At 46.5% G+C, this 57,671-nt stretch carries 51 protein-coding genes (1 of these 51 running past the window's edge); 14 read left to right on the top strand and 37 right to left on the bottom strand.

Translation table 11 applies throughout. The features are described from left to right. Positions 1-506, bottom strand: the 5' portion of a protein-coding gene (locus tag BVI01S_RS12160; RefSeq protein WP_061810320.1) for a phosphotransferase. 406 nt of this gene lie to the left of the window's left edge; 506 of the gene's 912 nt are visible here — the first part of the coding sequence; its start codon is at positions 504-506; the stop codon falls past the left edge of the window. 109 nt (positions 507-615) lie between these two features. Between BVI01S_RS12160 and curA the strand changes: the two genes are divergently transcribed. Next, positions 616-1,638: an NADPH-dependent curcumin/dihydrocurcumin reductase gene (curA, locus tag BVI01S_RS12155; protein ID WP_061810319.1), complete on the top strand. Its 1,023-nt coding sequence runs from the start codon at positions 616-618 to the stop codon at positions 1,636-1,638. Between the two features lie 176 nt (positions 1,639-1,814). Then, complete coding sequence (gene aldA / locus BVI01S_RS12150) at positions 1,815-3,263, top strand: aldehyde dehydrogenase (RefSeq protein WP_061810318.1); 1,449 nt, start codon at positions 1,815-1,817, stop codon at positions 3,261-3,263. 223 nt (positions 3,264-3,486) lie between these two features. Here aldA and BVI01S_RS12145 read toward each other — a convergent pair whose 3' ends face one another. Continuing rightward, positions 3,487-3,720, bottom strand: coding sequence for a hypothetical protein (locus BVI01S_RS12145; protein ID WP_034761169.1), 234 nt, complete (start codon positions 3,718-3,720; stop codon positions 3,487-3,489). A gap of 218 nt (positions 3,721-3,938) precedes the next feature. Between BVI01S_RS12145 and BVI01S_RS12140 the strand changes: the two genes are divergently transcribed. Beyond that, positions 3,939-4,739 (top strand): VLRF1 family aeRF1-type release factor, encoded by an 801-nt coding sequence (locus tag BVI01S_RS12140; RefSeq protein ID WP_034761166.1) that lies wholly within the window; start codon positions 3,939-3,941, stop codon positions 4,737-4,739. Positions 4,740-4,853: 114 nt separating this feature from the next. Next, a complete protein-coding gene (locus BVI01S_RS12135) occupies positions 4,854-5,141 on the top strand; it encodes a hypothetical protein (RefSeq protein WP_034761163.1) in 288 nt (95 codons plus the stop codon). 49 nt (positions 5,142-5,190) lie between these two features. On the opposite strand, the gene BVI01S_RS12130 is transcribed toward BVI01S_RS12135, so the two are convergent. Both BVI01S_RS12130 and BVI01S_RS12125 read right to left on the bottom strand, forming a co-directional pair. Then, positions 5,191-7,149: a phospholipase D-like domain-containing protein gene (locus BVI01S_RS12130; RefSeq protein ID WP_061810317.1), complete on the bottom strand. Its 1,959-nt coding sequence runs from the start codon at positions 7,147-7,149 to the stop codon at positions 5,191-5,193. Between the two features lie 281 nt (positions 7,150-7,430). Next, entirely contained in the window at positions 7,431-8,234 is an 804-nt protein-coding gene (locus tag BVI01S_RS12125; RefSeq protein WP_061810316.1) for an RDD family protein, read from the bottom strand. 104 nt (positions 8,235-8,338) lie between these two features. Here BVI01S_RS12125 and BVI01S_RS12120 point away from each other — a divergent pair, with 104 nt between their 5' ends. Then, a complete protein-coding gene (locus BVI01S_RS12120) occupies positions 8,339-9,295 on the top strand; it encodes a stage II sporulation protein M (protein ID WP_061810315.1) in 957 nt (318 codons plus the stop codon). Here BVI01S_RS12120 and BVI01S_RS12115 read toward each other — a convergent pair. The 11 genes from BVI01S_RS12115 to BVI01S_RS12065 all read right to left on the bottom strand — a co-directional run bounded on the left by BVI01S_RS12115 (position 9,287) and on the right by BVI01S_RS12065 (position 20,034). Beyond that, positions 9,287-10,645: a DUF58 domain-containing protein gene (locus tag BVI01S_RS12115; RefSeq protein WP_244886932.1), complete on the bottom strand. Its 1,359-nt coding sequence runs from the start codon at positions 10,643-10,645 to the stop codon at positions 9,287-9,289. The genes BVI01S_RS12120 and BVI01S_RS12115 overlap by 9 nt on opposite strands. Then, positions 10,596-11,525, bottom strand: coding sequence for an AAA family ATPase (locus BVI01S_RS12110; protein ID WP_061810314.1), 930 nt, complete (start codon positions 11,523-11,525; stop codon positions 10,596-10,598). The genes BVI01S_RS12115 and BVI01S_RS12110 overlap by 50 nt, the downstream gene beginning before the upstream one ends. Then, positions 11,522-12,649, bottom strand: coding sequence for a DUF4350 domain-containing protein (locus BVI01S_RS12105; protein WP_061810313.1), 1,128 nt, complete (start codon positions 12,647-12,649; stop codon positions 11,522-11,524). Before BVI01S_RS12105 ends, BVI01S_RS12110 begins: the two co-directional genes overlap by 4 nt. Before the next feature lie 36 nt (positions 12,650-12,685). Beyond that, on the bottom strand, positions 12,686-13,315 hold the full coding sequence (locus tag BVI01S_RS12100) for a DUF4129 domain-containing protein (RefSeq protein ID WP_061810312.1): 630 nt from the start codon (positions 13,313-13,315) through the stop codon (positions 12,686-12,688). A 63-nt stretch (positions 13,316-13,378) separates the two neighbouring features. Then, positions 13,379-14,305 (bottom strand): hypothetical protein, encoded by a 927-nt coding sequence (locus tag BVI01S_RS12095; RefSeq protein WP_061810311.1) that lies wholly within the window; start codon positions 14,303-14,305, stop codon positions 13,379-13,381. 221 nt (positions 14,306-14,526) lie between these two features. Beyond that, positions 14,527-15,159: a response regulator transcription factor gene (locus BVI01S_RS12090; RefSeq protein ID WP_061810335.1), complete on the bottom strand. Its 633-nt coding sequence runs from the start codon at positions 15,157-15,159 to the stop codon at positions 14,527-14,529. Next, the gene (locus BVI01S_RS12085; RefSeq protein ID WP_061810310.1) at positions 15,152-16,201 is read right to left on the bottom strand and encodes a sensor histidine kinase; all 1,050 of its coding nucleotides are present in this window, start codon (positions 16,199-16,201) and stop codon (positions 15,152-15,154) included. Before BVI01S_RS12085 ends, BVI01S_RS12090 begins: the two co-directional genes overlap by 8 nt. Continuing rightward, positions 16,198-16,929, bottom strand: a complete 732-nt coding sequence (liaF, locus tag BVI01S_RS12080) for a cell wall-active antibiotics response protein LiaF (RefSeq protein ID WP_061810309.1) — start codon at positions 16,927-16,929, stop codon at positions 16,198-16,200. The genes BVI01S_RS12085 and liaF overlap by 4 nt, the downstream gene beginning before the upstream one ends. Positions 16,930-17,064: 135 nt before the next feature. After that, a complete protein-coding gene (locus BVI01S_RS12075) occupies positions 17,065-17,718 on the bottom strand; it encodes a PspA/IM30 family protein (RefSeq protein WP_034761139.1) in 654 nt (217 codons plus the stop codon). A gap of 15 nt (positions 17,719-17,733) precedes the next feature. Then, positions 17,734-18,078, bottom strand: coding sequence for a lmo0954 family membrane protein (locus BVI01S_RS12070; protein WP_061810308.1), 345 nt, complete (start codon positions 18,076-18,078; stop codon positions 17,734-17,736). Positions 18,079-18,246: 168 nt separating this feature from the next. Continuing rightward, the gene (locus BVI01S_RS12065; RefSeq protein ID WP_061810307.1) at positions 18,247-20,034 is read right to left on the bottom strand and encodes a M3 family oligoendopeptidase; all 1,788 of its coding nucleotides are present in this window, start codon (positions 20,032-20,034) and stop codon (positions 18,247-18,249) included. 213 nt (positions 20,035-20,247) lie between these two features. Between BVI01S_RS12065 and BVI01S_RS12060 the strand changes: the two genes are divergently transcribed. Both BVI01S_RS12060 and BVI01S_RS23145 read left to right on the top strand, forming a co-directional pair. Further along, positions 20,248-20,967, top strand: a complete 720-nt coding sequence (locus tag BVI01S_RS12060) for a TspO-related membrane protein (protein ID WP_408005941.1) — start codon at positions 20,248-20,250, stop codon at positions 20,965-20,967. Positions 20,968-21,059: 92 nt separating this feature from the next. Further along, positions 21,060-21,194 (top strand): hypothetical protein, encoded by a 135-nt coding sequence (locus BVI01S_RS23145; protein ID WP_280512996.1) that lies wholly within the window; start codon positions 21,060-21,062, stop codon positions 21,192-21,194. 14 nt (positions 21,195-21,208) lie between these two features. Here the strand turns inward: BVI01S_RS23145 and BVI01S_RS12055 are convergent, their stop codons facing one another. From BVI01S_RS12055 to BVI01S_RS12015, 9 genes are all read right to left on the bottom strand, one after another. After that, positions 21,209-23,101, bottom strand: coding sequence for a cation:proton antiporter (locus BVI01S_RS12055; RefSeq protein ID WP_174523030.1), 1,893 nt, complete (start codon positions 23,099-23,101; stop codon positions 21,209-21,211). 143 nt (positions 23,102-23,244) lie between these two features. Continuing rightward, complete coding sequence (locus tag BVI01S_RS12050) at positions 23,245-24,561, bottom strand: oligosaccharide flippase family protein (protein WP_034761125.1); 1,317 nt, start codon at positions 24,559-24,561, stop codon at positions 23,245-23,247. A gap of 200 nt (positions 24,562-24,761) precedes the next feature. Then, a complete protein-coding gene (locus BVI01S_RS12045) occupies positions 24,762-26,090 on the bottom strand; it encodes a glycoside hydrolase family 30 protein (protein ID WP_061810306.1) in 1,329 nt (442 codons plus the stop codon). Continuing rightward, complete coding sequence (locus BVI01S_RS12040; protein ID WP_061810305.1) at positions 26,087-27,454, bottom strand: GH1 family beta-glucosidase; 1,368 nt, start codon at positions 27,452-27,454, stop codon at positions 26,087-26,089. The genes BVI01S_RS12045 and BVI01S_RS12040 overlap by 4 nt, the downstream gene beginning before the upstream one ends. Before the next feature lie 15 nt (positions 27,455-27,469). Next, the gene (locus tag BVI01S_RS12035) at positions 27,470-28,246 is read right to left on the bottom strand and encodes a carbohydrate ABC transporter permease (protein WP_051758424.1); all 777 of its coding nucleotides are present in this window, start codon (positions 28,244-28,246) and stop codon (positions 27,470-27,472) included. A gap of 144 nt (positions 28,247-28,390) precedes the next feature. Beyond that, positions 28,391-29,290, bottom strand: coding sequence for a carbohydrate ABC transporter permease (locus BVI01S_RS12030; protein WP_034761119.1), 900 nt, complete (start codon positions 29,288-29,290; stop codon positions 28,391-28,393). An 80-nt stretch (positions 29,291-29,370) separates the two neighbouring features. Then, positions 29,371-30,684, bottom strand: a complete 1,314-nt coding sequence (locus BVI01S_RS12025; protein WP_061810304.1) for an ABC transporter substrate-binding protein — start codon at positions 30,682-30,684, stop codon at positions 29,371-29,373. Positions 30,685-30,789: 105 nt separating this feature from the next. Beyond that, positions 30,790-31,815, bottom strand: a complete 1,026-nt coding sequence (locus BVI01S_RS12020; protein ID WP_061810303.1) for a LacI family DNA-binding transcriptional regulator — start codon at positions 31,813-31,815, stop codon at positions 30,790-30,792. A 392-nt stretch (positions 31,816-32,207) separates the two neighbouring features. Continuing rightward, positions 32,208-35,354, bottom strand: a complete 3,147-nt coding sequence (locus BVI01S_RS12015) for an efflux RND transporter permease subunit (RefSeq protein WP_061810302.1) — start codon at positions 35,352-35,354, stop codon at positions 32,208-32,210. A 163-nt stretch (positions 35,355-35,517) separates the two neighbouring features. On the opposite strand from BVI01S_RS12015, the gene BVI01S_RS12010 reads away from it, so the two are divergent. Further along, positions 35,518-36,375, top strand: a complete 858-nt coding sequence (locus BVI01S_RS12010) for a TetR/AcrR family transcriptional regulator (RefSeq protein ID WP_061810301.1) — start codon at positions 35,518-35,520, stop codon at positions 36,373-36,375. A 48-nt stretch (positions 36,376-36,423) separates the two neighbouring features. On the opposite strand, the gene BVI01S_RS12005 is transcribed toward BVI01S_RS12010, so the two are convergent. Beyond that, positions 36,424-37,077 carry an oxidoreductase gene (locus BVI01S_RS12005; RefSeq protein WP_061810300.1) on the bottom strand — a complete coding sequence of 218 codons (654 nt, stop codon included), beginning with the start codon at positions 37,075-37,077 and terminating at the stop codon, positions 36,424-36,426. 300 nt (positions 37,078-37,377) lie between these two features. On the opposite strand from BVI01S_RS12005, the gene BVI01S_RS12000 reads away from it, so the two are divergent. Beyond that, complete coding sequence (locus BVI01S_RS12000) at positions 37,378-38,904, top strand: BCCT family transporter (RefSeq protein ID WP_061810299.1); 1,527 nt, start codon at positions 37,378-37,380, stop codon at positions 38,902-38,904. Positions 38,905-38,954: 50 nt separating this feature from the next. Here the strand turns inward: BVI01S_RS12000 and BVI01S_RS11995 are convergent, their stop codons facing one another. The 8 genes from BVI01S_RS11995 to BVI01S_RS11965 all read right to left on the bottom strand — a co-directional run bounded on the left by BVI01S_RS11995 (position 38,955) and on the right by BVI01S_RS11965 (position 46,888). Then, positions 38,955-39,155, bottom strand: a complete 201-nt coding sequence (locus BVI01S_RS11995) for a hypothetical protein (RefSeq protein ID WP_061810298.1) — start codon at positions 39,153-39,155, stop codon at positions 38,955-38,957. Position 39,156: 1 nt separating this feature from the next. Then, positions 39,157-39,303, bottom strand: coding sequence for a hypothetical protein (locus BVI01S_RS22535; RefSeq protein WP_156030069.1), 147 nt, complete (start codon positions 39,301-39,303; stop codon positions 39,157-39,159). 11 nt (positions 39,304-39,314) lie between these two features. After that, positions 39,315-39,509: a hypothetical protein gene (locus BVI01S_RS11990; RefSeq protein WP_034761100.1), complete on the bottom strand. Its 195-nt coding sequence runs from the start codon at positions 39,507-39,509 to the stop codon at positions 39,315-39,317. 100 nt (positions 39,510-39,609) lie between these two features. Then, positions 39,610-41,574 carry a hypothetical protein gene (locus BVI01S_RS11985; RefSeq protein WP_061810297.1) on the bottom strand — a complete coding sequence of 655 codons (1,965 nt, stop codon included), beginning with the start codon at positions 41,572-41,574 and terminating at the stop codon, positions 39,610-39,612. Positions 41,575-41,631: 57 nt separating this feature from the next. Next, entirely contained in the window at positions 41,632-42,897 is a 1,266-nt protein-coding gene (locus BVI01S_RS11980; RefSeq protein ID WP_051758423.1) for an ATP-grasp domain-containing protein, read from the bottom strand. Between the two features lie 183 nt (positions 42,898-43,080). Further along, complete coding sequence (locus BVI01S_RS11975) at positions 43,081-43,800, bottom strand: YebC/PmpR family DNA-binding transcriptional regulator (protein WP_034761095.1); 720 nt, start codon at positions 43,798-43,800, stop codon at positions 43,081-43,083. A 142-nt stretch (positions 43,801-43,942) separates the two neighbouring features. Beyond that, positions 43,943-45,454 (bottom strand): gluconokinase, encoded by a 1,512-nt coding sequence (gene gntK / locus BVI01S_RS11970; protein WP_061810333.1) that lies wholly within the window; start codon positions 45,452-45,454, stop codon positions 43,943-43,945. A 90-nt stretch (positions 45,455-45,544) separates the two neighbouring features. Next, entirely contained in the window at positions 45,545-46,888 is a 1,344-nt protein-coding gene (locus BVI01S_RS11965) for a GntP family permease (RefSeq protein ID WP_061810296.1), read from the bottom strand. 305 nt (positions 46,889-47,193) lie between these two features. On the opposite strand from BVI01S_RS11965, the gene BVI01S_RS11960 reads away from it, so the two are divergent. Then, positions 47,194-48,045, top strand: coding sequence for a MurR/RpiR family transcriptional regulator (locus BVI01S_RS11960; protein ID WP_061810295.1), 852 nt, complete (start codon positions 47,194-47,196; stop codon positions 48,043-48,045). A gap of 42 nt (positions 48,046-48,087) precedes the next feature. On the opposite strand, the gene BVI01S_RS11955 is transcribed toward BVI01S_RS11960, so the two are convergent. From BVI01S_RS11955 to BVI01S_RS11945, 3 genes are all read right to left on the bottom strand, one after another. Then, positions 48,088-49,410: an aspartate aminotransferase family protein gene (locus BVI01S_RS11955; RefSeq protein ID WP_061810294.1), complete on the bottom strand. Its 1,323-nt coding sequence runs from the start codon at positions 49,408-49,410 to the stop codon at positions 48,088-48,090. Between the two features lie 49 nt (positions 49,411-49,459). Further along, positions 49,460-50,845 (bottom strand): YjiH family protein, encoded by a 1,386-nt coding sequence (locus BVI01S_RS11950; protein WP_061810293.1) that lies wholly within the window; start codon positions 50,843-50,845, stop codon positions 49,460-49,462. 74 nt (positions 50,846-50,919) lie between these two features. Beyond that, positions 50,920-52,299 (bottom strand): sigma-54 interaction domain-containing protein, encoded by a 1,380-nt coding sequence (locus BVI01S_RS11945; protein ID WP_061810332.1) that lies wholly within the window; start codon positions 52,297-52,299, stop codon positions 50,920-50,922. Positions 52,300-52,520: 221 nt separating this feature from the next. Between BVI01S_RS11945 and kynU the strand changes: the two genes are divergently transcribed. From kynU to BVI01S_RS22750, 3 genes are all read left to right on the top strand, one after another. Then, positions 52,521-53,798, top strand: coding sequence for a kynureninase (gene kynU, locus BVI01S_RS11940; protein ID WP_061810292.1), 1,278 nt, complete (start codon positions 52,521-52,523; stop codon positions 53,796-53,798). Positions 53,799-53,819: 21 nt separating this feature from the next. Further along, complete coding sequence (gene kynB / locus BVI01S_RS11935) at positions 53,820-54,443, top strand: arylformamidase (protein WP_061810291.1); 624 nt, start codon at positions 53,820-53,822, stop codon at positions 54,441-54,443. Between the two features lie 115 nt (positions 54,444-54,558). Next, the gene (locus BVI01S_RS22750) at positions 54,559-54,699 is read left to right on the top strand and encodes a hypothetical protein (RefSeq protein WP_167562116.1); all 141 of its coding nucleotides are present in this window, start codon (positions 54,559-54,561) and stop codon (positions 54,697-54,699) included. A gap of 108 nt (positions 54,700-54,807) precedes the next feature. On the opposite strand, the gene BVI01S_RS11930 is transcribed toward BVI01S_RS22750, so the two are convergent. Further along, positions 54,808-57,057: a UvrD-helicase domain-containing protein gene (locus BVI01S_RS11930; RefSeq protein ID WP_061810290.1), complete on the bottom strand. Its 2,250-nt coding sequence runs from the start codon at positions 57,055-57,057 to the stop codon at positions 54,808-54,810. A gap of 258 nt (positions 57,058-57,315) precedes the next feature. On the opposite strand from BVI01S_RS11930, the gene BVI01S_RS11925 reads away from it, so the two are divergent. Next, complete coding sequence (locus tag BVI01S_RS11925) at positions 57,316-57,549, top strand: protein YuzH (protein ID WP_034761070.1); 234 nt, start codon at positions 57,316-57,318, stop codon at positions 57,547-57,549. Positions 57,550-57,671 lie beyond the last annotated feature (122 nt).

Raw genomic sequence — 57,671 nt, 5'->3', positions numbered from 1 at the left:
TCTTTGTTTTTTTCCAATACGGGTTGCCGCTTTTCAACATCCAACCGAGACAGCTCGTCATATGGAACCCCTCGTTTTTCTGCTGTCTCCACACTCATTCCGTGAAGCTTTTTAAGGAACCGCGCCAATGCAATGGCAGACTCTCCCTCTCTCACGACAGAGGCTGCCCGGGACGGGATGGACCCATCCACAAAGCGATAACCGAGAAATGGCCACTTGTATTGAGACGAAGGCTTGCCGTAATAAGCCGGAACCGGTATATGAAGGACCGAGCCGCTATCTTCAAGTAGTGGCAATAGCTTTCCTTCCGTTTCCAAAAGCCTTACAGCGATCTCCCTTCTTGGGAACCGGAAAACCCAATCATTGTTTACGTTCATGACCGTATTGTCAAAACCATAATCCATTATGTTGACGTCAGCAGGGATCAAATCCGGAAATTGGGACTCGATCAACCTTTTGGCCTGACAAGTGGTGACAGCTACTTCTGCATCCCATACTTGCGCCACATTACCACACCTTTCTCAAGTGTTATTCTTTGTAGAACCAGAACTTCTTGTGATAAGTTTCAAGTAATCGGAAAAAATGATTAGAGTCAAATACCAAGGAGGAATGGTTATGTTACCTGAAAAACAGCAGCAAATTCAATTAGTCTCCCGTCCTGAAGGCATGCCTGTAAAAGAAGATTTCCTTTATAAAGAAATCGATGTGCCCCAGCCTTCTAATGGGGAAGTGCTTGTCAAGACGATTTACCTTTCCGTGGACCCTTATATGCGCGGGAGAATGTCTGATGCCAAGTCATATGTTGAACCTTTCCAGCTAAACGAGGCATTGGCCGGTGGAGTGGTAGGAGAGATCGTGGAATCAAAATCTGAACACTTCCAAAAAGGGGACTTCGTAGTCGGCATGCTTCCTTGGCAGGAGTATTCCGTTGCGAAAGAGAAAGAGGTCCGCACCATCGATCCGGATGTCGCCCCGATTTCCACATACTTAAGTATCCTTGGAATGACAGGACTTACTGCGTATTTCGGACTCATGGACATCGGTCAGCCGAAAGAAGGAGAAACCGTCGTCGTGTCCGGTGCTGCAGGTGCGGTCGGTTCAGTGGTCGGGCAAATTGCGAAGATCCAAGGTGCCCGAGTCGTCGGGATTGCAGGATCTGATGAAAAAGTCAACTACCTGACGGATACTCTTGGATTTGACGAAGGAATCAACTATAAAACAACAGATAACATCTATAAAACGTTAAAAGAAGCATGTCCGGATGGCATCGACGTGTACTTTGAAAATGTCGGTGGTGAAATCGGTGACGCTGCCCTTAGTTTACTAAATAAACATGCACGTATACCAGTGTGTGGGGCTATTTCTTCTTATAACAAAACAGATCGTGACCTTGGACCACGTGTTCAATCCAGACTGATCAAATCAAGCGCACTCATGAAAGGCTTTGTCGTCAATGACTACAACGACCGCTTCAAAGAAGGCGCAACAAAGCTTGGGGAATGGCTTTCCCAAGGGAAACTCCAATACGAAGAAACCATCACAGAAGGCCTCGACAACGTAACCGACGCCTTCCTCGGACTCTTCCAAGGAAAAAACATCGGCAAACAGCTCGTTAAAATCGCCGAACCATCAAAATAAGCCCTTTTGAGGGACGGACCTCCATATTCACACGCTAAACCCTGATACAACAACGTTCAGTTACGTGTGAAGGGTGTCCGTCCCTCTTCTTTTGCACATCCCTATGTTTACTCCTCCCCATTGGACGGGAAAAGAAAGAGATATGTGAGAAATCAGTTCTTGAAGGAGGAAATATAGTGGAGAAGTACCAGATGTATGTGAATGGTGAGTTTGTGGATAGTATGTCGAAAGAGACGTGGGATGTGATTAATCCGGCGAATGAGGAGACGATTTCTTCTATTCCGCTTGGTACGGAAGACGATGTCAACCACGCCGTGGATGTTGCCCATACGGCTTTCCTTTCGTGGAGCAAGGTTCCTTCTAAGGAACGGGCTTCATATTTATATAAAATTGCTGATAAGCTGGAGGAACGCCGGGATCAATTCGTACAGATGCTGACAGATGAAAACGGGAAGACCCTTGCAGCTTCCGAAGGAGAAGTCGACCTTGCCATCGAGTATTTCCGCTACATGGCGGGCTGGGCGCTCCGCTACGAAGGAGAGATCCTCGAGAGTGAGCGTTCGAACGAGAACATACTCGTGTATAAGAAACCGATCGGAGTTGTGTCAGGGATCGTACCTTGGAACTTCCCGATGTTCATCCTTGCCAGGAAAGTGGCACCTGCACTCGTGACAGGGTGTACAATCGTTCTGAAGCCAAGCCAGTATACTCCGAACACTGCCTGTGAATTTGCTAAAATCATAGATGAAGTGAAACTGCCTAAAGGAGTATTCAATCTGGTGACCGGAAAAGGCTCTGATATCGGAAATCCAATGTCCAGTCATCCTAAAGTACGCATGGTTTCCATGACGGGAAGCTACCCTGCAGGCTCCAAAGTGATGGAGGCAGCATCCAAGTCCATCACGAAAGTGAACCTGGAGCTGGGAGGTAAAGCCCCGGCCATCGTCACCAAGCATGCCAATATCGACCTTGCCGTCGAAAAAATCAAAACGTCCAGGATCACGAACTCAGGCCAGGCGTGTACGAACGCGGAACGCGTCTATGTGCATGAGGATGTGGCAGAAGAATTCATCCAAAAGATGACCGATGCTATGAAAAATACAACGGTGGGGGATCCGACAAATCGTGATAATGATATCGGGCCCCTCGTCAATAAAGACCGCCTCGAGACCGTAACGGAAATGGTCAACACCGCCGTCGAAAACGGAGCCAGAGTCCTTACGGGTGGGAAGCCGGTTAACGTGGAAAAAGGCTTCTACTATGAACCTACCATCCTTGTCGATGTGAAGCAGGAGATGGACATCATCCAGGAAGAAATCTTTGGACCGGTATTGCCAATCATGACGTACAAGGATTTTGATGAAGTGATCGAGCTTGCCAACGATACGGAGTATGGTCTTTCGTCTTCGATTTTCAGCGAGAACCTGCATGAGATCATGAGAGCCGCTAACGAGCTTCGATACGGGGAAACCTTCGTAAACCGTGAAAACTTCGAAGCCATCAATGGATTCCATGCCGGCCGTGGGCAATCTGGAATCGGTGGAGCTGACGGGAAACACGGACTGAATGAATACCTTGAAACACATGTTGTTTATCTTGAGTACGATGAAAACTACAAGGGTTAACAGAACGAAAAACCTGGCCTCGGGTCAGGTTTTTTTATTATGATACTTTTCCCCAACAAAAAAAGCCCTGCAATTCAGGACTTTTTAATAAACGGTATATGAAACACTTAAGAGATGATAAAGAAATTCGCCAACGCAATTAATAATAGAATGATTGCAACACCGGAACTCATCCATAGAATATCATTAAAATCCGTTTTCAAATCAGCCATTTTATCTTTATTTAGCAACGTACTTCACTCCCTTGAAGATTTTCAATGAAACCGATGACTTTAAAGAGGGACAGATCCAGTTTAGGATTGGTCGATGTAGAACAATTCGAACACTCTATCTGATTTACATTCATCGTCGAACGGAACTCATTCGAACAACGCGTACACTCCAGTATATGTAAATCCTTTGTCTTTCCTTTCCGATCAAATTGAATGCGCTCTCTGCCCTGGTTAATATAGCTCATGTTTTTTCTCTCCCGTCGATTGTTATTTAGTACATATTTACCCGGTGTAAAGAACATAAAACATGATTTATCTGATTTCTTGGAGAAAAAATGGACAGAGAAACATTGCAGCTTTTCACCCGTTACCCCAAATGAAATTCCCTTTTTTTACAAAATAATGTTTAAACACCTCCTCCACCGTTTATATGAAAAGTAACGATTCGATAAGGAGGAGTTCCATGTCTTTAAAGAAGACCATCAGTGTGTTGGAAAACTTATACTTACAGAAGCCGGACAAGTTATTGACAATCTACTTAAATACCGACCGCAGCGATCCAGATCAGCAGGGTGGGGAGTGGAAGATCGCCCTCAAGAATGGGTTCAATCGACTTGAAGAATATCTCGAAAGCGCACCGGAAGAAAAAGAAAGGCTCCAAACCATCCGCCCGAAAGTGGAGAACTACGTTCATAGCCTTGAACGCGAGCTGCCAAGGAGTTTCATCATTTTCGCTTCTGCGGATAGCGGGATCTGGGAAACGTTTGAACTTCAGGTGCCTGTGGAAACGAATTTCTACTGGGAAGAGAATCCTCATCTTGACCAATTGAAGGCTCTCCATAAAGAACATCCTTATACGGGGCTCGTGCTTCTTCAACAAAACCAAATCAAAATCCTCACTTCTGCGTTCGGAGAAATTCAGTCCAGCGAGTTCATGGAATTCGATCTGGAAACCGATGACTGGCGTAAGCACGAAGGACCGCATCATGCCGATGTCAGCATGGGAAGCGGCGGTGGAAAAGCCAATCAGCAGGAGGAGTACGAAAACCGCTTGAAAGCCAATCAACAACGTTGGTGGAAAAGTCTCGGCAGCATCCTCGACAAAAAAGCAGCCGATGAAAAATGGGAACGAATCATCCTCGTCGGAGATAAAGAGGAAGCCGCTGTATTGGAAGAAAGCATGAATAAAGAAGTCCATGAAACCATCGGAAAAAACTTATTGAATGAGAATGAACATAAAGTCGTTGAGAAAATATTGGCATAACATTAGTGTCCACCGTCCTTTATCCGGACGGTGGATTTTTGTTGGATAATCTTCTACTCAAACAGGCACATACCACACTCCCCCTCATACACTGAGATAAGGAGGTGTGTGTCCGTGCTTTCACGAATAAAATGGCTGTCCTTTTCAATAGAATTATTTCTCGCCGTCCCCATCTTTGGTAATATCGCCGGAGAATCGATTCCTTTTCTCCTCTGTCTAATAGCTCTGTGGCATGCGAGCGTATTGTACATTTCCAGGTCGGAAGATCAGCCGATCCTTGGCAGTCTCCTTGGAATTCTTGCTTCCTTCATGAACTTCTTCCCGATTATCCGATTGATTGCCCATGCACTCACTGCAATTGTCCTTATCTTTGAAATTCAGAAGGCCCCCGGGATGGAATGACCAAGTAAAAAGGATGATTCTCGAAATGAGAACCATCCTTTTTTCATATTTATTGAAGCATTCCGCCTGCATTCGCGAATCTTGCATTGAACTCCTGCAGGAATTGATTCGTGATGCTGTCGTCATGGATGATGAGCATATTTTCATCATTCACATTATTACCGTTTTCGCTCCAGTTGGTCGACCCCACGATGACCGTTGGATCGCTGTTCGTGTCCGCGTCGATGAGCATCGTTTTGGCATGAAGCTTCCGACTTTCATTGGCTGCGTAGACAGGTGCAGGATTCGCCCACCGTGTATTCGGGTTATTCGTACTCGTTTGGGTGGCCGTTCTCCCCGTCATTTCGATGCTCGCCGACCACCATTGGTTCCAGAAGCTTGGATCGAATACGCCTTTTACATCAAAGCCAGTCCGTGTCCCCTGATTATCCACATAGCTTCCTTCCCATTTGTTCTTCAATTCGTCCACCAATGCCTGATCGCTCCAGGCGAAAATGGTGAAGTACGCATTTTCGTCCGCTTCCGTTTTCACAAGATCCCTCATGCGTCCAACAGCGTCATCCCCCGAAGAAAAATAAATTTCAACTTTATCGCCACCGATGGTCAGGGTATGAGGCGTATTATCGATTTTGCGGGTACTGAAATTGGAAACCGTATTATCCGGGGTCGTCGTCCCGCTTCCCCACATTTCTTCAAATTCTATTTTATAGATAGAGGCAAGCTCAGGTGAGTGGACCTCTACGACATGCTGCTGATTTCCGTCAAGGATTCCTTGCTCCATGTTTTCTTCTGTTCCATAAAGTCCCGTAACGGTAAAGTTCCAGCTGCCGGTAAAGACCCATTGCCCATCGATCACAGCAAATTTATTATGCATCTGATTACCGGGAGAATAGTAGCTGTCCGTGTCTTTCAGTTCTCCTTCGACAAACATATAGCCTGTAGTCGCCGTACTTCCGACTGTCACATTACGCTTTGGAAAGTCATTGAAGCTTGCTGGTAAACCATATGCCCCACGCTTCGTTGCATCTTCTACGACAAACATGGGAGAATCCGATAAAATATGGGCATCGTCCCCAGTCCCGACTACTCCATCCTTTCCTCGGACAAGCTTTTCCAAGTTTAGACGCATCGTCTCATAACGTTCTGCATAGTGAGGATCACTTCCGTCCTTCGCGTCTGCCAGAATTCGTACGTCCACTCCTTGAGCGGCTTTTTCCATTAACGCATCCACCACCCGCGGCAGATTGATTTCATATGTGGCGAAATCGATTGACGTTGTCGCTGCATTCAATCGCTTTAATAATCGATCTTCGAGATTGACATTGTAGTTTGCTTCATTACCCGGCATGGCGTATTGAGTAGAGGCGCTTTTATTGAAATAGACATTGATGGCCCCCAGCTCCTCGCTCACATTCGTAAGGGATTCACTCCCATCACCCGCCGGAGCTTCGGCATTAGCCGCTTTAGGTGTCCCGAATCCACCTTCGTATGAAGTGGTTGCCGTACTCCAATTCGTTGAGACGGTCCCACTGACAGACGGATCGATCCTCGACATCGTCGCTTTCGTCGTATTGTCCCCGGCATACCAACCGTTCACTTCATCGATGATGGTACCCGATGCATCTTTTAAATACAGGGTTTCATTGGAATTCCCAAGGCTTCCTGTATATACTTGATCAGCTGTAACAGTTGAGATCGTGCTGTCGCTCGTTCTTTCCAGCAAAAAATAATCCTGTGCCGCAACCGTCCCGCTTAAGGCAATGCTTGGTGAACCATCCGCGGCTTCAAGTGTCCAACCATCAAGGACAAGATCCGTTGAAGTGGGATTGTGAAGTTCCAACCATTCATTATTGTAAGAACCTGTCGTTCCCATCCATGCCACTTCATTGATGACGGCTGTCTGAGTGGCCGCTTCCACGCTCTTATTTCCAACCTGTGGTTGAATGAATCCCCCCGTCAGTAAAAACAGGATACTGATGATCGATAATGATACCTTTTTTGTCTTCATGCCCTTCCCCTTTCAGAATGCAAAGATATTAAAATGATTACAGTTCAAGTATATTTTGTCGCATTTTGTAATGTAAGGGGAGAATGGACACGATTTTTCTAACCATTTTGTAAATTTTGTAGATTCTGTGTAAATCGTCATCACTATATTCCTACTAGTTTTACTTTATTTACTAATAGATTTGGTCTATTTGGAAACAAACGTTTACGTTAAAGGAAGAACCCCATTCAGGTATAAAGACCCAATAAAAAACGGCAAAGTCCTCTTCAGACTCTGCCGTTTTACCATTCGATTTCCCATTCTTCCCTCAATGCCAAATAGAGAAGGAGAAGCGTGTTTTCAAGTTCTTCATACGTCTTGCCCTCCATATCCATTCCCAGTTTCGGAAACAGGATATCGGCCAATTTTTTGCTTAAATGATTTCGCTCTGAAAGGGGCAGCTGCAGGAAGCGATTGGCGTACGTCCTGACCAGGTTCCATTCTTTCGTACCGAGCTGCTTCAGTGTCCATTCTTCGACTGACAGGTCTTCCTGCCTGAGCCCTCGCTGCCGGATTTCTTTTTCGATGGCTTTCTCTTTTCTCTTCCCTTTGACCCGCCGTTCATGCACGACGATGGTTCCTGCGACGATGTCACCCAGCCGTTTATGCTTGGAGTGAAGGAAGATCATGATCATTCCGAGAAAATAGGAGACCGGGAGCATGTCGATGATTCTCATCAGATTACGGATGAAGCAGGATAAGAGTGTGACACTGTGTCCATTCTCCTGTATCACGCGGATGCCCAACATCCGTTTTCCCACTGTTTTCCCTCCCCAGAAGTACTCCAGTGCAAAGAAATATCCCCAGTTAATGACAAAGATGGTGATCAAGAAGAACCCCAGGAGAACTGAGTTGAAATCGAACATATTTAGTTTCAGGTTATCGTCTGCGAGAACGAAAAACAGGAGCACCACAATCAAAATGTTCACAATGGTCAAGATGATTTGATCGATCATAAGGGCCGCGGCACGGCTTCCAAGCCCCGCAGGCTGAAATTTCAGGGATACATATTCGGGCGTCCGGATATCGACCTGTTCTTCATGCATATCCATCCCCTCCTTTTGGTTGAATTTACCTTTAATAGTTTCTATTTTTTTCTAAACTTACTATAATAAGAGATAAGAAATCCAATGAACGAGTAGGTGTCACAATGAAAGTGAAGCAATTTGTCAAACAGCACCGGGATGATTGGAAGTCTCTTGAGGATCTCCTCGGAACGTTGCGAAAAAGAAAGAATATGACGGGGACGTCCATCGATCAGTTCAATCGCCTCTATCAAAAGGCTGCCCAGAATTTATCGTACAGCCAGACCTATTTCCCCGAAGAAGAAGTGACGGATTATTTAAACGGACTCGTGTCAAAATCTCACAATCTTTTTTATAAAGATCAGATCACGAGCGGAAAGCAAATCCGGCATTTTTTCTCCACCACGTTTATCGGTCTCCTTCTCGACCAATGGAAATTCGTTGTCCTGGCAATGGTCTTGTTTACGATCGGTGCACTGGGTGCCTTTCTTTCCATCGTGAATGATCCCCTGCATCTTTATTCCATCCTCCCCCCTGAAATGTCTCAGGGAGTGGATCCCGGTAATCTGGGAAAAAGTGACGGGGAAGTGAATTCTTCCATCATGTCGGCTGCCATCATGACCAATAATATCAAAGTGGCCTTCCTTGCTTTTGCAGGAGGTGTCACTTTCGGCTTATTGACGATGTATATGCTTGTTTACAACGGCATCATTGTCGGTGCCCTTGCCGCCGTCTTCTGGCATCAGGGAATGAGCTACGAATTCTGGGCATATATCGTCCCCCACGGCATGATTGAGCTTACGGCCATTTTCATAGCCGGTGGTGCGGGATTGTTGATGGGTTATAAGCTTTTCGTCCCAGGACGCTTCACGCGGGGATATCAACTGAAGGAGCAGGCGAAGCGATCCGTCCAGCTCCTCCTCGGTACGATCCCGCTATTTGTCATCGCCGGGATCATCGAAGGCTTCATCACACCGGCCGCGATTTCACTTCCTGCGAAGTACATGGTCGCTCTGTTGACGGTTGCCGGACTGATTCTCTATGTGGCCATCGGTAAGCTCCGACTCAGCAGGCTACACTAATCCGCGGTTCATCAGATCTATATAGTACGAAACGGCCGTCGTTGCCAGTTTCTCTTCACGGGCCTCCACCATCAGGAGGCCCTGTTTTTCCCACTTGGATTTCTCCCTCTTTTTAACGAGCATCTGTTTCTGGGCCATACTCTTCATCATCACCTGGATCTCGTCAACCGGCTCCGATTTGATCCTTTTCACCAACATGTCATCTTCGATCCCGATCATTAAAAAGAGATGCTGCCTGCGCAGTCGCTGCAGATAATAGAGAGCATTATCTTCATGGAGGAATGTGTGGATATCACTGAATAATAACAGCAGACTCCGTTTCTTCTGGACCGTCTGGACGTAATGGAGGACGGCGGCATAATTGGATTCCGCCGCGTCCACCTCGAGATTATAAATGCGGTGGAGGATGGTCTGAAGATGCGCCATCCCTTTGGCAGGCGGGATGTAGACCTTCACATTCTTACTGAAAGCGAGGACCGAAACATAGTCCCCGTTCTGAAGGGCAGCCGCCGTGACGGTCATGGCGGCTTCAAGGGACCTCTCCAGACGGTTCCCTTTCTTCAGCTCCGCCCCCATCATCCGTCCGCAATCAATGAGAATCGTGATATACTTTCCATGCTCAGGTTCATATTCATTCGTCATCACTTCTCTGAGCTTTGCCGTTTGACGCCAGTTGATCTTTCTTGGATCATCCCCGACGACGTAATTCCTGATTTTCGAAAACTCCCCTGCCCCACTCTGCATCTTCCGGATTTTCACCCCTTCATACAGTAAAAACCGCTGGGCATCTTCGAGTACCTTTCTCGTTTCAGTGAGATCGGGGATGACTTTCACCTTCTCCACCGTTTCAACGGTTTTTTGTTTCTCCCATAGTCCCAGTGAGCTCCGGTAGCGGAAATAGAGCCGGGTTAACTCATAGTCCCCGCGTACAGGGGTCACCACATGGTAAGAGGGCTTAGCAGTTGAATGTCCGGATAGCTTCCCTTCAAGCGGGAATGCGGTTTGAAAGCTTTGCGGTGTCCCGTCCAAGAGACGATACGTCATATCCCGATCCGATGTGTTATGGATCGTTAACTCGACCGTATAATCCAGTCCCCTTTCCATTTGATCAGGGATGCTCCTCTTCACTTCAATATTTTTCTTTGAAGGAGAGAACGTTAAATCGATGAGACTCAAAACGAGAAACAAAGCATTCAATACAAAGATCCATGTCCATGACAGCCCAACCAGCGTGCCTGCAAAAAGGATACCTGAAAAGCATGCGTACACGACGAGCAGACGCCCAGTCGGCAGGATCCCCTTATCTTGGAACAGTAATCGACCCAATAAGCTCCTGGATGACTTGGTCAATGGTCAGTCCCTCCAATTCTACGTGCGGGGATAGCTGGATGCGATGTCTGAGGGCCGGTCTTGCCACCATTTTTATATCATCAGGGGTGACATAGTCCCGCCCTGACAGATAGGCCCATGACCTGCCTGCCTTCCCGATGGAAATGGCCGCCCTTGTACTTGCACCGAAGCGGATCGTCTCCGTTTCCCGGGTTTTCCTGACGATTTGCATGATATAATCCAATACCGCGTCGCTCAGGGTGACCTCCTCGATTTCTTTCCTGATGGATAAGAAGGTTTCAATGTCGAGGACAGCGCCCACTTCACTCCGGTCCACGTGATTCTCGATCACCTGTTTTAAAACCGATTTCTCTTCTTCAAATGAAGGGAAATCAATATCGAGCTTGAACAGAAATCGGTCCTGCTGAGCTTCGGGAAGCGGGTAGGTACCTTCGAATTCAATCGGATTCTGGGTTGCCACGACAAAGAATACCTCTTCAAGGGGGTACGTCGATCCTTGGATCGTTACCTGTTTTTCTTCCATGGCTTCAAGGAGTGCCGCCTGGGTCTTCGCCGGTGTCCGGTTGATTTCATCGGCTAATAGGACGTTGGTGAAAATCGGTCCCTTAATCGTTTGGAAACGGTTGTCCTTCATGTTATAAATCGTACTTCCCGTTATGTCACTCGGCAGCAGGTCCGGGGTGAATTGAATCCGGTTAAAGCTTCCTCCAAGCAAACGGGACAATGTTTTGACCATTTGAGTCTTCCCGGTGCCCGGGACCCCTTCGATCAATACATGTCCTCCTGCGAGAATCGAAGACAGCAAGAGTTTAAGATTCGTCCCCTGTCCTACGATGCGCTCTTCAAATATCTCCATTAAGGATGTGATTTCTGGTTTCAACGATCCTCCACCTCTTTCCTGAATAATTCTAATCTTTTCGACCACATGATGTATTCCTGTTTACTGATTCTATCTTTATTCTGCACACCCTTTATCCCCATTAAAAAGGAGGCGATTTCCTTTTCGGAGACGGTTTGCAGTCTCCGTGCCAGTGGTTCTTTCAAGTCCTCCCACTCTTTACTCGTCGGGATCCCCCACCGTTCCTGGAACAGGAGTCTTACATAATCAGACTGGATCAGAAGGGAAGCCTTGTACTGTTTCCCTTTCAAGTACCACGCTGATAGGGCCTTGATTCGTTCATCGCTGAACCGGACCGTTTCCTCCCGGGGGGTGAGGATGCCCCCGAACCGTTTCCCCTGCATCCATAGCCCGAGTAAGGTGAAGATGGCCGATTGAAGAAGCAGGAGCAATAACCATTGCGGGTATAGAGTCGCAAGAGTTGCCCCGCTTTCTCCGCCGTGGAGGAATTCATCAAAGAGGATGGTCCCCTCTTGTGCACCAGCCTCTTTTAACAAAAGAAGGATCAGAGAAAGATGATCCTTCTCAAGGATACTGCCGTTTGTCATCCAGGCAGGTGTGGTGGAAACAATGAGTGACCCCTGACCCACGTCCGTTTTGTAGGCGATCGTTCCATCCACATCATCCAGGAGGACCTGATCTCCCGTCTCTTCCTCAAGGCGGACGCCTGATAAAGCATCCGTTTCATATGTATTTCCTTTCCCGTCACGTACAAGGGGAAGAATGGGGCTGTCTATCATTTCCGTCTTGATATCGAACATCCCTTTTGGATTATCCTTCAGAAGGAGGATGGTATTTCCCCGCCTCATGAAATCCTCGTATTCTTCCATTTCTTCCTGATCCGGGACTGTAAAGGGCTCCGCCATGATCAGAAGCTGTCCGGTTTCTTTTTTTGACAACCGGTCAGGTGAAAGGGACCATCTGGAAATGGCATCCCCTTCGTTTTCCAAATAGGTGTAAAGGGCCTTTATCCCTGTTGGCGAGGGGGATTCTGATACGTAGGCCGGATACTCCTTCAGCTTTTCCGGAGAAAGAAAGACCCCGATCACGATGAATACACCAAGAAGACCCACCAGGGGGATCCACCTTTTTATAGTTAACTTCAATGCCCGATCCTACCTCCTTTCCCTTACACTGTCCATCTATGAATCTCCATTTTCCAACCAGCTGCGGGCTTCCTGTTTATAGTGAAGATACTCCTCTTTTTCCACTTCACGTTCACCATACGCAACCTCGTCAAATAAGAGGGCAAGCCGGTAGAATCGATCCGCCCATCTTTGATTCACTTTACGAAGCTCCTCGTAATACTCCCAGTTCGTCTTCCACACGCGCGCCTCCAGATACTCCCTTTCGTGAAAGTACAGAAGCAATGCAAGGAACATATGACGGGTGGCTTTCGAATAATCACCCAGGTCCTCATGCTTACGGGCTTCCTCAAGATGCCTTGTATAAGACCATTCCATCTCATTCATGGATTGAAGGGGCTTGTTCGAACGGAACTTGCGCCTTCTCACCCCGTTTCGCACCGCATTGAATGCGATGAGGAGAAGGATGCCCACAACGATGACAATGAGTGTGATCAGGATCCCCGATGCCGCCCCGCCTGTCGGCTCAAGAGAAGGGTCAATATTTCCGAGCAGATCCCTGATCCATTCCTTTGCCTTTTCCCACAAGCCCGACAGCAGGCCCTGATGATCCTGAAGGTAGGCTTTGTATTCTTCCCCTTCAAGGATTTCTTCGAGTTGATCCCTTGCTCTGTTTTCATTCAACACTTTTTTCACCTAGCTTTCAGATCAAAAGCCCGGGTCCCCGGGACAGACTGTTTACTTCCTTGGTTAAATCGTCGTATAGTCATCGATCATTTCATTTAAATCATCCGCGTCATGCCTTGTTTTCAAGTCAAAGAACATCACTCCGAAACCAACAGCGAACAGCATGGTCGTAAATAATGTCACCACATTGAGGATCATCCCGTATAAAACACTATTCCCCAATACCAGGCCGAACGTCAATTCAAATGCGGTATTGACGATCCCGATGATCAGACCGAACACAATATACAATCCAATGATGGTGAATGTGCGCTTTTTCGTCAGTCTCCAGCTTCTTCCAAGTCCGGGTGCGTCATGCTCAATGGCCGCCGCTCCCAGATAGAAGCTCCATCGTGTCAAGAGATAAGCGACTACAGCCGCAATGAGGAGGAATAAGACGATGATCGTAATGATTACCCCGACACCTGTATCAAATAAGGCAGCACTGAATACCCCAGCGATCCCGATTGTGAAAATAGGGACAAAGATGAATCCAAACACGATCAATCCGAATAGGATACTGCTTCCGATGATCGGCCAAAAACGGGAGAATCCTTCTTTGATGACCAGCTTGACCGAGTAATCTTCATTTTTCCTCATATGATTCATGGTGAACAATATCGCCGCCTGGGCGATCGGTGACAGAATCATCGTGATAAGACCAATCAGTGCCGCGCCGAGTTCTGCTCCCACATTCACAGCCGGCCCTTCCTCAGGTGAAAACTCTCCTGAAAAGCTGTTGACAATTCCTTCGAACCAGGTTTCCCCCGATCCTGTTGTTCTAAAGAAACTGACTCCCGACGCAAGATCAATGAGAGCCTGCAACAAATAGACAGGTCCCAATAATACAAGGACAATCAGGAAAAAATCTTTGAAATGGTTCTTACTAAGTCGAAATGTATGATCCAGTATTTCACCGAATCGCTTTGGTTTACTGAATTGTGCGTTCATATTCTGATCCTCCGCTATTTTTCAAATTTTTACAATATATCGCTTATTTTAACATTATTCCTCCTTCAGTTGATGAAATATTTGTCATTTTCCTGTACTAATTTACTATCAGCATCCTATGCCTATTCAGATGGTCCCATTTGCATTTGATGCTCTCTGCCTTCTTCTTTCTATACGAAAAAGTGACCCAAAAGTTTTCATTTTGGGTCACTTTTCTTATATTATTTAGCGAGATCATGTTTAAAGGCATAGATGACGGCCTGGGTCCGGTCCTGTACTCCGAGCTTCGACAGGATGTTGCTCACGTGGGTTTTCACTGTTTTCAGGGCGATGAATAATTCATCCGCAATTTCCTGATTCGTTTTCCCCTGAGTCATGAGAAGGAGGATTTCAAGCTCCCGGTTCGTCAATTCCTCGTGGGGATGGGAAACAGTCTTCTGCCTCATCCGTGTCATCATCTTCCCCGTCACTTCGGGCTCGAGGATCGACTGTCCGTTATAGGTTTTGCGAACCGCTTCTGCGATTTCACTGGCCTTCGATGTTTTCAGCATATAACTGACGGCTCCCGCTTCAAGGGCGGGATACACCTTATCATCATCGAGAAAGCTTGTCACAATGATGATTTTCGCATCCGGCCACTCCCGGATGATTTCTTTCGTCGCCTGAATCCCGTCCATTTCCTTCATCACAAGGTCCATCAGGATGATATCCGGCCGCAGTTCTAAGGCCAGTTGTACACCTTCTTTCCCATCTGACGCTTCCCCTACGACATCGATATCCGCCTGGGCCGACAAATAAGATGATACACCGATCCTCACCATTTCATGATCATCTACAAATACTACTTTAATCATTCTTTTCACCTTCATTCTCTACAACGGGAACCTTCACTTCCAATCGCGTCCCCTTATTTGGCACACTAATGACTTTAAACGTCCCTCCGATTTCAATGGCCCGTTCCCTCATATTTTGAAGCCCATACGAGCTCGTCACCTTCGACTCATTCACATCAAACCCGAGGCCATCGTCCACCACCCTCAAGATGATGATCGATTCCCTCTTAATGAGGCGGATGTCGAGGGAAGTCGCTTTGGCATGGCGAAGTGTGTTCGAAACCGACTCCTGCAAAATCCGGAACAAATGATCTTCAATTCCCTTATCCAGACACATGTCTTCGATTTTCCATTCGATCTCAAGGGGGACCTTCTGAGCTAATTCGACCAACAGCTCCTTCATTCCTTCTTGAAGATTCTTTCCTTTTAACGCCACGGGACGAAGATGGAGGAGGAGCGCCCTCATTTCAAGCTGCGACTGATGGATCATCTGTTCGACCATTCCCAGCTGCTTCTCTTCATGGGGGGTCCTGTGGGGGGAGGGTGTCTCCGTGATCGCCGACATGAGCATCGATGCAGCAAACAATTGCTGACTGACCGAGTCATGCAATTCCCTCGCCAATCGATTCCGCTCCTGAGATACGATTTCCTGTATCCTCTTTTCCTGCTCCTCGGCTTTTTCATTGGCAAGTTTCTGGGAGTACCGGGCTTGATCGGTAAGATGCTTCCCAAGGGCGTCGACCTTTTTCCACACCTGCTGCACCTCAGAGGTTGCCGTTTCAGGGATGGTGATCGTGCGCCCCTGCTCCACGTGATGGAGGGCATCTTCCATTTCCCGGAGCTGCCGCTTATCCTTCAATCCGCTCCGGATGCCGAAAACAATCCCGATCATAATACTGAACACGAGAATAAACCCGGCTCCAGGTATATCCATGATTTCCACTTCCCATAAAAGGGACCAATCCTGTAACGGATATAAATAAAAGAAGGAAAGAGATAAAAACAGCACCATGACAAGGGAAAAGAGGATACCTGCAACGACCTGCTTACTGACCGTACTCATATTCTCTTCACCTCAAGATCCCCGATCCACATGGAGGTGATGATCTTTACCCGCTGGACCGCCTCATCGTATCCCGGTGTTTGATAATAGAGGGACTGATTGATCGCTTTCGGTTCCACTTCATCAAAAATTTCGATGGATCCCGCCAGGACCGAATGATGCACACTCACTTCCACGTCATATGGGATCAGAATCTCGATATTCCCCAGTATATTCCGTATGGATACAACGGAAGTACCCTTTGGAAGAACCGTATTCCCGATGTCGATGACCGAGTCCCCGATGACGCCCTGGATGTTGATATCATTCCATTCGTACACATCATCCGGCGTCCGCTTCGGACCGAACCACTCATTCTGAAGAGCCGATCTTTTCATCATGAGCGGTTCATGGCTTTGGGTAAACGTTTCCTTGATGGACGGCGTGATGTACTTCGGGTGTTTCTTTGAATCGGCAAAACGTACAATGATAAAGAGAAGAATGCCAAATAACAGGAATTTAAATGCGACCGTATTGAAAATATTGATCGCTAAGCTGATGATCCCGAACCACAGCAGGATCTTCCCCGACGTCCTCGGCAGTTTCTTGCGTCCGATATAAATGCAAAATGCCGCTATCGATAGAAAGACAAGAACCCCCCCATCATAAAAGGAGACTTCCAGCAGTATAAGTAATGTCCCGATTAAGATGATCCAGCTGATCCCGTCAGAGCGTAAGCGATTGAACATGGGGGTCCCTCCTTTCCGGTTAAGTATGTAACGTCCCGCAACCGGCTAAAATTCTATGATAAAACGGGGTGAACCCATCATGGGCTCCCCCTTTTTTTACGTTATCATGTTTTTCTTCATTTAGAATACCATGTTTCAGGACGGAATGGCTTCTGTTTCCTCATTTTTCATTTCTTTTTCCAATTTGGCGATCTTGGCGTCGATCGTGTTTCGGTAATACGAGGAATTCACTCCATGCTCCAGTTGGTCTAAGTACGTTTCAATTTCATCAAACTTAGAAAATGCCTGATTGTTATACCCTGAAGATGATTCCAGGACAGAGTTCATTTTGTTATGAGCGCGGGCGATATTTTCCCTGCCCATCAGCTCCATGCGCTTGATGTACATATCCTTCAGCTTGTGCTTCATCTCTTCGTATTTACGTTCAAGCTCTTCAAGCTCTTTTGTCGCTTGCAGCTTGGATTCCTGGATGCGGACGGCACGTTCTTCATAGTATTTTTGTTCCTGCAGGGCAAATTCATACAGGCCTTCTTCGCTTGCTTTGGACGCTACCTCTGCCTGATACTTGCGTTTGTCGGCTAAAACGGAAGCCTGTTGATACTCTTTCTGAAACTCTTCTTTTAATAGATACTGCCTTTCGACAAGCTTCCTTACTTTTTCCACTTCCTGCTCACATTGCCTTAAGTAATGATTCAGGACGGCAATCGGGTTTTTCTTTTCCTTTTTATCGATTGCTTCGTGAAGGTCTGACATGACGGTATTCTTTAATCGTTGAAATAAATTAGCCATTATTAAATCTCTCCTTTAGTTTTTTAATTGAGACCATTCTCTTTCAAAGTTCGTGAAAGGGTCAGACGATTTTTCTTCTATGATGACTTCTTCTTTCTTCCAGTTCTTATAGATGACATACAGGACATACAGAGCAACGAGCCCGATGATGGCCGGGAAGTTTGACACGGTCGCACTGAATGCGGCAAGACCGATCAGCGCCCAGAGGATTTTCTTCCCTGTGGAGTCTGTCTTGACGAAACCTTTAAAGCTGTAGTACATGATCAATAAAGAGATCGCAAGCCCCACAATCGGTCCTAAATTGGCCAGCAGTACGATTCCTGCAATTCCTCCTGCTAAAAGCAATCCAACTTTCTTCATATGTTGTTGCCTCCTTTCTTCTTCATGTCTCTATCCTACCTATTTTCCGGATTTCCCATAACGAGCCGGAGCTTTATTTTACTATCAGACTTGAGGCTTAGGAGGGATAGGACTGAACATTAAAAAGGTCCGTCCCTCAATACAAGGGACGGACCTCAAAACATTTATTTAGTTCGTCAGTTCGAGGAATTCTTCTACATCGGCGATGCATAGGTTGATTCCTTTTTGCCAGAAGGCTTCTTTGGTGATGTCTTCTCCCAGATGCTTCATGGCAAGGTCTTCTACTTTCATGACGGCGGTGTCACGGAGCAGGGCCATGTATTTCTCTTCATAGCTTTCGCCGGACTCCAGTGCCTTCGCGTAAATGCTCAGTGAGAACAGGTAGCCGAATGTATACGGGAAGTTATAGAACGGCACTCCGGTGATATAGAAATGAAGCTTTGATGCCCAGAATCGCGGGTGAACCTCTCCCAGTGAATCGGCGAATGCTTCCTTCTGGGCTTCCACCATCAGGTCGTTCAACGTATCGACAGACACGACCCCTTTTTTGCGTGCTTCATAGAAACGGGTTTCGAATAAGAAGCGGGCATGGATATTCATAAAGAACGCGACGCTCCTCTGAAGTTTATCTTCGACAAGGGCAATCTTTTCTTCCTTCGTTTCCGCTTCCTTCACGGCTGCATCCGCCACAATCATTTCGGCAAAAGTCGAGGCCGTTTCTGCGACATTCATGGCGTAATTGCGATTCAACGTATGCATTGGCTTTAACGCATAGGAATGGAACGCATGGCCCAATTCATGGGCGAGTGTCGAAACATTCGACATCGAGCCTGAGTACGTCATGAAAATCCGTGACTGATCACTTAACGGGAATGATGTACAGAAGCCGCCGGGACGTTTTCCTGAACGGTCCTCTGCTTCGATCCACTCATCCTCGAAGGCCTTCTCTGCAAACTGGGCCATTTCACTTCCGAAACGGGCGAACTGTTTCAGGATGAATTTCGCTCCTTCATCGTATGACATCGTGCTCGTCGATTCCGCCACCGGAGCGTCCAGGTCATACCAGTCCAGTTTGTCCTTGCCGATCAATTTCGCTTTCCGGTCCAGATACTGGACGAAAGGCTTTTTGTTTTTGCTGATGGCCCCCCACATGGCGTCCAGGGTTTCCTGCTTCATTCGGTTGTACTCAAGGGGCTCCTTCATCAATTCGTCCCAGCCCCGCTTTTTATACACATTCAAGCGGAAGCCGCCAAGATGATTAAGGGTACGGGCAAAAAGCTCTTCATTCTGTGCCCATGCGTTCTCCAGTTTATCAAAAACCTCTTTACGTGTTTTCGCATCGGGGCTTGATAGAAGATTATTGGCCTGTCCCACCGAAAGGCTTTTTCCGTCGTGAGTAATGTCCATCGCACCGACGATCGTGTCGTACATCTGTCCCCAGCCGTGATATCCGTCGACGGCCAATGCCTGGATTAAGGATTCCTCACTGCTTGAAAGCTTGTCCTTCGCTTTTTGTCTCCACTCATTCAGCACAAACGTGATTTCACTCAGGCGATCATGCTTCAGCAATTCTTCCCACACTTCTTCCCTGCAATCTGAAAGCTGCTGCTGGAATTTCGTGAAGGTTGATGAGAAATCGGCACTCAGGGTTGTCACTTCGCTTCTGAGAGCATCCGCCTTACGGTCATGCATGTTCTGAGCTTCCAGACAGCTGACAAAAGCACCGGCCTGGCGCAAATACAACATCACGTCCTTCGCTTCATCAATGAGCTTCCACACCAGCTCCCCATCGTTCGCCGATTGAGGCGGGTGAAAGGCAAGCGCATTCTCTGCGAAATCATTTTTCTTCTTTTCCAATGTATCGAGATGATTCCTGAATTCCTGTGATTCACTTCCTCCTTGGAAAAAAACATCTAAATTCCAAACTGTTGAATATGTATGAGTTGTATGGTCCATAATGTCCCCCTAATGTAATATGTAAATTGTCCCTATCCTATTTTTAATTCTCGATAAAACCTCTAAATCCTTCATGATCTTTTACAATTCCTTTTACCTAAACTCTCTTCATTTGGTTTTTAAACGGATAAAAGTGGAATAGTATATAGCAAACAACAGGTCTCGAAAGGGATCCTTTCCTGCATCACCATTATTTTTCAAGGGGGATACATTATGAAGTTGATTTTAAATATTCTAGCCTTCGCATTGGTGATTGTCATGAATACGCTGGCTGTCACACTGCCTTTGAACAATCAATCCACGAGCGAAATCAGTGACCGGCTGGATATCATGATCACTCCTGCAGGCTATGTTTTTTCCATTTGGAGCCTCATTTACCTTCTGCTCGCCATCTGGATCATCCGACAATTCCCTAAAGCAAGACGGGAGCTCCCGCTTTATCAGGAAACAAGCGGTCTATTTGTCCTCAGCTGCCTTTTGAATTCTGGATGGATCCTGGTATGGCACTATAATTATTTTCTCGTTTCCGTGTTTGTTATGCTCGGACTTTTATTAACCCTTATCGCCCTGTATAAACGGGTGAAGAGCACAGGTCCGTCCCTCTTGGATTCGGCCCCTTTCTCGATTTATCTAGGATGGATTTCGATTGCGACGATTGTGAATATCACCTATTATTTAACGGATATCGGCTGGAACGGATTCGGGATTTCCGAGCTTGTCTGGGCTTATCTGGGATTGATTGTCGCCACTGTCCTTGCCTTCTGGTTCCGTATCACCCAGCATGATCTCCTATACCCACTCGTATTTGTATGGGCCTTTATCGGTATCGGCGTCAAGAATATGGAAGATCACTCCACCTATTCATATACCGCCTATGCCCTTGCCGTCATCATCCTGATCTTTGATCTGGTCTACAAGCGTACACGTAAATGATTCGAAGGTCCGTCCCTCAAACGGAGGGACGGACCTTTATTCTTGCATAGAATGACCTCCCCTGACTGACATTAAGTACAGGGGGTGTCAGCATGGATCAGCCAAACAAAAAGGTAACGAAGACAGGGACGGATATTGATGAAGTCAAACGTCAGAACGCCCATTCAGGCCTCACTTACAATCAGGTGAAACAGATGCTTGGAGAACAGGATACCGGTAAAAAGTAAAAGAAAGCGCCGACTCAATCGGCGCTTTCTTTCGGTTTATCTGCTTTCTTTTTGTCTTCCTTTGCTTTCGTTTCCCGCTGAACGGTCAGCTTTTCCTGGATCTTGTTCAGCTCTTTACATGGCTGAGTCAGGCTGACAATGACATCTCCCTGCTCGATCTTCGGCGAAGAACCTTCTGTAAAGAACTCAATTCTGCCCGTTGGTTTATGAGCAAACAGTAAAAGGGTATTTTCATCCCGTTCTTTCAGATACTCTTCAAAGGTATATTTCTCCGTAATATTCGTTTTCCTGAAGACGTCCCCTCGTTCGACACGTTTATTCAGCTCTTCCCACGTCACATGATTTTGGAAAAGGATACGTCCTCCAATCGTATGGACCATGTCCTCAAGATCATCATCATTCTTACTTCTGAGGCTTAGCTGGAACAGGTTATTCCTGCCGACCTCAGGCACGAATGTCGTACATACAAGGGCATTATAGGAATCAAGCTCCGTCGCCGCAATCATATACTCATAAGGAGTCATGTCCAGATAATACTCGGTTTGTTCTGACAGGATCTCTCCTCTATAAAATGGGATCCCTGCTTTCCTCACCGAAAACAACCGCTGCCAGGATGAATCCGTAATTAGGACGGGTATCTTCATATCCTGAAGGGTTTTGGCAAATTCGGTACTGTACTTGCTTCCTCCGACAATCATGACTCCCGGCTGCTCGCTGATGGCCAGATCCAGTTTCTTAGCCAGCCATTTAATCGAGAATCCATGCGCGCATACGGTTGAGAATACAAGGGCGAATGTGAGGGATGTCAAAATCTTCGCATCCTCGAACCCCTTCTCCAACAATACCGATGCAAAGTAGCTTGATACGGTCAAGGCTACGATTCCCCTCGGTGCGATCCATCCCACAAGGATCTTCTCCCTGACGGAGAGGTCCGTCCCTATCGTGGAAAGCCAGATGGACACGGGCCGTACGATGAATAGCATGAGCAGGACGAATGCGATGATATTCCAATTGAAGATCTGGAATAAGGTATCGACGGTTAAGGAAGCCGTCAGCATCACGAATATGGTCGATATGAGCAGCACCGATATATTTTCCTTAAAGTGACGCATGTCGTCGATGGATGAAATATGCATATTCGCTAACGTCATCCCCATGGCCGTTACAGCAAGGAGGCCGGTTTCATGTGTAATATGATCCGAAATCGTGAAACAGGCAAGGACAAGTGCGAACACGACAGGTGACTTAAGGAATTCCGGAACATGTCCATTTTCAAAGATAAAGCCTGTGAATTTCCCGAGCGCCCATCCAAATACGACGGCAAACAGGGATGCGGCAAAGAATAATAGTAATGATAATCCCGTTACATCGTCACTGATCAAAAAGTTGATGATTTCAAAGGCAAATACCGCGATCAATGCGCCGAATGGGTCGACGACGATCCCTTCCCACTTCAGGATTGCTGCAGGTCTCGGCTTAAGCTTCGCCTGCCTGAGCAGCGGAAGGATGACCGTTGGACCCGTTACGATGAATAATCCTCCGATCACGAAGGCCACAGCCCACGATAATCCTGCAACATAATGGGCTCCAAGGGAACCGAGTATCCAGGCAAGGAGGGCTCCGAACGTCACAATCCTGAAGACCGGTTTCCCGAGTCCCCTCACTTCGCGGAAATCAAGATTCAAGCTTCCCTCAAAGAGGATGATGGCAACAGCCATCGAAATGATGGGTTTAAACACTTCCCCAAAATCGTCCTTAGGATTGATGAGGCCGAAGATCGGACCTACGAGCAGTCCGACAATCGACATGACGACGATGGCCGGCAGCCTGAATCTCCAGGCAAGCCATTGGGAAGCGATCCCGAGTACTCCAACTAACATGATGTTAAATAAAATAGAATCGATCATATATTTCTCCTTTAAAGGTTATGAAATCAGCCATCATAACAAAAGAATGGTATGTAGGTGTTACAGATTACAAATAGAATAAAAGGTCCGTCCCTCCTATTGCAAAACAAATGCCTCACGCTCGCACATTTGTTTTGTATAGTTTACATTTTTATGGCTGATTTTAACCAAAGAGTCGTTTCCAATTCCCTGCAGATGGTCACATAGTGGAGCATGGTGATCAAGACGGCTCCCGCATTCATTCCCAGGATGACGCCTTCCATTCCAAAACGGGAACCAAGCAGGTAAATGAGTGAAAACGAAAAGACACTCGACCAGATGGTATGAAGGAGAGCATCCTTCACCAGTCCCAGGCCGATCAAAAAGGCCTGAAGGGGAAATACCAGAAAATGAAACAGGAAGTACGGCCAGAGCAGCTTTAAATAATAGGCGGAGGAAACAGAGTGAAAAAACGTCCCTGTTATGTAGTCTCCGAGCGTATAGTAAATGATCACGGCCGGTACACCGTAGCCCAATGTGAGCCACATCACTTGCTTAAGGTGGGTCAGGATGCCATCAAAATCATTTGATGATACTTTTTCCGATACGGTCGGGATCAACACGATCAACATCGAAAAAGCAATGAACGAAGGAAAGAACCCGATGGTGAGGGCAATTCCCGCCAGCATCCCGAAATGTTCATTCGCATCCACCGCTCCCATCCCCGAAAGGACGAGGGCCCATTTGATCAAAAAAGGCTGTATGGCATGGGTCAGTGCATGGAAGATGCGAAGGACCGTGGTCGGGATCGAAACAGATAGCACTGACTTTCTCATTTCACCTGTTGATAGTGTAGAATGGCTGTTCTTTCTTTTACCCTTAATTTCAAGAACGTAAGCATGAATCAAATATACAAAAACCACCACTTCACTGGCAATTAACGTCCCAAGGGCAATGAAGATGGATGTATCGATGCCAAAGGATAAAAATTGATAGATGGACACCAATAAAAATAACTGGATTCCTTTACGTAGAAAATTCGCCGCTGCGATTTTCCCCATCTTCTGGATCCCCATGAAATACCCTCTTGTTATGGAAGTGAAGGCTACAATCGGGATCACGATCAGGACGAGCCAGCGAATCCCGGAGTGATAGCCTTGGAATAAAGGAGTCCACGCGTAAACCATCACCATGATCAATAAAAGAATGCACGTCGTGATGACCGCAAACCTGAAAGCATAGTGCAGCATCCCCCTGTGATACCTTTCCTCCTTTTCTGCAAAAAATTTGGAAAGGCTGATCGGCAGTTCCATGCTCGACAAAATGACGATCAGGAATACCGTCGGGAGAATCGACATGTATGTGCCAAGCCCTGCTTCCCCGAGCTCTCTGGCCAAGATCATATTAATGATAAATTCCAGGCATTCCCCTAAGAATGCCGTCACCACCAACACCAATGTCCCTCTTAAAAACAGACTCATATGCTTGTACCCTGCCTTTATGTAAGATGGTCTATTCTATGATGGTTGTCCGGGGAATATGAGACGGCGGTGCCGGCAGGAAAGAGAATGGTGGTGGGAGCGTTGTTACAGGGTCGGGGAACTTGTGCCAAATAGTGAACAATCATAATACCCACGCCCCCCCAAAATAAAAAGCAGCCCCCAAAAGGACTGCTTTCCAACTAACCGATAATAAAAGTGGCGATCGAATGCAATGGAAGAGTCGTACTGAAATTCCCCTCACCGCATCCAAGGGATATCTCTTCCTCACGCTCACCCGCATTCATCACAACGACGACGATCTCCCCGTCTGGATTTTCAAAGGAAGCAGCCGATACAGCGTCATTGGAAATCTGACATCCGATACGTCTTGCTCCGACTTTGATGTATTTGCTGAAATGCCCGATGTAATAGTACGAGCTGTTGTACCGGACTTCGTCATTCACAGTGTCGACGATCACCGGTGCATCGCAGTAATTCCCGACATGGTTCGGTCCGCCTTCTTCGTTCAGTACGATATTCCAGTCGATCCACGCTTCAAGGTAATTGTTCAAGTCTCCCATGATATTCCGGCCATAGCGTTCACCCCTATCCCAGGCGCCGGGTCTGACCCCGCCTTCGATGCATCCTTCTGTAAAGATCAAATGCTTATCAGGAAAGTCCTGATGCACTTTAGAAAGGTTTTCAAACTCCTCTGACACATACCAGTGGACACCTGTTCCCCACACATATTTGGCCGCTTCGGGATCGGACAGGACCGCCTTCGCACGCTCATGAATCACATCACGATTATGATCCCAGATGATGACCTTCACGTCCCCGTGGCCATGTCCAACGAGGGACGGACCTAGATGGTCTTTAATGAAGTCCCGTTCCTCTTCCCCTGTGTACAGGCATGAATCCCACACCTGCTTCGCTTCCGGTTCATTCTGGATCGTCAATCCCCAGATTCCGATCCCCTCTTCTTCCATCGCCTCTATGTACTTTGAGTAGTAGTCTGCCCACAAGGATTGAAATTCGGGCAATAGTTTCCCTCCGTTGTTCATTTCACCGTTCGTTTTCATCCATGGAGGAGGACTCCACGGAGAAGCCACGATGGAAAGTTCCCCTCCGGCTACTTCCTTTGCTTCCTGGATAAGGGGAATCACGAGCTTCTTCTCCCGATCGATGGAGAAGCTTTGTAACGAAGTATCCCCATCTTCCACATAGGTATAGTTCCCTAATGAAAAATCACAGCTGTTGATATGGGTCCGGCCGAAGCGGTAACCAAGTCCTTCTGACGGATCGAAATAACGGTGGATGATTTCTTTCCTTTTTTCAGGGCTGATGAGGGAAAGGCTGTGAGCAGCCGCTTCGGTGAATGCACCGCCAAATCCCAATATTTCCTGATATTTAAGCTCCCGATCGAGTTGGATGTGGGTAGAAGCACGGCCTTCAGAAAAAGAAACCGGTTCTTTTTCAGAGAACCGATCTCCTGTTTCTTTAGCTGTCAATATCACCTTCATATTCATTGGGCGACTTCCTCGGCATTGGTATGAAGGCCATGCTTCTGTTTATGATCCCGGATGACTTCAGCATAACGGAAAGCACTATCTTTCCAGATTCGCTCTTGGGTATCGAAGTCGATATAAAGGATGCCGAAACGCTTATCATATCCGAAGCTCCACTCGAAGTTATCCATCAGTGACCATAAATAATATCCTTGAATGTTCATGCCTTCTTCATTAAGGTCAGAAACCGCTTGAAGATGCAGATTCAAGTAGTTGACACGTTCGTGATCATGCACTCTTCCATTTTCCAGTACATCATCATAGGCCGCTCCGTTTTCCGTGATATAGATTGGCAGATCCGTATATTCCTCTCTCAGGCGGCGGATGAGGTCCTTGAATTCATTCGGCGCGATGTCCCAGCCCATTCCTGTTTTTTCATAATCGGAATAAGCTCCCTTATGCATGAAATCATTGGCGGCACTGAACTCGACGATCCCACGGCTGTAATAGTTGATCCCGAAGAAATCGCATTGCGTTGAAATCAGGTCCATGTCCCCTTCTTTAATAAAGTCATAGGAGTGGACATATTTTGAGAATAAGTTCATCATGTCTTTCGGATATTCTCCCTTGAATACTGGATCAAGGAACCAGCGATTCGAGTAACCGTCCGCGTTGTTGGCAGCAAGAAGGTCATTCACTGAATCCGTGTTTGGATACACAGGTGACAGGTTCAACGTGATGCCGATGTCGGTTTCAGATATGAATTCTTTCTTCAGCAGCTCAACCGCTTTTCCGTGGGAGAGAAGCATATGGTGGACCGCTTTCACTGCTTCATCCAGATTGGTATGACCCGGTGCATGGACGCCTTGATGATAGCCGAGGAACCCTGCACACCAAGGTTCATTATGGGTGATCCATGAATCGACGACCGCATCAAGTTCCGCGAAGCACACTCTTGCATAGTCCATGAACCATTCTACAGATTCACGATTGACCCATCCGCCTTCTTCATGGGCCCACATCGGCAGGTCCCAGTGATACAGTGTCACAGCTGGCTTGATGCCTTCTTCTTGAAGCCTTGCCGCCAATTTTTTGTAAAAGTCCATCCCTTCCTGATTGTACTTCCCCTTTTCAGGAAAGATGCGAGGCCAGGCAATGGAAAAACGATAGGTGTCTACACCTAGGCGCTTGATATGCTGAATGTCTTCTTCGAATCGGTGATAGTGGTCACAAGCGACATCACCATTATGCTGCTTATATACTTTCCCTGGAATGTCACAGAACATATCCCAGATGGATGGAGTTCTCCCTCCTTCATTATGTGCACCTTCGATTTGATACGATGATGTGGCGGTTCCAAAGGTAAATGTTTGATCAAATTTCATCGGTCATTCTCTCCTCTATTCTTTGATTGATCCTGCTGAAATGCTGTTGACGATATATTTAGACAGGAATAGGAAGGCAATCATGATTGGTACGACTGAAATCGCGATTCCTAAGTACATTGAACCTAAATTTTGCGCTACCTGAGATCCCTTCAAGAATCCCATCAATACTGGCAGCGTATATTTCTCAGGTGAGAACAGGATGACGAGTGGCATGATGTAGTTATTCCATGATCCGATGAACGTGAAGATCGACATCGTCGCAACTGCGGGCATCATGATCGGAATCGCCACCGTATGGAAAATCTTGAACTCACTTGCCCCATCGATGCGGGCAGCTTCGATTAAACTTGGATGAAGCGTCGTCTGGATGTATTGTCGTAAGAAGAATACGACGAACGGACTTGCGATGGCCGGAACGATCAGAGGAATGAAGGAATCGAGGATCCCCAGATTCTTACTCAGTTCGTAGAAGCCGATGAGCCCCAACTGTCCTGGAACCATCATCATCACAAGCATGAACACGAACAGGAAATTCTTCCCCTTGAATGTGTAAAAGGCAAATCCATAGGCAGTCAATGCTGAGAAATACCCTGATAATAAAGTCGTAAGGACAGAGATGATCAGACTATTCTTGAACCCCGACCAGATGTTTACGTACTCCATCATCGTCGTGTAGTTTTCAACTAAAGAACTCCCCGGTACCAAGGTGAATCCAGACAGGATTGCTTCATTTGACCTTGTCGCATTCACAAGCATCATCAGGAATGGAATGAAGCAGACAATCGCCATCAACACAAGTACGATGTAGATGATGCTCTTCACAATGGTGTTTCTGGTTTTCAGTTTGGACTCATGTGGCAAAAGTTCAGGCTTTGACTTTTCTACCTTTTGAGCCGGTACATTTTTTTCTACCGCTGTTTTTCCCAACATGCTTTACACCTTCCTTGCTTGTTTGCGTTCATTTCCATACATCCCTTTGAAGACAATCGCCGAGAATATCAAGGTAATGACGAACAATCCATATGCGACAGCTGAAGCATATCCATAGTTATTAAACTTGAATGCCTGATTGTACAGATACAGTACCATCGTATTCAGTGATCCATCCGGAGAACCGATACCATCTGTCAGAAGCATTGGCAGATCGAATAATTGAAGACCGCCGATCAGGGATGTGATCATGATATAAAGCAAGATCGGTTTTAATAAAGGAATCGTGATTTTCGTAAACGTCTGCCATCTGTTTGCACCATCGATCAAAGCAGCCTCATAGTAATCCTTCGAAATTCCGGAAACCCCCGCCATGACGACGATGAACGAATGACCGAACCACATCCACGTAAGGATCAAGGATACTGACAACTGTGCAGTCGCAGGCTCGTTCAGCCAATTAATCGGTTCTGATATAAGACCTATATTTAATAGAATCATATTTAATGATCCATGCTGCCAGTCCAGTAAGATACCAAACAACAGGGCGACCGAACTAATCGTGATTAAATTAGGTAAATAAAAGATTGATCTGAAAAACGCCAAACCTCTCAACTTCATTCTCATATCAGAGAAGATTAATGCGAGTACAAGGGCAAGACCAATTTGCAGGGCAAAGTTGATTCCCCATATTTTCCACGTGTTGAAAAACGCTTCCACAAAATAGCTGTCCGTGAGTAAACGGGTGTAGTTGGCAAGACCGACGACTTCCGCTGTCCCGCTTCCTGAATAGTTTGTAAAGCTGTAATAGAATGTTAGAGCAACAGGATAAATACTGAATATTAAAAAGATGATCCAAAACGGGGCGATAAACAGATAACCAAATCGATCTACTTTCTTCATTCCCCAGCCCCCCTAGTTGTTTAATAGATTTTCGGCAGGCGACATGAAGCCATGCCGCCTGCCATTACATGTTTACTTGATTAGTTTTTTGGTACTTTAATGTCCGGATATGCGTTTTGTACTTTTTTATAGAATTCTTTAATGGCATCGTCTTTGGATTTCTTTCCGTCTACATATTGTTGAACGGCATTTCCGTAGAACGTATCAAGCTGCTGATCGTATTTCGTTACAATTCCAGGCTCGATTTCTTTTGCCTGCTCAAGGAAGAATTGATAGTTGTTCTGTCCACCAAGGAATTCACTGCTGAAATCATCCTTGATCGCATTCGTTACAGGATTGTAGGCAAGGACATCGCCCGTTTCTTTCGCCCAATCTGTCAGGAATTCGTCATCCTGAGTCATCATTTTCACAAAGTCATAGGCAAGTTCTTTGTTTTCTGATTTGTTGTAAACCCCTAACCATGTTCCACCCCAGAAGTACGGGCTTGGTCCACTTGTAACGGCCCAGTCACCAGTTGTTTCCTTTACGTTCGTTTTCAGCACGCTGTGAAGTCCCCAAGTAGGAAGAACATAAGAGAATACTTGTGTTTCTTTCTCTTTACCGTTTTCTTTCATTTTGATCGGCTTATCCATCGCTTCGAACCATGATGGAGACCATTCTGCAGCAAGAGCTGTATAGTTGTTTTCACGAAGTTTCTTCGCTGATTCCATATACTCGATCTTTTCATCTGTCAGTTGAAGCTCATTCTTGTCGTTTACCCAGGGCTGTGGATTATCTCCTTGAGAGAACCAGCGGATTGAACCCTCATCCGGGAACATGCTGTACCCTTTTTCCTTCATCTTGTCAGCCACTTTGAATACATTGTCCATTGAGTTCATCATGTTTCCTACTTCAGTTGGATCATCTGTACCAAGTACTTCTTTGGCGATGCTTCTTCTGTAGAAGATCCCGCCAGGAGTCGTTTGCCATGATAACGCTCTTACATTTCCGTCTTTATCTTTACCTAAGTCGAATACATAAGGTACATATTTATCTTTGATTTCATCTACATTGTATGGTTTTTCTGATAAGTTTTCCCAGTAACCTGCGTCCACCCACTGCTTAAGGAACGCGATTTCTCCAGTGAATACATCAGGTGCACCAACGCCACTTTCAAGAACAGGCTTTAATTTCGTCGGATAATCGGCAATCGGAACGATCGTCAATTCTACCTTCACACCATTTTTCTCTTCAAACTTCGTGATCGGTTTCTTCAGTTCATCCGTGAACGACCATACCTTTAAATCTACGTCTTTATCTTTCGAGCTACCCGATGACTTGGAATCTCCCGAACAGGCCGAAAGTACCCCCGAAACCAGTACAACCGTCATGAATATTGCCAAAATCTTCTTCATCTTAATCCCCCTTTTACATTTGTAGATATAGATACGAAAGCGGTTTCGGTTTTCTTCAATTAAAAATTTCGAAACCGGTTTCGAAATTCCCGAAAAAATATAAGATTATTTCTTTTTTTCTTTTTTTACCATCGTACACGATTCTCTGATAATGAGTTCCACCGGGATGATTTCTGTGGATAACAGCTTCTTCTTCTGGATGATCTGCTTCATCAGTAATTGACCCGCCCGTGAACCGATGCGATCCGTATCCTGTCTGACCGTGGTCAGCTTCGGCGTGAGATAGGAAGACATTTCGATATCATCATACCCGATGATGGAGATATCCTCAGGAATCCTTAATCCCTTCTCTTTGATGGCTTCCATGGCACCGATGGCCATGTGATCACCTGCAACGAAGACTGCCGTAGGGATGGTTTCAAGTTCCAGGAGTGTTTCCATTGCAGCTTTACCTTCTTCAATCGAGAACATCCCGCCGTTAACAAGATACCCCTCAATAATTGGGAGATTCTGCTCCTCCATGCCCTTCGTGAAGCCTTTGATCCGCTGTGCTCCCGCGTCAATCGACGGATCCCCTGAAATATGGGCGATTCTGGTGTGTCCCAATGAATGCAGGTATTTGACGGCCAATTTTCCACCCTCGATATTATCGGAATAAACAACAGAGCAGTTCTGATTGCTCATGTCGATCACAACAATCGGCAGGTGGCTATTGATCATGTCCTGAACCTGGGGATCGTGGGGATCTGAGCAGATCACGACGATTCCATCCACTGCACGATATAAGAAATGCTCCAGGTAACTTGTATCCCGATTTCGCAGATTCCTTGATGCGAAAATCAAATCATACCCTTCCCGTTCCACATACTTGCGGAAACTTTCAATAAGGGCGCTGAAGAAAGGATGTTTCAATCCGACCTCATTGTCCTCTGCAAACATGACCCCGATCGTCCATGATTTCTTCGTTGATAAGGACTGGGCATGGGCATTGGGTAAGTAACCCATTTCAGCCGCTGCATCGAGGATTTTTTGCTTCGTTTTTTGACTCACATCTGTATAATTGTTAAGAGCCTTAGAAACTGTCGTACTGGAAAACCCAGTGCGTTTTGCTAAGTCATAGATTGTAACCATTGCTGTCTCCTCTTCATCGAAAGCGCTTTCGTTAATTGTTATTATAGTCCAGACTTTTAATGGAATCAATACTATTTTTAGAAAACTTTAAAAAGTTTCGGAGATTTTGCCATGCCGAGTGTCTCGAATGCATTTTCGTTAAATATCGTGCTCTTTTCGACGTGCCTCCAGTCGGAGGTGAACAGAATCCGGCCGAAATTAGTTTTAATCCAGCCGTTTTGGGTTAAAATCCAGCCGAAATGAGCGTAAATCCGGCCGAAATTGGACAGAATCCAGCCGAAATGACAGATTATCCAGCCACTTTACATATTTTGTAACACACAACCCTCATCCTCTCGCCCACCTGCTCCTATAATAAAAAAGCAGCCCCCTAAAGGACTGCTTTCTCTCAACTATTCTTTCACTACTTTCCGTTTCCGTCCACCGATCTTCCCTTTGATTTTCATCAAGGTTTCATACACGATCGGCACGATGACGAGCGTCAAGAGCGTCGAGCTGGTCAATCCACCGATAACGGTTACTCCGAGCCCTTTTGAGATCAATCCGCTTCCTTCAAGACCGAGTGCCAGTGGGAACAGGGCTCCGATTGTGGCAATGGCCGTCATAAGGATCGGGCGAAGTCGGGTGGAACCGGCTTCCAGCAAGGCTTCCCTTGTGGATAGGCCTTCGTTTTCTTTATGAATCACACGATCGACTAAAACGATCGCATTGGTGACGACGATACCGATCAGCATAAGCGCTCCGATCATAGAGGAGATACTGATCGTTTCTCCTGCAATCAATAACGCTACCAATGCACCGATAATCGTGAATGGCAGTGAGAACAGGATGGCAAATGGTGCTAGACCGCCGCCGAATGTGATGACGAGGATCAAGTAGACAATCGCAATCGCTGCAAGCATCGCTAATCCTAATTGTGTGAAGGATTCCTTGATGTCTTCTGTTACCCCGCCCATGTTCACGTCGATACCGGATGGGATATCCATTTCATCGATTTCTTTCTGAATATCCTGGGATGCTTTCGAAACATCGTCGGTTTTCAGTTCCCCACTCACTTGAGCAAAGACTTTTCCGTCCCGTCGTGAAACGGTATCTGACGTTTTACCTTCCTGTACTTCGACTACGTCTTTAATTGGAACTTCCATACCTAGTGGTGACTGGATGGTTTTATCCGTTAAGTCGTTGATGTTTTCATACTTTTCCTTCTCAACATCCAGATAGACATTCACTTCTTCTCCATCTTTTTCAATGGTCGTGAGGACCGGACGCTGTCGTGTCTGACCAAGCTCCATGGCGATTTGACCTGCTGAGAGGCCCAGTTCGCTCAGCTTCTTCTGGTCTGCGATGAACGAGTACTCATCATAGGATTCAGAGATGCTTGATCCGACTTTTTTGAAATCCTTCTTGTCTTCCATCATATCTTGAATATCGTTGACAACAGGTTCTATGTCTTTCAGGGTTTCCCCGTACACGTACACGACAATCTCGTTGCTGCCGGCACTTGCAGAGAAGTCCTGGGAAGCCCATTCCCCTTTATCTGTTGCTTGTTGAAGGTCTTTGATGACCTTTTCTTTTTCTTCAGAGAAATTCTCTGTATCGTCTTTATATTGAACGTAGAAAATCGCATTATTGTTGCTTCCCGGACTCATCGGGTTTTCCCCGCCGACAGAGTACTGAATGGTTTCAGCTCCTTTACGGTCCTGGAAATATCCTTCTGCGTCCTGTGCGATTTTCTGAACATCTTCTTCCGTTTGACCAGGTTCTGGTTTATAGGTTGCCATGATCATCTTCTCTTCATCGGATGGGAGGAAGCTGACACCGATCAATGGAACCAGGAACAAGCTTCCGACCAGCATGGCAATCGCCAGGATCGATGTGATGATTTTATGGTTCAGCGTCCAATTCAATACGCCTTTATACCAGTTCGCTAAACGGCTTTTCTTCTCAATATGCTTCTTCCCAACGCCTTTTTTAAACATGGAGTGGGCAAGCATCGGTACGATCGTAACCGCTACAAGAAGGGAAGCCAATAGAGCAAACACAATCGTTAAGGCGAATGGCAGGAATAGTTCCCCGATCATCCCTTGGACCAATCCTAATGGAAGGAACACGGCAATCGTGACAATCGTGGAAGACGCGATCGGAACGAACATTTCTTTCGTTGCTTCACGGATCAGGTCTTTCCCTTTCAGTAGTTCACCTTTCATGGACATTCTTCGATAGATATTTTCCACTACAACAATAGAGTCATCAATGACTCGGCCTATGGCGACGGTCATCGCCCCAAGGGTCATGATATTTAATGTAATGTCCATCTGTTTCAGAAGTAAAATCGCGATTAATAATGACAATGGAATCGATACCACTGAAATGAGCGTCGATTTGATATCCCTTAAGAACAGGAGAATAATGATGACTGCGAACACAGCACCAAATAATGCTTTGTTCAGCATCGTGCTGACTGATTCTTCAATCGGCTCCCCCTGGTCAAAGGTAGAAATGATTTCTACACCATCAATGTCTTTTTCAAACGTTTTGATTTTATCTTTGACGGCATTGACAACATCCACCGTATTGGCGTCTGCCGTTTTTACCACCTGAAGTCCGATGGATTCTTTTCCATTCGTTCTGGAAATGGATTCTGCTTTACCAACCAGTTCAATATCAGCAATATCTGAAAGTTGAATCGTTGGGATCTTCATGCCTGAAGATGCTGCTCCAGCAGGAGGTGCTTGTGGCGTTTGCCCCTGTGCAGAAGGCTGTTGTTGCCCTTGAGCCGAGGCTCCACCAGTGCTTGGAGTCATAGGAATCTTCATTTCTTTCAAATCTTCAATCTTCGTGATGTTTCCGTCGACCACGACGGATTTCTGGCTATCTTTGAACGTGTATAATCCCAATGGGGCCGTCACGTCCGAGCCTTTGATCATGTTTTGAACCGTTTCTTCTGTAAGTCCGTACTTAGCAAGCTTTTCTTCGTCAAATACAAGACGGGCTTCTTGCACCTGTTGACCTGAAGCCTGTACAGAAGCTACCCCGTCCACTCCCTCGAGTTCCGGAACGATCGTATCTTCTACTGTTGAGGTCAATTGTGCCAATGATTGGTCTTCATTCGCTACACTGAGAGCGATGACCGGAAAGGCGTTAAAGTTAAGTCTTGAAACTTCAGGTTCATTGACTCCATCCGGGAAAGGAAGATCGGAAAGAGCCTCTTCCACTTCGGTCTTGGCTTCATCCATATCCTTTGAAAACTTGTATTCTATCTGAACGGCTGAAGCATTCTGATAGGAGGTAGAGCTGACGACATTTACCCCATCTAAATTCTTCAAGCGTTTTTCAATCGGTTCTGAAACCTTGTCTGCAACATCTTCCGGCGTGGCGCCAGGATACACGGTTGTCACACTGACAATCGGCGTATTGATGTTCGGCAGGGTTTCGAGCTTCATATTAAATCCTGAATATAAGCCTGCAATAATGACGATGATTGTCATCAGCCAAACAGCAAACTTATTCTTAAGTACGAAATTAATAATACTGTTCACGTTGTATTCATCCCTTCTCTCTTATTCTGACCGACTAGTCATAACACAATCTAATATAACTGACCACGCAGTCATAAGTCAATATACTTATAAAACAAAAGGTTTATTTTTTGTGACCAATCGGTCATAATGTACATAAGGAGTTTATCAAGGAGAGGAAAGTATGAAGGAAAAAGAAAAATTAATCATTGAAACATCCATTAAGCTTTTTGCCACGAAAGGGTTCAACGCTACCTCCGTTCAAGAAATCGTGAATGAATGTGATATATCGAAGGGCGCCTTCTATTTATATTTCAAGTCAAAGGAAGCCCTTCTGCTCGCCATTATGAATTACTATTTCACCATGATCACGGACAAAGTAAACGAGATCGAGAACGAGGATTTATCACCATACGATAAATTCCAAAAGCAATTAGAATGTCAGCTGATTGAAATCTGTAAACATAAAGAGTTCATCATCATGCAGATCAGGGAGAACGCCATGCCGTTCAATGACGAAATCCATGATCTCCTCAGCGAGATGAAGATGAACACTCACCGGTATTACCGAAGAAGATTATTTGGGATCTATGGAAAAAAGATCGAGCCCTATTTTTGGGACATCACCATGATGATTCAAGGTTTTTTCCATTCTTATTTAGAATTGGTCATGCTGGATAAAATCGATTTGGACTTTTCATATCTATCCCATTTTATATTGAGACGAACAGATGACCTTGTGGATGGTTTGCTCAAAAGCGGAGATAAGCCGGTGCTATCCTTTGAAAAACTGGATGATCTGGTGAAGGACTTTACCTCTTCGTCGAGAATCAATGAGTCGACACTCATTCACATGATCCAGGACGCGCTGGAGGTTGCTGAGGATGAGAGTATCCGGATTTCCCTGGAAGTCATCAGAGAAGAAATACAAAAAGACGAAACCCGCCCCGTCGTCATCAAAGGAATGCTTGTGAATCTGGCAGAGGATACTTCAATGAAGTACCTTATGAATGCTCTGAGGCATTTTTATCAAATACAATGAGGAAAGACCCACTTCCGACGCGGGTCTTTCCTCATTTCCCCCTATACCCTAAAACTCTTGAATCCGTTCCGATTCATGTATGATAACCCCTTCTCCGAACGTCCCTACAGCCGCCCGGTACATGGCATAGGCAACCTGTTTGCCCGGAATGCTTCTGTATCGTTTCAGCCTGCCCACCATGACAGGGCGGAGCGCTCTTGAGAAGATCTCCCCCGCTTTTTCACCCAATCGGAACTCCTGCCTCTCCCCCAATAAAAGCGATGGCCTGAATAGATGAAGGGAAGGATAATGAAGCTCCTTTAATTCCTTCTCCACATTCCCTTTGACCTTACTATAAAAAAACGGTGATTCCGGACTTGCACCAATTGAGGAAATCACGAGATACTGCTTTGCTCCATGTGCTTTCCCAAGTTTCCCAAGTTGAATGGGATACTCGTAGTCCACTTTCTTAAAGGCATGTTTCGTCTTGGCTTTCTTAATCGTGGTTCCGAGGCAGCAAAACACATCATCAATTTCCTCATGGGGCAGAAGCTTCATCCCATCAAATGAAATGATCCGTTCGTCCAGCTTCTCATGTTTCACTCCACTTTCTCTTCTTACAAAGGAAATCACTCTTGTATACTCAGGACTCTTTAGGAGGATATCCATCAGGTGGGAACCGACCAGGCCGGTCGCCCCTGCGATCAAAGCTGTTCTTGACATTGTCCATTCCTCATTTCTTGTTCATCTCTAATCAGTCAGGGACTTCCAGCTCCCATAAAGATGAGGAAACTGCTTTCAGTCCTTGTTTTTCAGTAAGAATTCTTTTTTCAGTATTTGCTTTATTCTTCCTCCTTAGTATAGTTCTTTTTTCATCTTTAAGCAGATAGTATATTCCAAATTAAAACTGTGACAAAAATTGTCTTTACGAAATTCTTTTCGTTCCCTTTACAACTCTTTTCCACCTGTGAGATAGTAGGACCTTGTGTTTTTCAATGAAGTTTAAAGGAGCATTTATGTTATATGTCTAATAAGCATCACACATCCAAGATTGATTGGCCCGTATTTGCCATCAGTGGCGGATTACTCATTCTTTTCGTTGTCGCGGCTTTCATTCGTCTCGATCGCGTTACTGCCTTTGTTAACAAAGGCTTCGACTGGTCTTCGACATATTTCGGGGCCTTCTGGCAGGTGTTAATGCTGGTGCATTTCATCGTAGCTCTGTATCTGGCATTTTCCAAGTATGGAGGCGTCCGGTTAGGTTACATGGAGAAACCCGAGATCGGAACATTTAAATGGTTATCGATCATTATGGCTACCCTGCTTGCAGGGGGAGGCGTGTTCTGGGCTGCCGCAGAACCTATGTATCACTTTATGACGGTTCCACCGATGCACGAGGGAGTGGATCCCATGACCGCAGGCGCCATCATGCCGGCGTTGTCCCAAAGCTTCATGCACTGGGGTTTTCTTGCATGGGCCATCCTGGGTACATTAAGTGCCGTTGTCATGATGTACGGACATTATCACAGGGGGATGCCGATGAAACCCCGCACCCTTCTGTATCCCATTTTCGGGGAGAAGCTTAAAAACAGCGTCCTCGGGACCCTTATCGATGCTTTTGCCATCATTGCGGTCGCCGCAGGTACGATCGGACCGATCGGGTTCCTCGGTTTACAGGCAAGTTACGGCCTGTCTGCTCTCTTCGGGATCCCTGATCAATTTTCAACGCAGCTTGCGATCATTATCTGTTTAGTGATCGTCTCTACCACTTCGGCTGCGACCGGCCTGCATAAAGGGATCCAAATCTTGAGTAATTTCAATGTACGGTTGGCCCTCGGATTGATCCTATTCGTTCTGTTATTCGGTCCTGGAGGGTTCATCATTGATTCTTTCATTTCTTCATTCGGATTCTATGTGGATCACTTTATCCAGATCAGCACATTCCGATCGGATAAAAGCTGGCTGGGGAGCTGGACCGTGTTCTTCTGGGGATGGTTCATTGGGTATGGACCCATGATGGCTATACTTGTCAGCCGGATTTCGAGAGGCAGGACCATCCGACAGATCATTCTGGCCATTGCGATCATCGCTCCCATTGTCACTACCTTCTGGTTTACGGTTGTCGGTGGTTCAGGTATCTTTTATGAACTCCAGAATCCAGGAAGTGTGTCACAGGAATTAACGAGTGGTGGAATGCCTGCAGCAATGATTGCCATTACCAACCAGCTGCCACTTTCCGGGATTATTTCACCCCTCTTTTTATTATTGACGATCCTTTTCGTCGTCACGACAGGGGACTCCATGTCGTATACGATTGCCATGGCGGTTTCAGGTGAAGGTGACCCCAAAGTGTCTTTACGAGTGTTCTGGTCCATCCTGATGGGATCCATCGCCGCGATTCTTCTATATATAGGAGACGGCAGTGTCACTGCATTGCAGAACTTCATCGTTATCACTGCCGTTCCCGTCTCCCTTTTGTTGCTCCCCATGCTCTGGGTTGCACCGAAAGTGTCAAAGGAATTACTTGATGAGCAATCCCGCACGAAATAAAATCAAAGAAGCGTCCATCGATGGAGATGGGCGCTTCCTTATGTATTTCTTTATAACTCCTCATCCTCAAAAAACTGCTGTAATCTCTCTTCTTGCTCAGGACTCGCTTTTTCTGTCGCATAAGGATTATCTTTTACACCTTGTGTATCCAAATTTGTTTTGATGGCGAAAAATGGACCTTTTGGTTCCTCGGCAATGACACGGTCATTCAACTCGTTGAAGTCCGGCATATCTTTATTTCCTTTATCCATCTTATCTTGCCCCTTCCCGGCTTCTATCCGTATTTTTATAAGCGATCAAAACGATGTCATCTGCAGATTGCTGACAAAGTTCATTTTCCATACTCTTCACTTTATTCAAGGCATCTTCAGACAAATCCGCCACGGGATATTCTTTCATAGCCGACCCCCCTATCCATTCTCATTTGCTTGACCGATGACTTTCTCTGCAATGACGCCATTTCCTTCTTCAACCGCATGATGTTCTTCCAACGATTCTCCTGGAACGTACACCTGGCTTGGATTGCGTCGCCGGTCATTCATGGTGAATTCAGGATTCAATGGGGTGTCCATAAGTACATCTTCCGATTTCTTGTCGTTACTCATTTGTACCACCTCCACTATTTAGTATGGCTCACGCCAGAAGAATCATTCCAAGTAAAAAAGCGCCTGAGCAACGACCGTCGCTCAGGCGCCTTTCATCCTATTAAACCCATGTATAATCCTTTCCCCAGCTTTCCCTGGCAAGGACCTTGATTTCGTCGACTATTTCATTCTCAACCGCAAATGCATCCCCCTGCTCATACGGATTGTAGTGGAAGGCATAGAGCCGGGAGACGAACTCATGGAACGGAAGGGAGCATTCGCCTTCCAGTTCCCCGTTATCCATAACGGAAGGTTCGATTCCCTGTCCCCAATTCTGCGAACCGTCATTGTTCGGATTATAGAAATAAATCCGATACTCACCCCTAGGATCCTGTGTGATCCGGAGAATGGATACGGCGTGGAATCCAAGGAGCTTCCCGTGGACATTCGTGATGAAAATCCCTACCGGATTCGGATAGATCAATCCGTAATCATCATTGTATTCCGGATGATGAGTCGCATAAAACAGCCTGACAAAACCCGGATAGTCAGAAATAAGTCCAGTCAACGGATCGATGACCGTGCTGAAACCCTTCTGCACCCAATCTCCATAAAACTCGGGATTCACCCAACGATGTCCATCTTCCCCTCTGAGAGAAACCCTTCTCATCATTTCACTATAGATACGATCAAGATGCGGAACGAGAACAAGTGAAACCGGATCAAGCTCCTGATGAAGCTCAGGCGCCAGTCCCCCGCTCAAGTCCTTGGAATGAACGGGTGTACCTTCAAACATGATATCGATGTCCCCATCCCTTGCAGCCCTTGGGATCAGTTCAAGCAGATACCCGGGAGCATGCTGTGCCCACAGGCTGATCCCCCGCGCTGTTTGACAGGTTGGGTTCAGGCCTTGTCCGATGCCGATGGGCTGCCCGAGTACATTGATGACACCTGCCAGGAGCACGGAGTTTGCAGTAATGCCGTCTCCCGTTTTACATGAATTCAGAAGCGTCTTTCTCACTTCGGCCCTGATATCGAGTTCGATCAGTCTTTTGAGTCCCGGGGAGACAGGGGGATACGATAGAACCCCTCGTTCAAGCATGAGGGCAAGTCCGTATACGGATTGCTTCGTGGCCGGGTAGATCGCCACTTTCACAAGTTGAAATACAAGCTCCGCATTTTCATCCAGGTTCGCTTTCCCTTTATCATTCAACTGAAGGGCTGTCGGTACAAGCTCCGGAAACTTCCTGCATAAATATCTCAGAAGGATGGCGTGCTGCGGAGCCACCAATCCGGTATCACGCATGGACCCGGCAAAATGTACCGCCTCCTTCTCAAGCTCGCCTTGAGATAGTTCCAACAGCTTCTTGCGGTATTCTCCAGGTTTCACAATACTTTTACTCAACGGGGTCGGGCCTTCGATCGCCGATACGTATTTCTCCAACACCAGGCGTTCCGCTGCACTAAGATCGGAATGGAGCATTTTCTTAGCGGTCTCGATCATGGAAACGGTCCGTTTCACCATGATGGGACGCTGTGCCGTCAACCGTTCGATCTCTTTGATCAGCGTAGTGGTAAGGGCTTGATAAGACAATTTATCTGAAAGAAAATGAAACAGCTCCGTAGCCCTTTCACTCTGCTCACCACCTTCTATCCGCGCCGCTTCCGTCGCTTCGGGGAAAAGAAGGTTCAGGTTCAGCACCATTACTTCATTCAGGAAGTCCTGCGCCATCTCTGCCGTCACATCGGGATGTTCATATTGAGCCTCGGCAATGGAAAGCATCCTGAGCTCGCTCAGGATTTCAATAATCGAAGGCAGACCCTTTGCCTGCAAGGATCCCGCCACAAGAGGCGGTTGAAGCTTGGATGCCTTTTCCCATGGACCATCCTGGAATACCCCGGCTTTTTCAAAGCGGCTTGCACTTTGGTATAAAATGCCGAGCCCTTCGTCAGTGTCCAGTAATCGTTGAGCTTCCTGATAGACGTCCGTTTGATACATTGACTTCGCAAATGAAGCTGCACTTTCCAATTCATTCAGCGCCTGCAAAAATCGCTCTTCCAACTTGGAAGTTAATTCAAAAGCCATTTCAAAACTCCTTTATCAATCAGAATATCGGACAGGTTGTTCAGGCAAAAGCCCAGCCTAAATATAGAAATTAAATTGTTCGTACTCTTTTAAAAGGTCCCTCATCACTTCGCTGTCTTCCCCATAGAAGAAGATGGTCCCGTAATGGTTCCCGAACCCGATTCTCTGGGCCACTTTCCCCTGGGCCGGGCTGAACATATCATGTTTTTCGAAATACGGATGATTTTCAAGCTCGTCAGGCACCTCGAGCTTTTCTACATAATTGACATGAGGGTGAACCATTAAACACCCTGCATGGGCCTCGGCTTTCTCACCTGTCGAAGGGAAGAATTCTCTCAGCTCCTCTTCCGTTGTGTTCGGATCTCCACAAAGAATCTGTGCCTGGTACGCATTAAAACCATATGCCCGCTCAATCAAATCAAAGATATGACCCCCAGGCACCCTGGCCGCGACTTCACCGAAATGAAGTGTACCGTCGGACGTGATGAAATATTCTGGATGGATGACTCCGTATTCTATTTCAAATGCATCGATGAGCTGTTGAATGGCCTCCCGGATGACCGGACGCTTTTCTTCAAGTGTCGGGGAAGCAGGTACGAAATTCGAATAACCCAATCGCACGTATTCCGTTATATTTAAAAATTGGATCTTTCCTTTATGAATGAACGCTTCACACGAGAATTCCTGCCCGTCTAAATGACTTTCCATCAATAGAGGGAATTCCGACTCCGTGAGAGCATCGATATCTTCAGGGTTCTCGATTGCCCGGTGGCCGACCGATCCTGCTTTATCCAGCGGTTTGACGTGAATCGGATCATTCTTATCTCCTTCGACCTTCAATAAGGCTTCATTCACCCGTTTCAAGAAACGTCTCACGTCTTCCTTATCCCGTGCCTCTTCAAATACACCCACCTTGATTCCGGCGATTTGCGCTTTACGCTTCATCATCCCTTTATCCCTTAAGAGGAGAGAGCGATTAAAGACACGCGGTTCGCTGCGGAAACGGGAATTCAACGCGCCTGCCCACTCCACACACTCCTCGTATAGTGGGATTGCCACTTCAGCACCGAGTGACTTCAATTGTTTATAAAGATGATCTGAACCTTCATTCAAGCGGTCGAAGTCCCAGCCGATAAAAGCGATATCATGCTTCTCCGCATATGCTTCGAAATCAGGCGGTCCAACGACGACGAATGGTCTGTTAAGCTTGGTACATGCCTCGATCGCCGGCAGACTCCAGCCGATGAGTGCCGTTAGATATGGTTTGGTTTTATCCTTCACGCTCTGTTCTGCTTGCTGCCTTTCAAGTTGATCTAATCCCATAGTTTCCTCTCCCTCTTTCACGAATTTATTCAGATTCCCCCCCTAGCATAACAAAGCCCCTTATGATAATGAAGTATTATGCTGAATTTTCAGTCTTTTCGACAAATAAAGTGGTAATCTGACATAAACTACGACATAAAACAACCCCTGATGCCTCTGGCATCAGGGGTTGTCTCTACTCTATCATTCACCTAAATCAACGTTATGATATACCTGTTGAACATCTTCAAGGTCTTCAATCGCATCAATCATTTTCTCGAATTGAGCTTGATCGTCTTCAGAAAGTTCAACATCATTCTGAGCAAGCATCGTAAGCTCTGCCACTGTAAACTCAGTGATACCGGCACCTTTAAATGCTTCTTGAACAGCGTGGAATTGATCCGGCTCTGCATAAACGATCACGGAATCATCTTCTTCGATGATGTCACGAGCGTCCACGTCCGCTTCCATCAGGATTTCCATTACGTCTTCTTCAGATTTCCCTTCGATGCCGATGACGGCTGTCGCATCGAACATATACGCTACTGATCCACTCACACCCATATTCCCGCCATTCTTACCGAAAGCGGCACGAACCTCGGATGCTGTACGGTTGACATTGTTCGTCAAGGCATCCACGATGACCATGGATCCGTTCGGGCCGAAGCCTTCATAGCGCAATTCGTCATAATTTTCTTCTGAACCGCCCTTTGCCTTTTCGATGGCACGATCGACGATGTGTTTCGGTACACTATACGTTTTCGCACGCTCAAGAACGAATTTCAACGTCTGATTCAGTTCCGGATCCGGCTCTCCCTGTTTCGCTGCAACATAAATCTCGCGGCCGAATTTGGCATATATACGACTCGTATTGGCATCCTTAGACGCTTTCTTTTCTTTAATATTATTCCACTTACGTCCCATATCGTTTCACTCTCTTTCATTTATCTATGGATAGTTTCTGATTATAAAAGGTATATTCGTTTCTATTATACATGAAAAAGGCACCTTTTGGCTAAGTGATTCCCTTCCGTCCTGTTCTGAAAAAAAAGCCGACTCAGGTGAGTCAGCCTTTTTCCTGGTAAGCACTGATGGCTTCGTATTCTTCTTCCAGCAAGCGTGGAACCCGGATAAAAATCGGCATCAACCTTGTATAAGCTTCCGTCGCTTTCGGGTCTGGCTGATGGGAATGAACGGACCCTACCATTTTACTTACTGCTTCCAAAGAGTCGATCATTCCACTGCCGTACATCCCGAGTACGACGGCACCAAGGCATGAGCTTTCGAAGCTTTCCGGTACTTCCACTTCCTGATCGAACACGTCGGCAAGCATCTGGCGCCACAGCTCAGAGCGGGCAAATCCACCGGTTGCCTGCACCCGTTTCGGCGTACCGATCAATTCCTCCAGGGCAAGTAAAACACTGTACAAGTTCATGACGATTCCTTCAAGGACGGCACGGATCATATGCTCTTTTTTATGATGCATCCCCAGGCCGAAGAAAGAACCTCGTGCTTTTGCATTCCAAAGGGGAGCGCGTTCCCCGGCCATGTAAGGATGGAACAGGAGTCCTTCTGATCCCGGCTCTACTTTTGCCGCAATATCCGTTAGTACTTCATAGGGATCCTTCCCTAATCGTTTCGCCACTTCCACTTCACCGGAAGCAAGTTCGTCCCGGATCCATCTGAAGATCATTCCACCATTGTTCACGGGTCCGCCGATCACCCAGTGCTTATCCGTTAAGGCATAGCAGAAGATCCGTCCTTTTGGATCGGTCACCGGCCGGTCCGTCACGGCCCGGATCGCACCACTTGTTCCGATCGTCACGGCGACCACTCCCGGCTCGATGGCATTGACACCAAGATTTGATAGGACCCCGTCGCTTGCGCCGACAACAAATGGCGTATCGGCAGGTAAGCCCAGCATCTCTGTGTATTCAGACTTTAAACCAACCAGGCTTTCTGTTGTGGATACCGGAGTCGACAGCTGATCCTTCGAGACTCCGGCCACTTTCATGGCTTCCTCATCCCAAGCCAGGTTTTCCAGATGGAACATCCCCGTAGCAGAAGCAATGGAATAATCCACTACATACTTCCCAAACAAACGATGGAAAACGAATTCTTTAATCGAGATGAACTTTGCCGCTTTTCCGAACAATTCCGGCTTTTCGTCCTTCAGCCAGGCAAGCTTCACAAGGGGTGACATCGGATGGATCGGCGTACCGGTCCTTCTGTAAATCTCCATCCCGTTCATTTCTTTCTTGATTTTCTCCGCCCATGCAGCACTTCGGTTATCTGCCCATGTAATCGAAGGGGTCAATGGCTGGTCATTTTCATCCACAAGGATCAAGCTGTGCATGGCAGAACTGAACGACACAAATGAAATCGTTTCATTTGTACGTGAAGCCACGTCCTTGACGCACTTCAGGACTGCCTGAAAAATCTCTTCAGGATCCTGTTCAGCCGTCCCGGGGGTTGGTGTATGTAAGGGATATTCGATCCCGTGGCGCTCGATCGCTTTTCCTTCTTTATTAAATAGTACGGCTTTTGTACTGGTGGTCCCGATATCGACACCGATCATGAATTCTGACATCTTCGTTCCTCCTAAATAAATAGAGAAAAGGAAGAAGCGACATGGCTCTTCCCTCTTCTGCTATTATTCTATCCTATTTTAGCTAATGAATATCCCTAAAATGAACGCAACGGCAAATCCTACAAAACCGATGAGGGTTTCCATCACTGTCCAAGATTTTAACGTATCTTTTACATCTAATCCAAAGTAACGGTTCACGAGCCAGAAACCACTATCGTTTACATGGGAGAAGACTGTCGCTCCTGAAGCGATGGCAATAACCATCAAACCAAGAACGGGACCTTGCATACCAAGGGTTTCGATCAGCGGGCTCATCAATCCTGCAGCTGTTACCATGGAAACAGTCGCCGATCCTTGAGCGACACGAACGACCATGGCGATCAAGAAGGCAAGGGCGATCGGTGGCAGGCTTGAACCAGCCATCATATTTCCTAATACTTCCCCAACACCGGAGTCGATCAATACTTGTTTGAATACTCCACCGGCACCCGTTACAAGGATGATGATCCCTGCAGGCTCAAGTGCTTTCGTTGCAATGTCCTGAACTTCCTGGCGGGAATATCCGCGCTTTGTTCCTAATAGAACGAACGTCAATAATGTGGCGATTGTTAAAGCTACGAATGGATGCCCCAAGAAAGTCAGGATGGAACGAATCATGTTTCCTTCATCCAGGAGAACACCCGAAAGCGTATTCAATAGAATCAATACTAATGGAATCGAGATAAGAGAAGCAATCAGAGCGAAACTTGGAAGCTCTTTATCGTACTCTATTTCTTCTGCCTGCATATAGTCAGGAACCACTGCGTGAATTCGTTTTGAAATCCATTTTGCAAAAAGTGGACCAGCGATGATCATGGATGGAACACCGGCAATCGCACCAAACAGGATGACCCATCCAAGGTCCGCCCCGATCAAGTCAGCAACCGCGATCGGTCCCGGAGTCGGTGGGATGAAGCTGTGTGTGACGGCAAGACCTGCAAGCAATGGAATTCCATAGTACAGGAGTGACTTGCCTGTTTTTCTGGCCAATCCGTATACAATCGGTACAAGAATGATGAATCCTACATCAAAGAATACGGGAATGGCAACGAGGAAACCTGTGATCCCAAGGGACCATTGTGCCTTATCTTCCCCAAATTTGTTAATCAAGGTCTGAGCCAGTCGTTCCGCTCCCCCTGATACTTCGAGCATGCGTCCGAACATCGCACCTAAACCAACGACAACGGCGACAAATCCGAGGGTTCCGCCCATACCGCTCTGTATAGATGCCACTACTTCCTGCAGCGGCATGCCGGCCGCGATCCCTACGATTAAACTTACTAATAATAGGGCAACAAAAGCGTGAAGCTTTGTTTTAATAACTAAAAATAATAAAAGAAAAATTCCGGCCAGTGCCACTAAAATGAGCATTTGATCTGACATTGTGTATCCCTGCCTTTCTTTCCTCACGGCAGCCCTGCTGCCAAATTTTTTATACTACTTGATCCTGCTCATATGTTCCCGACGGGCAAGTAAAGCGTTTGCAAAACACTCTATGTAACTATGAATCTCCCATTTCAGTATGAGAGCTTCCAATTCGAGAGAACAAAATGAGCAGGAAAATTATTTTCTGTCTATCTCTATTATAAAAAATATTTTTCTTTTTGCAACCGTTTACAGAAATTATTTTTATTTTTCTACAAATCTTGTATAATGAAACTATGAAAACCCTTACAGGAGTGGTGTCAATGAGTCAACATCAACATTGTTTAGCAAGCATCCGTTCTCACTATCCTCAATTCAGTGTGACGGAGAAAAAAATCGCCGACTATATACTGGAAAACCCGAACGAGATCATCCATTCCACGATCAACGGTCTGGCAGAAGATTTGGGAGTGGCCGACTCTACTGTCTTTCGCTTTTGTAAACGAATCGGCTTTAAAGGCTATCAGGCGATGAAGATCGCCCTTGCCTCTGAAATCGTGACCGGACTTAAGGACATTCACGAACGCATCGATGAAGGCGACACGGCACAAACGATCGCCACAAAAGTATTTAAATCCAATATCAAAACGATCGAAGACACGTTGATGGTGGTGGATGAGAAAAAGCTGATGAAAGCCGTGGATATGATGACGAGCGCCCGTTCCATCGAGTTCTTCGGAAGCGGCGGATCCGGTGTCATCGCCCTCGATGCTTACCATAAATTCATCCGGACCGGTCTGCGCGTGCATGCGGCAAGTGACAGTCACATTCAGCTGATGACCGCTTCCCAGATGACGAGGGACGATTGCGCCGTGTTCATCTCCCATTCAGGATCGACGAAGGATATTCTTCAGCTTCTCGACATTGTGAAAGAAACCGGGGCAAAGACCATCTGCATCACCAATTTCGCCAAGTCCCCATTAAGCCAGAGGGTCGACACCCCCCTCTTCACCGTTTCAGAGGAAACCGACTACCGTTCAGAAGCTCTTTCGTCCCGCATTGCTCAGTTAACATTGATTGATGCTCTCTATGTGAACTTAATGATGAGAAGGGAAACAGAAGGAAAGGATGCCCTCCGGAAGATGAGGAAGGCCATTTCGGTTAAAAGGCTATAAAAAAAGGTTGATCAGTTCTGAACTGATCAACCTTTTTTTATTTTAATCCAGATGACTCATAAGTGATGCCTCATACTCCGTCACCGCTTCGTCCAGCATGTGAAGACCGGCGTCGATCTGCTCTTTTGTCACCGTAAGGGGTGGAATCATCCGGATCACTTCGGAGTGATTTCCGCACAGATAAAATAAAACCCCTTTTTCAAGCGCCCGATCAAGGATATCCATCAAGCCTTCCTGATTCGGTTTACGCGTCTTCGGATGGACGATTTCAATCCCGATCATCAATCCCACCGCCCGGATGCTGCCGATCACAGGATGTTTCTCTTTCAACATCTCGAGCCTTGAAACGGCGTATGCCCCCATTGTCTTCGTATTATCAAGGAGTCTTTCCTCCTTCATGACTTCCAGGGTGGCAAGACCGACAGAGCAAGCAATCGGGTTCCCGCCGAACGTCGTGCCATGGCTTCCAAGGGGCCACTGCTTCATCAGCTTATTGGACGCCACCGTCGCGCTCAGGGGAAGGCCCGACGCAATTCCTTTCGCGATTGCCATGATATCCGGCGTCACATCGAAGGTTTGTGCCGCAAACCAATTACCCGTACGTCCGAAGCCCGTTTGGACTTCATCGAAAATCAGTAATATATCATGCCGGTCACAAATCTCCCTTACCTTCTTGAGCCAGGCTTTCGGAGGGACGATATATCCCCCTTCCCCCAGCACCGGTTCTAAAATGACACACGCCACTTCTTCAGGAGTGACCTGGTGATCAAAAAGCGTTTCAAAATCCTTTTCAAGCTTACTGACAACATAGCGGGATGAATCCTCTCCTTCCGGACACTCCCGTTCATTCGCATACGGAATCTGATACGTCAAACCCGAAGGCTGCATGAACTTCCGATACTTACTCTTTGAAGTCGTGACACTGAGTGCACCCAATGAACGGCCATGAAAACACCCCGTAAAGGATATGACATAAGGGCGCTTCGTTACATATTTAGCAAGCTTGATCGCCCCTTCGATCGCTTCCGTCCCGCTGTTGGCAAAGAAGAAACTATCAAGGTCACCCGGAAGGATCTCCGCCAGTTCATCAGCCAGGCGAAGGATCGATTCATACATGATGACACCGGAAGGACCGTGCATCAGACCGTCCGCTGCATCCTTTATCGCCCGGACGATTTTCGGATGACGATGGCCCACATTTGTCACGGCGATGCCAGAGGTGAAGTCAAGATACTTCCTTCCGTCAAGCCCATAGTAGTAGCACCCTTCTTCTTTCACTACCGGTAAATTCGGATGATCCTTTGCCATGCTCGGTGCCAGACGATCCGGCATCCGCTCGATGAGCTGTTCAAACGTTCGTTCCATTTCAGTACCCCCAGATATTCTTATAGTATAATGCTAGATTGTCGTGGTTTTACATAAAGAAAAAATGAGCCAGTAATGCGACGATTGGCAGTGTGATGATGGTTCGTTGGATGAAAATGATGAATAGATCCAGGAAGCTGATGGGAATCTTGGATTTGATCAGCAGGATCCCGATTTCAGACATGTAGATTAATTGAGTCAAAGACATGGCCGCGATCACAAATCTCGTTAACTCACTTTCGATCCCGCTACCCACCACTGCAGGGAGGAACATATCGGCAAACCCGACGATCATCGCAGGGGCAGCATCCGCAGCCTGCGGGATTTGCAATAGTTCAAGGAGTGGGACGACCGGGTAAGCCAGCACATCAAACACCGGTGTGTATTCTGCCACGACTAAAGCAAGCGTTCCAAGGGCCATGACGAGTGGAATGAGTCCGAACCAGATATCAAATACGTTTTGCAGTCCTTTTTTGGTCACTTCACCGACACTTTTCACTTCAGATGCTTTTTCCACGGCTTTTTCGAAGCCCCATTGAAGACGGGAAACATCTTCAGGTACCGTTTCAGAGATTTGCATGCCAACGGGCTCATAGTATGTGTCTTTTTTTCTGGAAAGTGGCGGGATGCGCGGGCAAATCACCGCGGCTGCGATCCCGGCAATGACGACGGTTCCGTATAATTGCACAAACATGGATTCCAAGCCTATGAAACTGACGATGACGAGACTGAAAGCGATGGAAGCAACAGAGAAGTTGGTTGCAATGACCGCAGCTTCCCGTTTAGTGTAGTAGCCTTCTTCAAATTGTTTCGTGGTAATGAGGACCCCGACGGTCCCACTCCCCATCCAGGAAGCCAGGGCATCAATGGAAGACCGACCCGGCAGCTGGAATAAAGGCTTCATGATCTTCTGCAGCAGGGTCCCGAAGAAATCCATCAGTCCAAAGTCCAGTAAGAGGGGCATCAATAAACCCGCAAACAAGAACCAGGTTGTCAAAACAGGGACCAACGAATACAGGACCGTCCCGCCTGTATAGTCGGAAATGATCCATTCCGGTCCGATTCCGTTTACGGTCATGATGGCAAAGACTGAACCGATGACACGGATGGCGATCCAGAACGTACCTACATCGAACAGCCCTTTTAAAAATGGCTGGGTGACGATCCACTTAGGTTGAAGAAGCTTTGTATGAATGGCCATGAGAGCGGATATCCCAAAAATGATCGTCATGAATAATGGCAATACTCCTTCTAATATCCCTTGAAAATAAGAAGCAAAGATCCCGACCCCGATGGTCATGTTCCCTTCGTACGTCACAGGGACCAAAAACAGCAATACTCCTATTAAGGAAGGAATGATAAACTTCATTGCTTCCTTGGCTGATCTCCCGGACCGGGTTTGTAACTGACTGACATTCTGTTTTCCAACCTCCATTGTCAAACACCCCTTTGAAATGATTCATTTATCCTTCTACTCACCAAAGAACTTGCAAGTATCATGCCAACATTTCATCCAATACTGTATTTTTTCATTTTTCTGACAACCGAAGGCTGACTGATCCCAAGATTTTGAGCCATTACAGTCGTCGTTTTATACTGCTGCCTCGCTTTCTTCAGCACCTGCTCTTCAACCGCTTCCAGGATGTCCTTTAATGATTGTCCTTCACGGTCAAACCCTGACAGATCCCCACTATGCTTTATGTATCGCCCCGGCAGGTTTTCCATTTCAATGAGCTGCCTCGAAGATGTGACAATCAGCCTCTCGATCAGATTCATCAACTCCCTGACATTCCCTTTCCAATCCTGAATGAGAAGCTGATGGATCACCCCTCCATCCAAGGTCCTCCGGCGCTGATATTTTTCACAAAAATAGCCCACAAAGTAATCGATCATCGTAATAATATCCGATGTCCGTTCCCTTAAAGGCGGGATGGTTATGGGAACGACATTCAGGCGAAAGAATAGATCCTGCCTGAATTCCCTGTTCTCCACGGCCATCTCCAAATCCCTGTTCGTCGCTGCCAGGACCCGAAAGTCCACCTTCCTTTGCTTTGTACCACCGACCCGGTAAAATTGTTTCTCTTGGATGAATTTCAAGATTTTCACTTGATTGGGTTGAGACAGTTCCCCGATTTCATCAAGAAACAGGGTACCGCCTTCTGCAAGTTCAGCCAATCCTACCTTCCCCTTGCGATCAGCCCCGGTGAACGAGCCGGGTTCATAACCGAAGAACTCAGCTTCAAATAAGGATTCCGGTATGGCACCGCAATTGACCTCAATGAAAGGACCCCCTTTTCTTTGACTTTTATTATGGATGAATTTCGCAATGTGGGACTTGCCTACACCGGATTCCCCCAGCAACAGGACGTTCACATCCACTTCTGCCACCTGCAGGGCAATCTGGAGAACCCTCTTCATCTCATCGCTTGTGGCAATGATCCCTTCCGAATAATAATGACGGCTCCTGAGGATTTCGAGTTCACTTTTCACCCTTTCCATCTCATCTTCCATGTCCTCTAAGTATTTCTTCATATTCAATAATTCCGTGACGTCATGTGAATAGCTGACGACCCGCACAAGCTCACCATTTTCATGAAAAACCGGGATCCCTGTAACCAAGAGCTTCTTTCCATCTTGACTTGTCTGAACCAGGGTGATTTTCTTTTTTTCCTTTAAAACCAATGGAGTCAAAATCGGCGTGAAGATTCCTTCTCTCTCAAGATCATAGACGGATTTCCCTACCATATCCTCTGACTTCACATTATAAATACCACCAGTCGCCTCACTGACTTTTAAAATGATGCCATCTGTATTCGTGACTAAAATATCGTCCTGCAATGAGTGCAGGATCGCTTCATTTTCATTCCAACTTTTTTTCGTCTCACTCACGTTGGTCACCCCTTTCACCTTCTCCGGATTATTCAATTATGAATAATTCCACTGAATTTTATTATATTAATTCATTTATACCAGACTATTTTGACTTTTTATACATTTTTGAATAATTTATTTAAGAATGCATAAAAACCCACTCTCTTATAAAACAATTATTTTACTATTCAAATCATTTCGATTATCATTTTGGTAAGACTGTGAAAGGTGGGAAAAGGATGACACACGCATTAACGTTGGAACAAGCCAAAGAGATGGATAGACAGGATACGCTTGCCCATTTCCGAAAGGAATTCTACATAAAGGAAGATCATTATTATATGGATGGGAACTCCCTGGGCCTACTATCGAAGCGAGCCGAGGAATCGCTTTTGACCTCATTGAATGATTGGAAGGAACATGGCATCGATGGCTGGATGGACGGGCAGGAGCCGTGGTTCTACTATTCTGAGAAGCTTGGAGAAATGACGGCTCCTTTAGTGGGTGCAGAAAAGGAAGAAGTCATCGTGACGGGGTCCATCACGACGAATCTTCATCAGTTACTGGCCACCTTCTATCAACCTCAGGGAAAACGAACGAGGATCCTGGCAGATGAACTGACTTTCCCGTCGGATATTTACGCGGTTCAAAGTCAGCTTGAATTAAAGGGTTATTCCCCTGACGAGCATCTGGTACAGGTGGAAAGCAGGGATGGGTTTACCCTGAGGGAGGAAGATATCATTCATCAAATGACTGATGAAATTGCCCTTATCCTCCTACCGTCAGTCCTATATCGAAGCGGGCAGCTCCTGGATATCAAACGTTTGACGGATGAAGCCCACAAACGGGGCATTGTCATCGGATTCGACCTCGCCCATTCGATCGGAGCCCTTCCTCATCAGCTGCACGAAGACGGTGTGGACTTTGCCGTGTGGTGCAATTACAAATACTTGAACAGCGGACCGGGTGGTGTCGGGGGATTATTCGTTCACAACCGCCACAGAGGGAAAAAGCCCGGTCTTTCCGGCTGGTTCAGTTCACGGAAGGATGCACAGTTCGATATGGATCATACGCTTACTCATGCTGATTCAGCCGGTGCTTTCCAAATCGGGACCCCCCATATTTTGAGCAGCGCCCCCCTCCTCGGCTCCCTTCAACTGTTTGAAGAAGCAGGGATCGAGAATCTGAGACGGAAATCCCTTTCTCTTACAAGATTCATGATGGAAGTCTTCCAGCAGGAGCTTAACGGCTATGGATTCACCATCTGCAACCCCCTTGAAGATGAATGCCGGGGCGGACATATCAGTCTGCAGCATGAGGAAGCGGCGAGGATCTGTAAAGCCTTGAAAGCAAACAGGGTGACACCTGATTTCCGGGCACCCAATGTGATCCGCCTGGCACCTGTGGCTCTTTATTCGTCGTACGAAGATGTATGGGAAACGATTCATATTTTGAAAAACATCATGGAACAAGAAGAATACAAGCAGTTTGAAAATACACGGAACGTGGTCGCTTAACACAGAAAGGAGGAGGCAATCATGAAAATCATCGATATTTCAAGACCCCTGCATAATGAAACCCCTGTTTGGCCGGGAGACACGCCTTTTTCCTTTTCCTTGAACTGGACGAAGGAAGAATCGGGATCCGTCAATGTCGGCCAGCTGACCATGAGCTCCCATACCGGGACCCATGTGGATGCCCCCTTCCACTTCGACAGTGACGGGAACCGGATCCTCGATATGGCCCCAGAACGTTTTATGGGACCGGCCATCGTGGTTTCGTTGGAAGGCGAGCCTGAAATCAGTCCTGAACGATTAATGAAGCTCGACTTGACTGATATCAAAAAAGTTCTGTTTAAAACCAATGCCTGGAGTGATCCAAACCGATTCCCCGGGCACATTCCCCCTGTCACGAAAGAACTTGCCCCTTTTTTAAAGGGAAAGGGCATTGATCTGATCGGGGTGGATCTTCCCTCTGTTGACCCTTTGGACAGCAAGGAATTGCACGCCCATCACTCACTGCGGGAACATGACATCGGAATCCTCGAAGGGATCGATCTTACCCATATAACTCCTGGGATATACGAGCTTGTAGCCCTTCCCCTTCCTCTTAAAGAAGGAGACGGATCCCCGGTTCGTGCCGTTTTGATTGACCGGACGTAAAATATTCGTGAACCTTTTTTGTCCTTTGGTTCGAATATATCTCCACTCCTTTTTCATAGACTGATAGTAGAAGGCTGCAATCATATAGCGATAGCTATAAAAAGGAGTGGGGTTTATGATGGGAATCACCATCACCATCGGTTTTATCGCGATACTTGGAATCATCATGGGAATTCTTATTTATTTTTTAAGACAGGCCTTGGATTCGAATGATTCGAAGAAGGTTGATTCACGAGATGACCATTTTTCACAGTAAGGGTCCGGTTTACTGATGTTCTCTTGTATGTGAAGCATGTCATAGAACGCTCAATAAACCGCAAAAAAGCCCCGGCGTCCTTCATTTTCCAGGACGCCGGGGCTTTTTTTATTCGATTATGTCCTTTTCTCCCAGTTTCATAGAGCTAGAACAAAGGGGACACACCTTGGATTCGGTATCTTCATGGGTTTCGGGCCTCTGCCAGGCAATGCACTCAGAGCTTGTGCACACCCAGGCAAGAATCTTACTCACCTTTCCGCTTCTTGCTTTTTTAGATGGCTTCGGCTCAGCGTGTGGCGTCTGCTTAAATAAATCCGCTATAAAGCGCGAGCACTTGCGCTGTTCGCCTTGATAATAGGCCGGGGAAGAAATGAACAATCTCTCTTTTGCCCTCGTGATGGCTACATAAGCAAGGCGCCTTTCTTCTTCCACTGCACCCGAAGTCTTCTCTTTTTGGCTCGGGTCCTTGTACACCTTATCCTCGAGCTTATTGGCATTGAGAGCTGAACTGTGGGGAAGGTTCCCTTCGATGGCCCCGATTAAAAACACAACGGGAAACTCAAGGCCCTTTGACCGGTGAATCGTCATGAGGGACACACTGTCCGTATCCCTGCTTCCCCTTTGATTCGAATAGATTTCCTCATATTTCGCCTTCATCTCATCAATAAAGGTAATGAAGCTTGAAATCGTATCAAAGCGCTTTGCCGAGCCTTCAAGCTCGTCCAGCATTTCTTTAATGAGCTCCTTCTGCTCCGTCACGACGTGAGATTCCTGGGCGTCGATGTACTGGTGATAGAATTCCTTCCGGATACGCCTGATGGCACTTTCTGGTGACTGGTCACCGATCGCCTTCAGGAACTTCATCCGTTCTTTCACATTCTTCACCTGGAAAGGCTTCAACCCGGATAAAGTCGTTAAGTGAATGAGGGGATACTTCTTCCGCTCCTTCTGTTCTTCTTCCAGGATGTGAGCCATTCCCCGGTCTCTTCGGATGAAAAGGGTGGGCAGCAGCGATTCCATGGCTGCGAAATTTCGTGGGACGATCGACAATCGCAAGTAATCCACCACGGGCTTCACAGTCCAGTTATCATAGAAAAGGGAATCCTTCTGATTGTATGGTGTGAAAGGAATCTCCTTTAACAGGAGCTGCTCAAAGACGGCACGCCCACTGCTCATGGTACGGTGGAGAATCGTCATATCTCCATAACCGTAGCCTTCATCTCGTAATCTCTGAATCTCTTCAGTGATCCAGACGGCTTCTTCATCGGCTGTGGCGGGTCTTGAATAGAGAGGCTTCAGTCCCTCCACTTTTGTAGCAATCAGCTCTTTTTTACGCCGGTGTTCATTCCGCCCGATGACTTCATTCCCGAGTCCGATGATATAAGCGTCAGACCGGTAATTTTCTTTTAAGGTCACGACTTTGGCATCGGGAAACTCCTCATCAAAATCCAAAATGAATTCGTTCCGGGCGCCGTTAAAGGTGTAAATCGTTTGATCATCATCCCCGACCACGAACAGATTACGATGAGCCGCAATCAATTTGATCAATTCATATTGAACCAGATTCGTATCCTGGAATTCATCAACCATCACATACTGGAAACGGTGCTGAAGGGAAGTCAGGAGATTCGGATTTCCCAATAGTAATTGATAGGCCTCTGTCAAAATATCATCAAAATCCATTTTATGATTCATGCGCTTCCACTCTTCATATTTTAAGAGGATGCTTCGCACTTCTTTTTCTGACTTGGACTTCTCGGGGAGCTCCCGTATATCTTTCTGATTCAGCTTATAATGAGAAAGTTTGGCAAGGAGCGTCTCAGCGTCATAAGGATCATATATATTCATTTCTCTCTGGATCTGTTTCAAAATAATTTGTTTATAGCGCTCGTTCCCGATCACTTCCTGTGTATAATGACGGGATCTGAGCAAGTAAAGGAACAGGGCATGAAACGTGCTGGCATGTACCTGTCCACCATGTTCTGCTCCCGGAAGCCTTGAAATCCGCTGCTTCATCTCTTCCGATGCTTTCTTGGTAAATGTGACAAGCAAAATATTTCTTGGCTGAATGTCTTTCACGGCCATCAAGTAGCCTGCACGACAGACGAGCACCGTCGTTTTTCCCGTTCCTGCACCGGCAAGGGTCAAGCATGGTCCTTTCACATGACGGACCGCTTCAATCTGAGCCGCATTCAGATGAATGCCCGCTTCCTCCATCGTCCGAAAGAAAAAAGCATCCTCGTCATGGGAGGATATCAGCTGCTTCGTGGTTTCCCCCTTATGGAGCGGAGCCACGGGGATCTCCTTCTTATCTGCTTCATATGGATAAATGGAATAGTTGGATACTACTTTATTCAAAGCTCATTCTCCTAGCTTTTCTTTCGATTCATAACCTTCTCATCATAACAAGAGCCCTCCGTGAATAGCAATGACAATCTCAGGACGAAACAGATGCACGACTGGAGATGTAAATACTGTTAAACGATTGTTTAATCCCCCGAACCCTAGTAGAATAAATGTTTTGAAACACTAAACAAACGTTTGTTTAAATCAGATATGCTCCCAGAGGATTAATATATTGAAAGAAAAGGTAATAGAACAATAGGTGATAAAACAATGAAACTGACAAAATGGGGCTACACCCGCTTCAACAGCATAAAAGCAGAATTCGACCACTTCCCCCACTCCCTCGTCATCCTGAGGAAAATCAGAAACTACTACTTCATCAACAAAATCCACTGGTCCCACCTCGACCCCGTCGTCGAAACCCATCACCTAGAACAAATGGAACTCCTGGTGAACAGGGAAATGGACCTGGAAGAGAATTACCTTAATAGAAGATTGGATTAATCAAATGGGCTCCTATTTGGAAATTTTTTTTTAAGAAATTATGTTCAAAACTTTTGTAAAAGTGTTTTAACTATCCTCATGCCAATAATTGATTAATAGGGTGGAAGCACAGAGTGGATTGA

This window comes from Rossellomorea vietnamensis NBRC 101237, from assembly GCF_001591825.1.
GTDB lineage: Bacteria > Bacillota > Bacilli > Bacillales > Bacillaceae_B > Rossellomorea > Rossellomorea vietnamensis.
The sequence above is the reverse complement of the archived record's forward strand: the minus strand, read 5'-3'. Positions and strand labels throughout refer to the sequence as shown.

Bases quoted from the DNA above. Each gene is read 5' to 3' on its own strand.
- curA (WP_061810319.1), top strand. From the start codon at position 616: ATGTTACCTGAAAAACAGCAGCAAATTCAATTAGTCTCCCGTCCTGAA.
- BVI01S_RS12145 (WP_034761169.1), bottom strand. From the start codon at position 3,720: ATGAGCTATATTAACCAGGGCAGAGAGCGCATTCAATTTGATCGGAAA.
- BVI01S_RS12140 (WP_034761166.1), top strand. From the start codon at position 3,939: ATGTCTTTAAAGAAGACCATCAGTGTGTTGGAAAACTTATACTTACAG.
- BVI01S_RS12130 (WP_061810317.1), bottom strand. From the start codon at position 7,149: ATGAAGACAAAAAAGGTATCATTATCGATCATCAGTATCCTGTTTTTA.
- BVI01S_RS12125 (WP_061810316.1), bottom strand. From the start codon at position 8,234: ATGCATGAAGAACAGGTCGATATCCGGACGCCCGAATATGTATCCCTG.
- BVI01S_RS12120 (WP_061810315.1), top strand. From the start codon at position 8,339: ATGAAAGTGAAGCAATTTGTCAAACAGCACCGGGATGATTGGAAGTCT.
- BVI01S_RS12095 (WP_061810311.1), bottom strand. From the start codon at position 14,305: ATGAACGCACAATTCAGTAAACCAAAGCGATTCGGTGAAATACTGGAT.
- BVI01S_RS12090 (WP_061810335.1), bottom strand. From the start codon at position 15,159: ATGATTAAAGTAGTATTTGTAGATGATCATGAAATGGTGAGGATCGGT.
- BVI01S_RS12085 (WP_061810310.1), bottom strand. From the start codon at position 16,201: ATGAGTACGGTCAGTAAGCAGGTCGTTGCAGGTATCCTCTTTTCCCTT.
- liaF (WP_061810309.1), bottom strand. From the start codon at position 16,929: ATGTTCAATCGCTTACGCTCTGACGGGATCAGCTGGATCATCTTAATC.
- BVI01S_RS12075 (WP_034761139.1), bottom strand. From the start codon at position 17,718: ATGGCTAATTTATTTCAACGATTAAAGAATACCGTCATGTCAGACCTT.
- BVI01S_RS12070 (WP_061810308.1), bottom strand. From the start codon at position 18,078: ATGAAGAAAGTTGGATTGCTTTTAGCAGGAGGAATTGCAGGAATCGTA.
- BVI01S_RS12065 (WP_061810307.1), bottom strand. From the start codon at position 20,034: ATGGACCATACAACTCATACATATTCAACAGTTTGGAATTTAGATGTT.
- BVI01S_RS12060 (WP_408005941.1), top strand. From the start codon at position 20,248: ATGAAGTTGATTTTAAATATTCTAGCCTTCGCATTGGTGATTGTCATG.
- BVI01S_RS23145 (WP_280512996.1), top strand. From the start codon at position 21,060: ATGGATCAGCCAAACAAAAAGGTAACGAAGACAGGGACGGATATTGAT.
- BVI01S_RS12055 (WP_174523030.1), bottom strand. From the start codon at position 23,101: ATGATCGATTCTATTTTATTTAACATCATGTTAGTTGGAGTACTCGGG.
- BVI01S_RS12050 (WP_034761125.1), bottom strand. From the start codon at position 24,561: ATGAGTCTGTTTTTAAGAGGGACATTGGTGTTGGTGGTGACGGCATTC.
- BVI01S_RS12045 (WP_061810306.1), bottom strand. From the start codon at position 26,090: ATGAATATGAAGGTGATATTGACAGCTAAAGAAACAGGAGATCGGTTC.
- BVI01S_RS12040 (WP_061810305.1), bottom strand. From the start codon at position 27,454: ATGAAATTTGATCAAACATTTACCTTTGGAACCGCCACATCATCGTAT.
- BVI01S_RS12035 (WP_051758424.1), bottom strand. From the start codon at position 28,246: ATGGCGATTGTCTGCTTCATTCCATTCCTGATGATGCTTGTGAATGCG.
- BVI01S_RS12030 (WP_034761119.1), bottom strand. From the start codon at position 29,290: ATGAAGAAAGTAGATCGATTTGGTTATCTGTTTATCGCCCCGTTTTGG.
- BVI01S_RS12025 (WP_061810304.1), bottom strand. From the start codon at position 30,684: ATGAAGAAGATTTTGGCAATATTCATGACGGTTGTACTGGTTTCGGGG.
- BVI01S_RS12020 (WP_061810303.1), bottom strand. From the start codon at position 31,815: ATGGTTACAATCTATGACTTAGCAAAACGCACTGGGTTTTCCAGTACG.
- BVI01S_RS12010 (WP_061810301.1), top strand. From the start codon at position 35,518: ATGAAGGAAAAAGAAAAATTAATCATTGAAACATCCATTAAGCTTTTT.
- BVI01S_RS12005 (WP_061810300.1), bottom strand. From the start codon at position 37,077: ATGTCAAGAACAGCTTTGATCGCAGGGGCGACCGGCCTGGTCGGTTCC.
- BVI01S_RS12000 (WP_061810299.1), top strand. From the start codon at position 37,378: ATGTCTAATAAGCATCACACATCCAAGATTGATTGGCCCGTATTTGCC.
- BVI01S_RS11995 (WP_061810298.1), bottom strand. From the start codon at position 39,155: ATGGATAAAGGAAATAAAGATATGCCGGACTTCAACGAGTTGAATGAC.
- BVI01S_RS22535 (WP_156030069.1), bottom strand. From the start codon at position 39,303: ATGAAAGAATATCCCGTGGCGGATTTGTCTGAAGATGCCTTGAATAAA.
- BVI01S_RS11990 (WP_034761100.1), bottom strand. From the start codon at position 39,509: ATGAGTAACGACAAGAAATCGGAAGATGTACTTATGGACACCCCATTG.
- BVI01S_RS11985 (WP_061810297.1), bottom strand. From the start codon at position 41,574: ATGGCTTTTGAATTAACTTCCAAGTTGGAAGAGCGATTTTTGCAGGCG.
- BVI01S_RS11980 (WP_051758423.1), bottom strand. From the start codon at position 42,897: ATGGGATTAGATCAACTTGAAAGGCAGCAAGCAGAACAGAGCGTGAAG.
- BVI01S_RS11975 (WP_034761095.1), bottom strand. From the start codon at position 43,800: ATGGGACGTAAGTGGAATAATATTAAAGAAAAGAAAGCGTCTAAGGAT.
- gntK (WP_061810333.1), bottom strand. From the start codon at position 45,454: ATGATCGGTGTCGATATCGGGACCACCAGTACAAAAGCCGTACTATTT.
- BVI01S_RS11965 (WP_061810296.1), bottom strand. From the start codon at position 46,888: ATGTCAGATCAAATGCTCATTTTAGTGGCACTGGCCGGAATTTTTCTT.
- BVI01S_RS11960 (WP_061810295.1), top strand. From the start codon at position 47,194: ATGAGTCAACATCAACATTGTTTAGCAAGCATCCGTTCTCACTATCCT.
- BVI01S_RS11955 (WP_061810294.1), bottom strand. From the start codon at position 49,410: ATGGAACGAACGTTTGAACAGCTCATCGAGCGGATGCCGGATCGTCTG.
- BVI01S_RS11950 (WP_061810293.1), bottom strand. From the start codon at position 50,845: ATGGAGGTTGGAAAACAGAATGTCAGTCAGTTACAAACCCGGTCCGGG.
- kynU (WP_061810292.1), top strand. From the start codon at position 52,521: ATGACACACGCATTAACGTTGGAACAAGCCAAAGAGATGGATAGACAG.
- kynB (WP_061810291.1), top strand. From the start codon at position 53,820: ATGAAAATCATCGATATTTCAAGACCCCTGCATAATGAAACCCCTGTT.
- BVI01S_RS22750 (WP_167562116.1), top strand. From the start codon at position 54,559: ATGATGGGAATCACCATCACCATCGGTTTTATCGCGATACTTGGAATC.
- BVI01S_RS11925 (WP_034761070.1), top strand. From the start codon at position 57,316: ATGAAACTGACAAAATGGGGCTACACCCGCTTCAACAGCATAAAAGCA.